The organism is Pelomonas lactea, from assembly GCF_043555885.1.
GTDB classification, from domain to species: domain Bacteria; phylum Pseudomonadota; class Gammaproteobacteria; order Burkholderiales; family Burkholderiaceae_C; genus Pelomonas; species Pelomonas lactea.
In genome coordinates this window covers 506327-562980 of the sequence record NZ_JBIGHX010000003.1, presented here as the reverse complement: position 1 = coordinate 562980, position 56654 = coordinate 506327, and the positions used below count along the sequence as shown (strand labels likewise).

46 protein-coding genes, 1 tRNA gene, 1 pseudogene and 1 other annotated feature (1 of these 49 cut by a window edge) are annotated in these 56654 nt (G+C 68.9%); of the genes and pseudogenes, 18 read left to right on the top strand and 30 right to left on the bottom strand.

Annotated features, from left to right (window positions below; genetic code table 11):
- The 6 genes from egtB to ACG04Q_RS11035 all read left to right on the top strand — a co-directional run.
- On the top strand, positions 1-906 hold the 3' portion of the coding sequence (egtB, locus tag ACG04Q_RS11060) for an ergothioneine biosynthesis protein EgtB (RefSeq protein WP_394510980.1). 258 nt of this gene lie to the left of the window's left edge; the window shows 906 of its 1164 coding nt (coding positions 259-1164); its start codon lies off the left edge, out of view; it ends in the stop codon at positions 904-906.
- Positions 903-1865 (top strand): L-histidine N(alpha)-methyltransferase, encoded by a 963-nt coding sequence (gene egtD / locus ACG04Q_RS11055; protein ID WP_394510979.1) that lies wholly within the window; start codon positions 903-905, stop codon positions 1863-1865. The genes egtB and egtD overlap by 4 nt, the downstream gene beginning before the upstream one ends.
- An 80-nt stretch (positions 1866-1945) precedes the next feature.
- Complete coding sequence (locus ACG04Q_RS11050) at positions 1946-2551, top strand: ECF-type sigma factor (protein ID WP_394510978.1); 606 nt, start codon at positions 1946-1948, stop codon at positions 2549-2551.
- 2 nt (positions 2552-2553) lie between these two features.
- A complete protein-coding gene (locus ACG04Q_RS11045) occupies positions 2554-4860 on the top strand; it encodes a protein kinase domain-containing protein (RefSeq protein WP_394510977.1) in 2307 nt (768 codons plus the stop codon).
- Between the two features lie 94 nt (positions 4861-4954).
- Positions 4955-6865 (top strand): hypothetical protein, encoded by a 1911-nt coding sequence (locus tag ACG04Q_RS11040; protein ID WP_394510976.1) that lies wholly within the window; start codon positions 4955-4957, stop codon positions 6863-6865.
- Positions 6866-6869: 4 nt separating this feature from the next.
- Entirely contained in the window at positions 6870-8780 is a 1911-nt protein-coding gene (locus tag ACG04Q_RS11035; protein WP_394510975.1) for a hypothetical protein, read from the top strand.
- On the opposite strand, the gene ACG04Q_RS11030 is transcribed toward ACG04Q_RS11035, so the two are convergent.
- The 6 genes from ACG04Q_RS11030 to urtA all read right to left on the bottom strand — a co-directional run bounded on the left by ACG04Q_RS11030 (position 8737) and on the right by urtA (position 15250).
- Complete coding sequence (locus ACG04Q_RS11030) at positions 8737-9366, bottom strand: response regulator (RefSeq protein ID WP_394510974.1); 630 nt, start codon at positions 9364-9366, stop codon at positions 8737-8739. The two genes, ACG04Q_RS11035 and ACG04Q_RS11030, sit on opposite strands and share 44 nt — an antisense overlap.
- Positions 9367-9583: 217 nt before the next feature.
- Positions 9584-10366, bottom strand: a complete 783-nt coding sequence (gene urtE / locus ACG04Q_RS11025; protein ID WP_394510973.1) for an urea ABC transporter ATP-binding subunit UrtE — start codon at positions 10364-10366, stop codon at positions 9584-9586.
- A complete protein-coding gene (gene urtD, locus ACG04Q_RS11020; protein WP_394510972.1) occupies positions 10356-11189 on the bottom strand; it encodes an urea ABC transporter ATP-binding protein UrtD in 834 nt (277 codons plus the stop codon). Before urtD ends, urtE begins: the two co-directional genes overlap by 11 nt.
- An 85-nt stretch (positions 11190-11274) precedes the next feature.
- Positions 11275-12321 carry an urea ABC transporter permease subunit UrtC gene (gene urtC / locus ACG04Q_RS11015; RefSeq protein WP_394510971.1) on the bottom strand — a complete coding sequence of 349 codons (1047 nt, stop codon included), beginning with the start codon at positions 12319-12321 and terminating at the stop codon, positions 11275-11277.
- The gene (gene urtB, locus ACG04Q_RS11010) at positions 12318-13859 is read right to left on the bottom strand and encodes an urea ABC transporter permease subunit UrtB (protein ID WP_394510970.1); all 1542 of its coding nucleotides are present in this window, start codon (positions 13857-13859) and stop codon (positions 12318-12320) included. Before urtB ends, urtC begins: the two co-directional genes overlap by 4 nt.
- A 137-nt stretch (positions 13860-13996) precedes the next feature.
- Positions 13997-15250 carry an urea ABC transporter substrate-binding protein gene (gene urtA / locus ACG04Q_RS11005; protein ID WP_394510969.1) on the bottom strand — a complete coding sequence of 418 codons (1254 nt, stop codon included), beginning with the start codon at positions 15248-15250 and terminating at the stop codon, positions 13997-13999.
- A 414-nt stretch (positions 15251-15664) separates the two neighbouring features.
- On the opposite strand from urtA, the gene ACG04Q_RS11000 reads away from it, so the two are divergent.
- The 5 genes from ACG04Q_RS11000 (at position 15665) to ACG04Q_RS10980 (ending at position 21605) form a co-directional block, all read left to right on the top strand.
- Positions 15665-16924: an ABC transporter substrate-binding protein gene (locus ACG04Q_RS11000; RefSeq protein ID WP_394510968.1), complete on the top strand. Its 1260-nt coding sequence runs from the start codon at positions 15665-15667 to the stop codon at positions 16922-16924.
- Positions 16921-17640 (top strand): response regulator, encoded by a 720-nt coding sequence (locus ACG04Q_RS10995; RefSeq protein ID WP_394510967.1) that lies wholly within the window; start codon positions 16921-16923, stop codon positions 17638-17640. The genes ACG04Q_RS11000 and ACG04Q_RS10995 overlap by 4 nt, the downstream gene beginning before the upstream one ends.
- Positions 17630-19129 carry an ATP-binding protein gene (locus ACG04Q_RS10990; protein WP_394510966.1) on the top strand — a complete coding sequence of 500 codons (1500 nt, stop codon included), beginning with the start codon at positions 17630-17632 and terminating at the stop codon, positions 19127-19129. The genes ACG04Q_RS10995 and ACG04Q_RS10990 overlap by 11 nt, the downstream gene beginning before the upstream one ends.
- A 155-nt stretch (positions 19130-19284) precedes the next feature.
- Positions 19285-20775, top strand: a complete 1491-nt coding sequence (locus tag ACG04Q_RS10985; RefSeq protein ID WP_394510965.1) for a tryptophan halogenase family protein — start codon at positions 19285-19287, stop codon at positions 20773-20775.
- 149 nt (positions 20776-20924) lie between these two features.
- Complete coding sequence (locus ACG04Q_RS10980) at positions 20925-21605, top strand: hypothetical protein (RefSeq protein ID WP_394510964.1); 681 nt, start codon at positions 20925-20927, stop codon at positions 21603-21605.
- 216 nt (positions 21606-21821) lie between these two features.
- Here ACG04Q_RS10980 and ACG04Q_RS10975 read toward each other — a convergent pair whose 3' ends face one another.
- Together ACG04Q_RS10975 and ACG04Q_RS10970 are read right to left on the bottom strand one after the other, a co-directional pair.
- Positions 21822-23150, bottom strand: a complete 1329-nt coding sequence (locus ACG04Q_RS10975; protein WP_394510963.1) for a sugar MFS transporter — start codon at positions 23148-23150, stop codon at positions 21822-21824.
- Positions 23151-23325: 175 nt separating this feature from the next.
- Positions 23326-25911, bottom strand: a complete 2586-nt coding sequence (locus ACG04Q_RS10970) for a TonB-dependent receptor (RefSeq protein WP_394510962.1) — start codon at positions 25909-25911, stop codon at positions 23326-23328.
- 685 nt (positions 25912-26596) lie between these two features.
- Here ACG04Q_RS10970 and gbpA point away from each other — a divergent pair.
- Positions 26597-28009 (top strand): N-acetylglucosamine-binding protein GbpA, encoded by a 1413-nt coding sequence (gene gbpA, locus ACG04Q_RS10965; protein WP_394510961.1) that lies wholly within the window; start codon positions 26597-26599, stop codon positions 28007-28009.
- 90 nt (positions 28010-28099) lie between these two features.
- On the opposite strand, the gene fahA is transcribed toward gbpA, so the two are convergent.
- From fahA to ACG04Q_RS10940, 5 genes are read right to left on the bottom strand one after another with little or no spacing between them, the layout of a single operon-like run.
- Entirely contained in the window at positions 28100-29329 is a 1230-nt protein-coding gene (gene fahA / locus ACG04Q_RS10960; protein WP_394510960.1) for a fumarylacetoacetase, read from the bottom strand.
- A complete protein-coding gene (locus ACG04Q_RS10955; protein ID WP_394510959.1) occupies positions 29322-30689 on the bottom strand; it encodes a homogentisate 1,2-dioxygenase in 1368 nt (455 codons plus the stop codon). The genes fahA and ACG04Q_RS10955 overlap by 8 nt, the downstream gene beginning before the upstream one ends.
- A complete protein-coding gene (locus tag ACG04Q_RS10950; protein ID WP_394510958.1) occupies positions 30682-30891 on the bottom strand; it encodes a DUF2783 domain-containing protein in 210 nt (69 codons plus the stop codon). The genes ACG04Q_RS10955 and ACG04Q_RS10950 overlap by 8 nt, the downstream gene beginning before the upstream one ends.
- Positions 30884-32479 (bottom strand): FAD-dependent oxidoreductase, encoded by a 1596-nt coding sequence (locus tag ACG04Q_RS10945; protein ID WP_394510957.1) that lies wholly within the window; start codon positions 32477-32479, stop codon positions 30884-30886. The genes ACG04Q_RS10950 and ACG04Q_RS10945 overlap by 8 nt, the downstream gene beginning before the upstream one ends.
- A gap of 5 nt (positions 32480-32484) precedes the next feature.
- Complete coding sequence (locus ACG04Q_RS10940; RefSeq protein WP_394510956.1) at positions 32485-33456, bottom strand: MBL fold metallo-hydrolase; 972 nt, start codon at positions 33454-33456, stop codon at positions 32485-32487.
- Positions 33457-33524: 68 nt separating this feature from the next.
- Here ACG04Q_RS10940 and ACG04Q_RS10935 point away from each other — a divergent pair, with 68 nt between their 5' ends.
- Positions 33525-34241 (top strand): IclR family transcriptional regulator, encoded by a 717-nt coding sequence (locus tag ACG04Q_RS10935; RefSeq protein WP_394510955.1) that lies wholly within the window; start codon positions 33525-33527, stop codon positions 34239-34241.
- Between the two features lie 481 nt (positions 34242-34722).
- Positions 34723-37437: a TonB-dependent receptor gene (locus ACG04Q_RS10930; RefSeq protein WP_394510954.1), complete on the top strand. Its 2715-nt coding sequence runs from the start codon at positions 34723-34725 to the stop codon at positions 37435-37437.
- 90 nt (positions 37438-37527) lie between these two features.
- Here ACG04Q_RS10930 and ACG04Q_RS10925 read toward each other — a convergent pair whose 3' ends face one another.
- From ACG04Q_RS10925 to ACG04Q_RS10905, 5 genes are all read right to left on the bottom strand, one after another.
- Positions 37528-38214, bottom strand: a complete 687-nt coding sequence (locus ACG04Q_RS10925; RefSeq protein ID WP_394510953.1) for an N-acyl amino acid synthase FeeM domain-containing protein — start codon at positions 38212-38214, stop codon at positions 37528-37530.
- A 224-nt stretch (positions 38215-38438) separates the two neighbouring features.
- Positions 38439-39173, bottom strand: coding sequence for a SapC family protein (locus tag ACG04Q_RS10920; protein WP_394510952.1), 735 nt, complete (start codon positions 39171-39173; stop codon positions 38439-38441).
- The gene (locus tag ACG04Q_RS10915) at positions 39170-40474 is read right to left on the bottom strand and encodes a hemolysin family protein (protein WP_394510951.1); all 1305 of its coding nucleotides are present in this window, start codon (positions 40472-40474) and stop codon (positions 39170-39172) included. The genes ACG04Q_RS10920 and ACG04Q_RS10915 overlap by 4 nt, the downstream gene beginning before the upstream one ends.
- A gap of 103 nt (positions 40475-40577) precedes the next feature.
- Entirely contained in the window at positions 40578-41774 is a 1197-nt protein-coding gene (locus tag ACG04Q_RS10910; RefSeq protein ID WP_394510950.1) for a glycosyltransferase, read from the bottom strand.
- Positions 41775-41843: 69 nt separating this feature from the next.
- Positions 41844-42809, bottom strand: coding sequence for a PEP-CTERM sorting domain-containing protein (locus ACG04Q_RS10905; protein WP_394510949.1), 966 nt, complete (start codon positions 42807-42809; stop codon positions 41844-41846).
- Positions 42810-42982: 173 nt separating this feature from the next.
- On the opposite strand from ACG04Q_RS10905, the gene ACG04Q_RS10900 reads away from it, so the two are divergent.
- From ACG04Q_RS10900 to ACG04Q_RS10890, 3 genes and pseudogenes are all read left to right on the top strand, one after another.
- Entirely contained in the window at positions 42983-43807 is an 825-nt protein-coding gene (locus tag ACG04Q_RS10900) for a symmetrical bis(5'-nucleosyl)-tetraphosphatase (protein ID WP_394510948.1), read from the top strand.
- 29 nt (positions 43808-43836) lie between these two features.
- Positions 43837-43926: transfer RNA gene (locus tag ACG04Q_RS10895), tRNA-Ser, on the top strand.
- Between the two features lie 244 nt (positions 43927-44170).
- Positions 44171-45396 (top strand): annotated as a pseudogene (locus ACG04Q_RS10890) (IS3 family transposase).
- Positions 44449-44565 (top strand) — a sequence feature (AL1L pseudoknot). It overlaps the preceding pseudogene by 117 nt.
- A 181-nt stretch (positions 45397-45577) precedes the next feature.
- On the opposite strand, the gene ACG04Q_RS10885 reads toward ACG04Q_RS10890, so the two are convergent.
- The 10 genes from ACG04Q_RS10885 to ACG04Q_RS10840 all read right to left on the bottom strand — a co-directional run bounded on the left by ACG04Q_RS10885 (position 45578) and on the right by ACG04Q_RS10840 (position 53015).
- The gene (locus ACG04Q_RS10885) at positions 45578-46261 is read right to left on the bottom strand and encodes a PEP-CTERM sorting domain-containing protein (RefSeq protein WP_394510947.1); all 684 of its coding nucleotides are present in this window, start codon (positions 46259-46261) and stop codon (positions 45578-45580) included.
- Between the two features lie 463 nt (positions 46262-46724).
- Positions 46725-47282 (bottom strand): hypothetical protein, encoded by a 558-nt coding sequence (locus ACG04Q_RS10880; RefSeq protein ID WP_394510946.1) that lies wholly within the window; start codon positions 47280-47282, stop codon positions 46725-46727.
- Entirely contained in the window at positions 47279-47905 is a 627-nt protein-coding gene (locus tag ACG04Q_RS10875; protein ID WP_394510945.1) for an SCO family protein, read from the bottom strand. The genes ACG04Q_RS10880 and ACG04Q_RS10875 overlap by 4 nt, the downstream gene beginning before the upstream one ends.
- Positions 47906-47917: 12 nt before the next feature.
- On the bottom strand, positions 47918-48364 hold the full coding sequence (locus ACG04Q_RS10870; protein WP_394510944.1) for a group III truncated hemoglobin: 447 nt from the start codon (positions 48362-48364) through the stop codon (positions 47918-47920).
- 1 nt (position 48365) lies between these two features.
- Positions 48366-48512 (bottom strand): hypothetical protein, encoded by a 147-nt coding sequence (locus ACG04Q_RS10865; protein WP_394510943.1) that lies wholly within the window; start codon positions 48510-48512, stop codon positions 48366-48368.
- 35 nt (positions 48513-48547) lie between these two features.
- Entirely contained in the window at positions 48548-49144 is a 597-nt protein-coding gene (locus ACG04Q_RS10860) for a c-type cytochrome (protein ID WP_394510942.1), read from the bottom strand.
- A 15-nt stretch (positions 49145-49159) separates the two neighbouring features.
- The gene (locus ACG04Q_RS10855; RefSeq protein WP_394510941.1) at positions 49160-49771 is read right to left on the bottom strand and encodes a cbb3-type cytochrome c oxidase subunit II; all 612 of its coding nucleotides are present in this window, start codon (positions 49769-49771) and stop codon (positions 49160-49162) included.
- Positions 49772-49781: 10 nt separating this feature from the next.
- A complete protein-coding gene (locus ACG04Q_RS10850) occupies positions 49782-51356 on the bottom strand; it encodes a cbb3-type cytochrome c oxidase subunit I (protein ID WP_394510940.1) in 1575 nt (524 codons plus the stop codon).
- Positions 51353-51808 (bottom strand): hypothetical protein, encoded by a 456-nt coding sequence (locus ACG04Q_RS10845; protein ID WP_394510939.1) that lies wholly within the window; start codon positions 51806-51808, stop codon positions 51353-51355. Before ACG04Q_RS10845 ends, ACG04Q_RS10850 begins: the two co-directional genes overlap by 4 nt.
- 1 nt (position 51809) lies before the next feature.
- Positions 51810-53015, bottom strand: a complete 1206-nt coding sequence (locus ACG04Q_RS10840) for an NnrS family protein (RefSeq protein ID WP_394510938.1) — start codon at positions 53013-53015, stop codon at positions 51810-51812.
- A 113-nt stretch (positions 53016-53128) separates the two neighbouring features.
- Between ACG04Q_RS10840 and ACG04Q_RS10835 the strand changes: the two genes are divergently transcribed.
- Complete coding sequence (locus ACG04Q_RS10835; protein WP_394510937.1) at positions 53129-53635, top strand: RrF2 family transcriptional regulator; 507 nt, start codon at positions 53129-53131, stop codon at positions 53633-53635.
- A gap of 23 nt (positions 53636-53658) precedes the next feature.
- On the opposite strand, the gene ACG04Q_RS10830 is transcribed toward ACG04Q_RS10835, so the two are convergent.
- Together ACG04Q_RS10830 and ACG04Q_RS10825 are read right to left on the bottom strand one after the other, a co-directional pair.
- On the bottom strand, positions 53659-54189 hold the full coding sequence (locus ACG04Q_RS10830; protein ID WP_394510936.1) for a YcnI family copper-binding membrane protein: 531 nt from the start codon (positions 54187-54189) through the stop codon (positions 53659-53661).
- Positions 54186-56549, bottom strand: coding sequence for a TonB-dependent receptor (locus ACG04Q_RS10825; RefSeq protein WP_394510935.1), 2364 nt, complete (start codon positions 56547-56549; stop codon positions 54186-54188). Before ACG04Q_RS10825 ends, ACG04Q_RS10830 begins: the two co-directional genes overlap by 4 nt.
- Positions 56550-56654 lie beyond the last annotated feature (105 nt).

Genomic DNA, 56654 nt, shown 5'->3' with positions numbered 1-56654 from the left:
CGCCCGCAGCGCGGCCTGCTGAGCCGGCCGTCGCTGGACGAAGTCAAGGCCTATCGCCGGCATGTGGACGCCGCGCTGGCCGACCTGCTGCCGGCAGCGTCGGCCGAGGCCCGGGCGCTCATCGAGCTGGGCTGCCACCACGAGCAGCAGCACCAGGAGCTGCTGCTGACCGACATCCTGCACGCGTTCTCCTGCAATCCGCTGCTGCCCGCGTATGACGCGGCACCGCCCGCCCCGGCGGCGCCGCCCGCGCAGGCCTGGCTGCAGCACCCCGGCGGCATCGTCGAGATCGGCTTTGACGGCGCCGCCGGCGATGGCTTCGCGTTCGACAACGAGGGCCCGCGCCATGCTGCGCTGCTGGCGCCGTTCGAGATCAGCAACCGCCTCGTCACCTGCGGCGAGTACGCCGACTTCATCGCCTCCGGCGGCTACCGCGAGCCGCTGCTGTGGCTGTCCGACGGCTGGGCCACCGTACAGGCGCAAGGCTGGCAGCGACCTGCGTACTGGCTGCCCGACGGCAGCGTCTTCGGCCTGCACGGCGTGCAGCCACTGGACCCGGGCGCTCCCGTGTCACAGCTCAGCTTCTACGAGGCCTGCGCGTTCGCCGAATGGGCCGGCGCGCGGCTGCCGACGGAGTTCGAGTGGGAGGCGGCATGCCGTTTGCCCGGATTCCACCAGGCCGCGGACCAGGCCTGGCAATGGACACGCTCCAGCTATGCGCCCTACCCCGGCTTCAAGCCGGCGCCCGGCGCGGTCGGTGAATACAACGGCAAGTTCATGGTGGGCCAGCAGGTCTTGCGCGGCGGCAGCGTCGCAACGCCGGCCGGCCATGCCCGCCCGAGCTACCGCAATTTCTTCCCGCCGGCCGCGCGCTGGCAGTTCAGTGGAGTGAGGCTCGCACGATGAAACCCGGACTCGATTGGCGCCAGCCCCGTGCCTCGGCGGAGAGCGACCAGTTCGCCGCCGACCTGCATGCGGCGCTCAGCAGCTCGCCCAAGGCCATCTCGCCCAAGTACTTCTACGACGAAGCCGGCTCCAGGCTGTTCGAGCAGATCTGCGACCTGCCCGAGTACTACCCGACGCGCACCGAACTCGCGCTGCTGCAGGCGCACGCCGCCGACATGGCTGCGCAGTTCGGGCCGCAGGTGCAACTGGTGGAGTACGGCGCCGGCGCGCTGCGCAAGGTGCGGCTGCTGCTGGACGCGATGCCGCGCGACGCCGTTCAGTTCGTGCCGGTGGACATCTCCGGCCCGCACCTGCTGGCGGCCTGCGACGGGCTGGCTGCCGACTACCCCGGCCTCGCCATCCAGCCGCTGGTGGCCGACTTCACGCGTCCGCACACGCTGCCGCCCTGCGCCGACGGCACGCGCCGCGTGGGCTTCTTTCCCGGCTCCAGCATCGGCAACTTCACGCCCGCCGAGGCCGATGCCTTCCTGCGCCTGGCTGCCGCCGAGCTGGCCGGTGGCGGCCTGCTGATCGGCATCGACCTCGTGAAAGACCACGGCGTTCTGCACGCGGCCTACAACGATGCCGCCGGCGTCACGGCTGCCTTCAACCTCAACGTGCTGCGGCGGGCGCGGTGCGAGCTGGGCGCGGAGTTTCCTTGCGACGGCTTCGAGCACCTGGCTTTCTACAACCCCGCCTACCGACGCATCGAGATGCACCTGCGCGCGACGCGGGCACTCGAGCTGCAGCTGGGTGGCGAGGTCTACGCCTTCCGCGAGGGCGAGACGCTGCACACGGAGCATTCGCACAAATACACCGTGTCGGGCTTCCAGGCCATGGCGCAGCGCGCAGGGTTCCGCCCCGGGGCCGTGTGGACCGACCCTCAGGGCTGGTTCGCACTGCTGTGGCTGCAGGCCTGAAACAGGGACGGGCCAACGCGGAGTGCAAACGGCGAGGGTGTGGTGACAATGCCGGCCGGCCCAGGTAGTCACCGCCGCGCATGACCCCGCCCTTAGCAACGCCACCAGTTCCTCACGACCAGCGTCCCCTCACACAGCTGCTGCATGACTGGCAGGCCGGCGACGCGCAGGCGCTGCGCCGGCTGCTGGACTGGGTGCAGGGCGAACTGCTGCGGCTGGCGCAGTCGCGGCTGCGCGGGCACGACAGCCCGTCGCTGGCCGCCGAGGACCTGCTGCAGGAGGCGCTGCTGCGGCTGGTCAACCGCACGCCGGACTGGCAGGACCGCCAGCATTTCTTCGCCACCGTGTCGCTGGCGATGCGCCAGGTGCTGGTGGACCATGCGCGCCGCCGCCAGGCCGCCAAGCGGGCCGGCGGCGCCGGCTGGCAGCTGGTGGACGGCACGCTGTCCGGCCTCGGCGAGGACGCCCAGACCGCCGACCTGCTGACGCTGGACCGGCTGCTGCAGCAGCTGGAGGCCGAGGACCCGCGCGCCGCGCAGATCGTGCAGCTGACCTACTTCGTCGGCCTGGAACGCGAGGAGATCGCGACGCTGATGGAGCTGTCCGTCGCCACCGTGGACCGCGAGCTGCGCCATGCGCGCGCCTGGCTGTCGGCCGGCCTGGGCCGCGCCAGCCTCGAAGCCTGACCGTGGCCGCGCCCAGCCGCTACGCGCGTAGCAAGGCGCTGTTCGACGCGCTGGTGGACCTGTCCGACGCCGCCGCGCAATGGCAGGCACTGCAGGCCGCCGACGCCGACGACGCGCTGCGCAACGACGTGTGGGCGCTGCTGCAGGCGCACCGCCAGACCACGCGCATCGGCGCGCCCATCGCTGCCGCCTCGCGCGCCTGGCAGCCGCCGGCCGAGCCGCTGAAGCCCGGCGACCGGCTGGGCCCCTGGGTGCTGCGCGGCGACCTCGGCGAAGGCGGCATGGGCCGCGTGATGCGCGCCGAGCGCGCGGACGGCGCGTACGACCAGCAGGTGGCCATCAAGCTGCTGCGCGGCCTGGCCGATGCCGACGCGCTGGCCCGGCTGACCCGCGAGCGGCAGATCCTGGCCGGCCTGCGCCACCCGCACATCGCACGCCTGCTGGACGGCGGCAGCACGCCGGCCGGCCAGCCCTACCTCGTCATGGAGCTAGTCGACGGCCAGCCCATCGACCGCTGGTGCGACGCCCGCGGCGCCGACCTCGCCACCCGGCTCGCGCTGTTCGACCAGGTGGGCGACGCGGTGGCCCACGCCCACGCACGGCTGGTGGTGCATTGCGACATCAAGCCGTCCAACGTGCTGGTGGATGCCGACGGCCAGGTGCGGCTGCTTGACTTCGGCATCGCCCGCCTCACGCAGGGCGACTCGCCCGACATGCAGCCCGCGCTGACGCCCGCCTACGCCAGCCCCGAGCAGCTGGCCGGCGCCACGCCCGGCACGGCCAGCGACATCTACAGCCTCGGCCGGCTGCTGCAGCGGCTGCTGGCCGACGTGCCGACGGGCGGCCTGCGCGGGCAGGCACTGCAGGCCGTCCTCGCGCGGGCGCAGGCGGCCGAACCGGCGCGGCGCTACACCACCGTCGGCGAGCTGCGGGCCGACCTGCACCGGCTGCAGCAGGCCCGGCCGGTGCAGGCCTGGCCGCCCGGGCCGGCGCGGCGCCGCTACGTGGCCGCGCTGGCGCTGCGGCGGCACTGGCTGGTGCTGCTGGCCGCCGCCGGCGCGCTGGCCATGGCCGGCGCGTTCACCTGGGGCCTGGCCCAGCAGCGCGAGAACGCCCGCCGCGAGGCCGAGGCCGCGCAGCAGATCAGCCGCTTCGTGATCCGGCTGTTCGAGGGTGCCGACTCCGAGAACGGCGGCCTGCGTGCGGCCGACACGCCGGTGCGCCTGCTGCTGGACCGCGGGCACGCGCAGCTGCAGCGCGAGCTGCAGGACCAGCCGGCCCAGCGCGCCCGGCTGCTGGACGTGCTGGGCACCGTGTACGAGAACATCGGCCAGCTCGACGCCGCCGCCAGCGCCTACCGCGAGGCCATCGCGCTGGAGGCCGCCGCCGGCCCCGACCGCCGCGCCCAGGAAGCCGCGCTGCAGTACAAGCTGGCGTTCACGCTGAACCGCCAGGGCCACTACGAGGCCGCGGCCGCGGCGGCCGGGCGCTGCCTGGCGCTGCGCGAGGCGCTGGCCGACGTGCCGCCCGCCGAGCTGGCCGACGCCCACAACGCCGCCGGCATGACGCTCAGCAACCTGGGCCGCACCGCCGCCGCGCGGCCGCACCTGGACCGCGCGCTGGCGCTGCGCCGTGCGCAGTTCGGCGACGCGCACAACCAGGTCGCCCAGCTGCACAACAACCTCGCGCTGTGGGCGCTGGCCGCCGGCCGACCGCGGGACGCCGAGGCCCAGGCACGCCAGGCAGTGGCCATCGGCCAGGCGCTGCCGGCGCTGCCGGGCCTGCACCACCGGCGCCTGACCGTGCTGGCAATGGCGCTGATGGCCCAGGGCCGGCTGGACGAGGCCGAGCCACTGCTGGCCCAGGCGCTGGCCCAGGCCCGCGCACGCTACGGCGCCGACGCCACCTACCTGCACCGCGTGCTGCGCGAGCTGGGGCTGCTGCAGGCCCGGCGCGGGCAATGGCCGGCGGCCGCCGCCACCTACCGCGAGGCGCTGGCCGCGGCCGACCAGGGCGGCGACACCGGCAACCCGGTGCATGCGCTGACGCTGAGCCGGCTGGCCGACGCGCTGGCGGCGCTGGGCGATGCCGCCGGCGCCGAGGCCGCCCACCGCCAGGCGCTGACCGGCCTGCGCGGCGCCGGCGACCCGCTGGGCGAGGCCGACGCGCAGGCCGCGTACGCCCGCTGGCTGCAGGCGCGCGGCCGCGACGCCGACGCCCGGCCGCTGCTGCAGGCCGCGCAGGACACGCGGCAGCGGCTGCTGCCGGCCGACCACCCGCTGCGCCGCACGCCAGCAGACACCCCCTAACTTGATGGCGACGCCGCTGACAGGCTCCCGGGGCAGATCCCGTTAAGGCCTGCGTGGCGCCCAGACGTGGCGCTTTGCCCTGCCGGAGATCCCCATGCCCCTGCCCCGTGCGCGCGCCCGCGCAACGGCCCTGGCCGCCGCGCTGCTGACCTTGCTGGCCCCCGCCGCCCGGGCCGATCTCATCGACGACCTGCAGGACCCCTTCCCCGGCCTGCCCGGTGCGCCGACGCCCGACATCTGGTGGACGAAGGGCAAGACCAACTTAGACCTCGCCGGCACCCAGTGGAGCACCGCAGCCAACTGGACGGGCGGCCTTACCAACGACCGGGCGGTGGGCTTCGGCCGCGGCGGCTCGGCCACCAGCGTCAACGACCTGCGTGACCTGCGCCTGCGCAGCGTCAGCTTCGGCGGCAGCAGCGCCTTCACGCTGCAGGGCGAGGCCTTCACCGTCACCGACGGCCTGTTCAACGGCAGCAGCGTGCTGCAGACGGTGCAGGCGCGCGTCGGCACGGCGTCGCTGAGCCAGAGCCAGTCGTGGAACGGCGGCACGGCGGGCCTGCAGCTGCAGATGAGCGGCACCGTGCACGGCAGCCTGACACTGAACAAGGTGCAGGCCACGGTCGCGGGGGCGCTGACGCCAGCGCTGGGCCACCCGCTGAACCTGGGCAGCGCGCAGGCGCTGACGCTGCGCAGCAGCCAGCTGACCACCACCGGCGCCAACCTGAACGTGACGCCCGCGCTGGAGGGGCTGCGCGTGCAGCTCAACGCCAGCCAGTGGACCAACACCGGCGCGCTGGCCCTGGGCGGCACGACGCGCGCCGCGACGCTGGGCATCGACGCCGCCAGCAAGCTGCGCACGGACCAGCTCACCATCGCCGGCAACGGCACGCTGACGCTGGCCGGCGGGGAGCTGAGCTTCGCGAGCCTCAGCCGCAGCGGCGCGCTGGACTGGCAGCTCGGGCGGGTGCAGGCGCGCGGCGCGCTGGCGCTGGCGGCGCTGGGCACGCAGGTCAGCCTGGGCAGCACACGCCAGCTGGAGGTGCAGGGCACGCTGACCGTCAACAGCGGTGAGCGGCTCGCGCTGGCGGCCGGCAGCCAGGCGCTGAAGACGAGCAACCTGCGGCTGAACGGCGGCACGCTGCAGGCCGACGGGCCGCTGGGCAGCGGCGTGGGCCAGCTGTCGGGCCAGGGCCGCTGGCAGGGGCGCGTCGGCGGCGGCACGCTCATCCAGGCCAGCGGCGGGCGGCTGCAGCTGGGCGATGCGCAGCAGGCCGGCGCCGTGGCGCTGCAGGGCACGCTCAACGTGGGCGCCAATGCCAGCGTGCAGCTGGACGCGCTGGACGTCGCCCAGCTGGGCCCCAGCACGCTGCTGGGCCAGGGCTCGGTGCTGGCGTCGGCGGCCGGCATCGTGCTGGGCCGTGGCGAGACGCTGACGGTCACGACGGCCGCCGAGATCCAGGGCCGCTTCATCAACGACGGCTTGGTGACGGCACAGCAGCGCGCCCCGCTGCGCGCGGGCCTGTTGCACGTGACCGGTGAAGTCAGCGGCACCGGCGCCTTCCGCGGCAACCTGGACCTGCTGGGCGGCCTGAGCCCCGGCGGCGATCTCGGCGCCGGCGTGGGCACGCTGGACTTCGGCGGTGGCGAGGTCTGGCTCGGGTCAAGCAGCGTGCTGACGCTGGACCTCGGCCAGAGCGGCGGGCAGTGGACGGGCGACCGGCTGGCCAACGTCGGCGTGCTGCATGCCGGCGGCGCGCTGCGGCTGCGGCTGCACGGCGCGGACCCGGCGCTGGCCGGCAGCTGGCAGGGACTGAGCTTTGGCCGCATTGCCGGGCAGTTCAGCAGCATCACGCTGGAAGGCGCCGACGGCTGGACGCTGGACACCGCTCAGCTGATGGCCAGCGGCCGCGTCTCCATCACCCCGGTGCCGGAGCCGGCGCCGGCGCTGCTGATGCTGCTGGGGCTGGCCGCGCTGCCCTGGTGCCGGCGCCGGCTGCAGGGCTGAGCCGGTGCGCCCCGCCCTCTCCCGCACCGCACTGGCTGCGCTGGCTGCGCTGACGCTTTGCAACGCCGCCCGGGCCGACAGCGGCGGCGAGCCGCCCGTGGTGGCGCGCGTCTGGTGGACCGGCGCGCTGTCGACGGTGCCGGGCCTGCCGCCCGGCCTGCTGAGCCTGCCGGCCAACTGGAGCGCGCCGCTGCGCGCGGACGATGAACTGGGCTTCGGCGGCGCCGGCCCCAGCCTGCTGACCAACGACATCGCCGCGCTCGGCGTGCGCAGCCTGATGTTCGACGGCAGCCGCGCCTACACGCTGGCGGGCCGGTCGCTGCAGGTCAGCGGCGGCATCGTCAACCGCAGCGGCGCGCGGCAGACGATCAGCGCCGCCGTGCAGGCCAGCGGCACCGGCCGGCGCACCTGGGACGGTGGCGACGCCGGCCTGAGCCTGACGATGGCCGGCAGCCTCGACCAGCAGTTGCGCGTGCTGCGCAGCGACGTGCGGGTCGACGGCCGGCTGAACCTGGTGCGCCGCAGCGCCCGTGCAGGCGACAGCGCGGCCGTGCAGCTGACGCTGGCCAGCAGCCGGCTGCACACGCCCGGCGGCGCCACCCTCGAAGGCGGCCTCGTGCCGGCGCTCGTCACGCTCTACGACAGCCAGTGGAGCGGCGGCGGCGTGACGCTGGGCGGCGCCGGGCAGCCCGTGTCGGTGCAGCTGGAACTCAGCCGCTGGCAGGCCGACAGCCTGGCGTTGCGTGCGGGCGCGGCCATCACGCTCAAGCGCAGCGAACTGACGGTCGGCCGGCTCACCGGCGCCGGCGGCATCGACTGGATCAGCGGCGTCATCACCGTCGACAGCGACCTGCAGCTGGGCGCCATCGCGCCCACCGTCACGGTCGACCGCGACCGCCAGCTCTACGTGCACGGCACGCTGACGATCCATACCGGCGAGCGCGCCATCATGACCGGCAAGAGCCTGCTGCAGGCCCGCGAGCTGCGCCTGGCCGGCGGCGTGCTGCAGGCCGGCGTGCTGGGCGGCAACACACCGCTGCTCAGCGGCCATGGCCAGTGGCTGGGCCGCGTGGCGGGCGCCACCGGCATCAACGCCAGCGGCGGCCTGCTGCGCCTCGGCGACCCGGCCCAGGCCGGCGCCGTCGACCTGACCGGCACGCTCACGCTGGCCGCGGGCGCGCGCGTGCAGCTGGACAGCCTGGACCTGGCCCGGCTCGGCAGCCGCACGGTGCTGGCGGGCGACAACCAGCTGGCGGCGGCCAACGGCATGGCGCTGGGCGACGGCGATCAGTTGACGGCCGGCAACGGCGGCCGGCTGCAGGGCGCGCTGGTCAACGACGGCCTGGTGCTGACGCGGCGTTCACAGGGCGGCGCCGGGCTGCTGGTGCTGGACGGCGAGGTCAGCGGCAGCGGCCGCTTCGACGGCGCGTTCAGCTTTCTGGCCGGCGCGAGCCCCGGCGCGGCGCGTGGCAACGGCCTCGGCAACCTGACGTTCGGTGGCAGCGAGCTGTGGCTGGGGCCGCAGTCCCGCCTGACGCTGGACATCACGGCCGGACCGGACGGCTGGACCGGGGACCGCCTGACCGGCATCGGCCGCCTGCATGCCGGCGGCGAGCTGCTGCTGCGCTTTCACGGCGTGACGCCCACCGACGGCGACGGCTGGCAGGCGCTGGGCTTTGCCCAGCTCGACGGCGCATTCAGCCGCATCAGCGTGCAGGGGCTGGACGGCTGGCGGGTGGACACGCCACAGCTGCTGGCCAGCGGTCGCGTCAGCATCAGCCCGGTGCCCGAGCCGGGCGCAGCCGGCCTGATGCTGCTGGGCCTGGGCGTCGTCATCGGCCTGGGGCCGTGGTGCCGGCGGCGCGCCGCGATCACAACGGCAGCGCGGCCATCAGCGAGCTGGCGGACGAGGTGATCAGCACCACGCCCGCCGCCAGCGCATCGTCGCGCAGGTGCGTGGCGCCCCACTTGCCGCAGTAGATGAACACCGGGACGCCGGGCGCCACCGTCTTCATCTTCAAGGCAAGGTCGATGCCGGCCGTCTCGCCTTCCGGGCGGCCCATGTCCGAGATCACCGCGTCATACCGCGCCTGCTTCAGCGCCTCCAGCCCTTCGGTGGTCGACAGGGCGATGTCCACCTGCACGCCGCGATCCTGCAGCGATGCAACGAGAAAGCTGTTGTTCCTGGGGCGGTCATCCACCCAGAGAACACGCTTGCCGCGCGGCCTGGCCTCGGTGGCCGGGGCGACAGCCACCGGGGACGCGAGGCCTTTCTCCAGCTGCGCCAGCTTGTTCTGCAGGTCGGCCAGCAACACGCGCTGCTGCTCGGAGGCCTCCTCCATCGTCAGCTCGTTGCCCGCCACCTTGATGGTGAACTTGCGGCCACGCGCCGACTCCACCAGCGCCCGGATGGGCCCGAACAGCTTCACCAGCAGCACGGCGAAGACCGCCGGCCAGGCCAGCGCCGCCAGCGCCGAAATCAGCTTTGCCAGATCGTCCACGGCGCCTCCCCGATGCAAGCCCGGCGAGCGGCCACCCGCCGCCCGAATCGATGCGCCACGATAACGCCGCCGCAGAACCCTGCACGGCGAGTTGGAAGCCGGCCGCAGCGGCCGTCCTGTCGGCGCAGGACGAATGGGAACTCGTCGGCAAACCACTGACGCGGACCAACCCGGCGGCGACGACGCGCACGCCACGGCCTGACACGGCCCCGCGCGCTCAAATCGCCAGCCGCTCCCTCACCCCATCCGCCTTCATGTCGGCCCCGCGCCCGCGCATGACGATCTCGCCGCGCTGCATCAGCAGGTACTGGTCGGCCAGTTCCTCGCAGAAGTCGTAGTACTGCTCCACGAGCACGACGCACAGGCCCTTGTCGTGGGCCAGGTGCTTGATGACGCGGCCGATGTCCTGGATGACGTTGGGCTGGATGCCTTCGGTGGGCTCGTCCAGCAGCAGCACCTTGGGGTTGGGCGCCAGCGCGCGGGCAATCGCCAACTGCTGCTGCTGGCCGCCCGACAGGTCGCCACCGCGGCGCGTGCGCATCTTGGCGAGCACGGGGAAGAGCTGGAACAGCTCGTCGCGCAGCGGCGTGCCGGCGGGCTGGCTGGCCAGGCCCATCTGCAGGTTCTCGATGACGGTCAACCGGCCGAAGATCTCGCGGCCCTGCGGCACATAGCCGAGGCCGGCGCGCACGCGCTGGTGGGTCTTGAGCTTGTCGATGTTCTCGCCGGCCAGCGTGAGGCTCCCGGACGTGACGGGCACGACACCCATCAGGCTCTTCAGCAGCGTGGTCTTGCCGACGCCGTTGCGGCCCATGACGACGGTGATCTCGCCCGGCTTCAGGTCGAAGCTCAGGCCGCGCAGGATGTGCGAGCCGCCGTAGTGCTTGTGCAGGTCCTGGACCTTGAGGAGGTCACCCGCCGCCGGGCCGCCCCAAGGCGGGTGAGCGCCCCCTCGGGGGGCAGCATCCGCAGGATGCGTGGGGGCTGCGTTATCTGCCAAGGTACACCTCGATCACTTTCTCGTCGGACTGCACCGTCGCCATCGTGCCTTCTGCCAGCGTCTTGCCTTCATGCAAGACCGTCACCGTGCGGTGCGCGCCGGCCAGCGTGGCGACGAAGCTCATGTCGTGCTCGACGACGACCAGCGAGTGCTTGCCTTCCAGGCTCAGGAACAGCTCGGCGGTGCGCTCGGTCTCCTCGTCGGTCATGCCGGCCACGGGCTCGTCCAGCAGCAGCAGCTTAGGCGTTTGCGCCAGCAGCATGCCGATCTCCAGCCACTGCTTCTGGCCGTGGCTGAGCAGGCCGGCGACGCGGTGCTGCTCGTCGGCGAGGTGAACCGTCTTCAGCAACTCGCCGAGTCGGTCGCGCTGCGTGCCGCTGAGCTTGGCGCGCATCGCAAAGCGGGCGCGGCGGTCGCCGGCCAGCGCCAGTTCCAGGTTCTCGGCGACGGTCAGCGCCTCGAACACGGTCGGCTTCTGGAACTTGCGGCCGATGCCCGCGCGGGCGATCTGCTGCTCGTTCATCTGGCGCAGATCGAGATTGCTGCCGAAGTAGACACGGCCGCTGTCGGGCCGGGTCTTGCCGGTGATGCAGTCCATCGTCGTCGTCTTGCCAGCGCCGTTGGGGCCGATGACGCAGCGCAGTTCGCCCACGCCGATGGTGAACGAGAGGCCGCCCAGCGCCTGGAAGCCGTCGAAGGCGACCTTCAGGTCTTCGACGTACAGGGCCACACCCTGGTTGAAGATGGGTTCGCCGGCGGTCGCGATGCGGGTGATGGCGCGCGAGCGCGTCTCAGCGCCGGCTTCGAGAAGTTCTGGTGTCATGTCAGCCCCTCGTTCGATGAGTACATCGACCGATCCCCCGCGGGGATGCGAGTCGGCTCGGGAGCGGCCCAGCGCTCGACTCGCTTCATTTCTTGAACCTCTTCGCCAGCCCCATCAGGCCTTGCGGCAGGAACAGCGTGACGGCGATGAAGAGGCCGCCGAGGACGTAGAGCCACCCCTCGGGCCACACGGCCGTAAAAACCGACTTGGTGCCGTTGACGAAGAAGGCGCCGAGCACCGGCCCGATCAGCGTGCCGCGGCCGCCGACGGCCGCCCAGATGGCCATCTCGATGCTGGCCGCCGGGCTCATCTCGCCCGGGTTGATGATGCCGACCTGCGGCACGTAAAGCATGCCCGCCAGCGCGCACATCACCGCGGAAATGACGTAGGCACTGAGCTTGAACGCGACCGGGTCGTAGCCCAGGAAGCGCACGCGCCCCTCGGCGTCGCGGATGGCCTGCAGGATGCGGCCCCAGCGGCTGTTCGTGAGCCAGCGGGCGACGAGGTAGCACCCGATCAGCGCGACACCACTGGCCACACAGAGCGCGACCTTCATTCCGGGCGTGTTGATCGCGATGCCGGCGATGCGCTTGAAGTCGGTGAAGCCGTTGTTGCCGCCGAAGCCGGTCTCATTGCGGAAGAACAGCAGCATGGCCGCCACCGTCAGCGCCTGCGTGATGATGGAGAAGTACACGCCCTGGATGCGCGAGCGGAAGGCGAAGTAGCCGAACACCGCGGCCAGCAGACCGGGCACCGCCAGCGCCAGGAAGATCTGGCCCACCAGCGAATCGCTCAAGCCCCAGTGCCAGGGCAGCTCCTTCCAGTTCAGGAACACCATGAAGTCCGGCAGGTCCGACTGGTACTGCCCTTCGCGGCCGATCTGGCGCATCAGGTACATGCCCATGCCATAGCCCCCGAGGGCAAAGAAGAGCCCATGGCCCAGCGACAGGATGCCGCCGAAACCCCAGATGAGGTCCAAGGCCAGGGCACAAATGGCAAAGCAAAGGAACTTGCCCAGCAGGCTCACGTAAAACTCGCTGAGGTGCAGCGCGTGGCCGGCCGGGAAGGCGAGGTGCAGGAACGGCACGAGCAACACCAGCACGGCCACGACGATGAGGAGAGGCTTCTTCATTCGACCGACCTGCCCTTCAATGCGAACAGGCCTTGCGGCTTTTTCTGGATGACGAGCACGAGCAGCAGCAGCAGCGCGATCTTGGCGAGCACCGCGCCCTGCCAGCCTTCCAGCAGCTTGGACAGCACGCCCAGGCCCAGGCCCGCGTAGACGGTGCCGGCCAGCTGGCCCACGCCGCCCAGCACGACCACCATGAAGGCGTCGACGATGTAGCTCTGGCCCAGGTCGGGGCCCACGTTGCCGATCTGGCTCAGCGCGCAGCCGGCCAAGCCGGCGATGCCGGAGCCCAGCGCGAAGGCCATCGTGTCGACCCGCGCCGTGTTGACGCCCACGCAGGCGGCCATGCGGCGGTTCTGCGTGACGCCGCGCACCATCAGCCCCAGCCGCGTGCGGGACAGCAGCAGCGCCATGCCGACGAGCACGAGGGCCGCAAACGCAAGGATGGCCAGGCGGTTGTACGGCAGCGTCAGGTTGGGCAGCAGCGCCCAGCCGCCGGACAGCCACGCGGGGTTCTCGACGGCCACGTTCTGCGCGCCGAACAGCGTGCGCACCGCCTGCATCAGCACCAGCGAGATGCCCCAGGTGGCCAGCAGCGTTTCCAGCGGCCGGCCATAGAGCCAGCGGATGACGGTGCGTTCCATGGCGGCGCCCACCAGCGCCGCGACGATGAAGCTGGCGGGCAGTGCCAGCCACAGGTAGTAGTCGAAGGCGGCTGGCAGCCAGGCGCGGAAAGCCTGCTGCACCATGTAGGTGGCGTAGGCGCCCACCATCAGCAGCTCGCCGTGGGCCATGTTGATGACGCCCATCAGGCCGTAGGTGATGGCCAGGCCCAGCGCCACCAGCAGCAGCACCGAGCCCAGGCTCAGGCCCGAGAACAGCAGCTGCGCGCGCTCGCCCCAGGCGAGGCGGTCGCCGATGTCGTTGACGGCCTGCTGCATCGCGGCCTTGGCGGCGGTGTCGCTTTCGGCGCCGAGTTTTTCCAGCAGCAGCGCACGCGTGGCGGGGTCGGCGCTACCGGCCAGTTCGAGCGCCGCGGCCTTGCGCTGCGCGGCGTCGGCGGAGGACAGCTTGGCACCGGCCACCAGGGCGTTCAGTTGGCCTCGCAGCCCGGCGTCTGTCTCGGCGGCCAGCGCCTTCTCGAACAGCGGCAGCTTGGCAGCGTCGGCATCGTCGCGCAGCGTCGCCAGCGCCTTGGCGCGGGTGCCCCGGTCGGTGGACAGCAGGTCCAGCCCGGCCAGCGCCGCATCGATCTCACGGCGCATGCGGTTGTTGAGCATGGGCTCTTCGGCGTCTGCCGGCGCCGTGCCCCCCGCGTCGATGACGAGGGCCTGGCCGGCCTTGACGCGCACGCGGCCGTCCTGCAGCGCCCGCAGGAAGGGGCCGAGCGACGCATCACCCGCGGCCAGCGCCTGCTGCAGCGCCGCCACGCGGTCGTCACTCTCGCCCGCGGCGATGCGGTTGGCCAGCTCGGGCGACAGCGCCCAGGCCGACCAGCCGCTCAACGCCAGCAGGCATCCAAGAAGAAGTCGTTTGATCATCACGATCCAAGCGAACCAAAATTAGCGCCGTGCGAAGCACGCGCGCCCCTCAAGCGGCCGCCGTGGAACTGGCTTTGCCAGGCCACTGGCGGCGCCCCCTGGGGGGAGGCGCCTTGGCGCCTCGGGGGGGTCTTAGTTCACTTCGTGGGCTCGTCCTTCTTGCCCTTGTTCTCGGGGATGTAGGGGCTCCACGGCTGGGCCTTGACCGGGCCCGGCGTCTTCCACACCACGTTGAACTGGCCGTCCGCCTTCACCTCGCCGATGAAGACCGACTTGTGCAGGTGGTGGTTCTTCTCGTCCATCTTGGACGTGATGCCCGACGGCGCCGTGTAGGTCTGGCCGGCCATGGCGGCAATGACCTTGTCGGTGTCGGTGCTCTTGGCCTTGGTGACGGCCTGCGCCCACATGTTGATGCCGATGTAGGTGGCCTCCATCGGGTCGTTGGTCAGCGGCTTGTCCTTGTGGCCGGCAATGCCCTTGGCCTTGGCGTAGTCGCTCCACTTCTTGATGAAGGCGTCGTTGGCGGGCGCCTTGATGGACATGAAGTAGTTCCACGCGGCCAGGTGGCCCTGCAGCGGCTTGGTGTCCACGCCGCGCAGCTCTTCCTCACCCACCGAGAACGCCACCACCGGCACGTCCGTCGCCTTCAGGCCCTGGTTGCCCAGTTCCTTGTAGAAGGGCACGTTGGAGTCGCCATTGATGGTCGACACGACGGCGGTCTTCTTGCCTTCGGCCGAGAACTTCTTGATCTTGGCGATGATGCTCTGGTAGTCGGAGTGACCGAAGGGGGTGTACTCCTCCATGATGTCCGACTCGGGGATGCCCTTGGACTTCAGGAAGGCGCGCAGGATCTTGTTCGTGGTGCGGGGGTACACGTAGTCGGTGCCCAGCAGCACGAAGCGCTTGGCACCGCCGCCGTCCTTGCTCATCAGGTATTCCACGGCGGGAATGGCCTGCTGGTTGGGCGCGGCACCGGTGTAGAACACGTTCTTGCTCAGCTCTTCACCCTCGTACTGCACGGGGTAGAACAGCAGCGAGTTGGTCTGCTCGAACACCGGCAGCACCGACTTGCGGCTCACCGACGTCCAGCAGCCGAACACGACGGCGACCTTGTCCTGCGAGATCAGCTGCTTGGCCTTCTCGGCGAACAGCGGCCAGTTGGACGCCGGGTCGACGACGACGGGCTCCAGCTTCTTGCCCAGCAGGCCGCCCTTGGCGTTGATCTCGTCGATGGCCATCAGCACGGTGTCCTTCAACACCGTCTCGGAAATGGCCATGGTGCCTGACAGGGAGTGGAGCACGCCCACCTTGATGGTGTCGGCGGCAAAGGCGGCATGGGTGCCAAACAGGCTGGCGGCAGCGGCCAGGGCAAGTGCGGAACGGCGAAGCATCGGGAAGCCTCCAAAGTTGGATGTGAGAGGTCGGGTAGCCGAGCAGCACCGAGCGCAAGCCCCGTGCCAGCTCCGTGCACTTCGTCACACCCTGCAGCACCCGCCTGCCCGCACGGTTTCGGGCGATGACAGCCCTGTCACGGTGCGCGACGCACCGCAGCCGTACCCCGACCATCGTCTTCCGCACAAAAGCGGGCGGGCCGCGCCCCGATTTGTGGCCGCACAAGCCCCAATCGCCAGACGGGCGCCCCCTCCCGACAATCGCGCCCCTTCCGGCCTTTGCAGCAGTAGGCGGCCCCCTTGAGTCACACAACCTTACGCAAGTCGTACAAAACGCAAGACGGGCCGTGCCGGGCCGCACGCAAGATGCGCCGCATGCTGGCGTTGGCTTTGTGGCTCTGGGGAAGCGCGGCCATGGCGGCCGGCTCGCTCGCGGCTGCGCAGCCGCCGGCCGAGGGCGCGGGCGAGCTGAACGTGCTGCACTGGTGGACATCCACCAGTGAGCGCGCCGCCGCCAACCACGTGGCCGCGCGCATGGCCGAGAACGGCCTGAAGTGGGTGGACGGCGCCGTGGCCGGCGGCGGCGGCGGCCCGGCCATCAAGGTGCTGAACGAGCGCATCCTGCGCCGCATGGCGCCCAAGGTGGCGCAGCTCAACGGCCAGTCCATGACCGAATGGGCCGACATGGGCCTGCTGCTGGAGCTGGACGGCGTGGCCGCCCGGCGCAACTGGGCCAAGGTGATGTTCCCGCAGGTCATGGCGCAGGTGACGGTGCGCGGCCACGTCGTCGCGGCGCCGCTGGGCATCCAGCGCATCAACAACCTCTACCTGAACAAGACGCTGTTCAAGCGCCTGGGCATCGACCTGCCCGCCGACTGGGACGGCCTGGAGCGCGCCGCCGCCAAGCTGCGCGCGGCCGGCATCACGCCGGTGGCGTTCAGCGACGAGCCCTGGCAGGTGGCCACCGTCTTCGAGGCCCTGCTGCTCAGCGAGGCGGGCCCGGCGCTGTACCGCCGCATGATCGAGCAGCGCGACCTCGGCGCGTTCGACGACCCGGCGCTGGAGCGCGCGCTCAAGCGCCTGCGCAACTGGCGCAACCTCGCACTGCCGGCCGGTGCGGCCACCAGCACCGTCGGCGAGCGGCCGTGGACCGACGTCGTCGCCGACTTCGCCGCCGAGCGTGCCGCCATGCTCATCACGGGTGACTGGGCCCGCGGCGAGCTGGGCGCGATGGGGCTGGAGGGCGAGCGCGACTTCTCGTGCCGCGCCGTCCCCGGCACGGCGCAGGCCCATCTCTACAGCATCGACACGCTGGCCATGCTGGCCGGCAACGGCGGCACCACCGCCGACCAGGAAAAGATGGCCGAGCTGCTGGGCAGCGCGACGATGCAGCTGGGCTTCAACCGCATCAAGGGCTCCATTCCCGTGCGCCGCGACGTGCCGGTGGACGAGCTGGACCCGTGCGCGCAGCAGTCGTTCCACCTGTTCGCCAACCCCGCCACGCCGCGCGTGCCCAGCCTCGTGCACCGCATGGCGTTCGGCGAGGTGGGCAAGAACGCCATCATCGAAACCGTCCACCGCTTCGCGCTGGACCCGACCCAGACGCCCGCCGCCGCGCAGCGCAAGCTGCAAGGCCTGCTGCGCGCGCTGGCGCCGAAGAAGACCCCGTCATGACACCCCGCAAGATCCTCATCGTCGACGACGACCAGAAAATCCGCTCGCTGCTGAAGACCTACCTCGAGAAGAACCAGTACGAGGTGCTGCTGGCCCACGACGGCGCCAGCTTCATGGCCGAGTTCGAGCGCCACCGCGACGAGATCAGCCTGTGCATCCTGGACGTGATGCTGCCCGACACCGAGGGCTTCACGCTGTGCCAGTCGGTGCGCCGCCGCTCCGAGGTGCCCGTCATCATGCTGACCGCCAGCGCCGACGAGACCGACCGCATCGTCGGCCTGGAGCTGGGCGCCGACGACTACCTCGGCAAGCCCTTCAACCCGCGCGAGCTGCTGGCGCGCATCAAGGCCATCACGCGCCGCACGGGGCAGGACAAGCCGCGCGAGCCGCGCTACTACGCCTTCAACGGCTTCACGCTGGACCTGCTGGAGCGCAGCCTCATCGACCCCGACGGCGCGGCCACGGCGCTGTCGGGCATGGACTTCCAGCTGCTGAAGCTGCTGGTGGAGCACCCCGGCGAGGTGCTGGACCGCAGCCGGCTGGCCGAGGTGACGCGCGGGCGCGACCTCGGGCCGCTGGACCGGTCGCTGGACGTGCAGGTCAGCCGGCTGCGCCAGCGGCTGCGCGACGACGGCAAGCAGCCGGCGCTGATCAAGACGGTGCGCGGCTCGGGCTATGTGTTCTCCACCACCGTGACGCCCAAGCATGCTCCCTGAGGCCGAGCCGGCCCTGCCCGCGCGGCGCTGGCGGCAGCGCGCCAGCAGCTTCCTGTTCGACAGCCTGCAGGGCCGCTTCGTGCTGGCCATGCTGGGCGGCCTCGCGCTGGTGCAGCTGGCGGTCAACCTGGTCTGGTACAGCCAGGTGGAACAGCGCGTGAGGCGGCAGACCGAGCTGGCCGCGCACCACGTGGCCAGCGGTGCGATGGGTGCCGTGCGCGCACTGCGGGAGCTGCCGGCCGCGTACCGGCCGCTGCTCATCGAGCAGCTGCGCACCATGGGCGGCACGCGCTTTCTCGTCTTCTTCAACAACGCCGAGGTGAACGTCGCCCCGCTGCCCGGCCAGCCGATGGCGCGCATGCTGGAGCAGCAGGTCACGCACGAGTTGAACGCGCAGCTGCCCAAGGGCACACCGCTGCGCGTCGTGCTGGCCTCGCCGGTGGGCCTGGCCGTGTCGCCCGGCGGCGCGCTGCTCAGCGACCTGCCGGAGAGCTGGGTGGAGCCGTCGCTGATTGCCGCCGAGCGGCCCGCGCCCTTCCTCGTCATCCAGGCCGAGACCGAGCCGGGCCAGTGGCTGTACCTCAGCAGCACGCTGCCCGACCCCTACTTCCTGGAGCAGCTGGAGTTCTTCACCTGGCAGCGCCTGACGCCGCAGCTGCTGGCGCTGGGCTTGGCCGTGCTGCTGACGCTGATCGCCGTGCGCGCCATCACGCGGCCGCTGGCGGGCCTGAGCCAGGCGGCCGCGCGCGTGGGCCGGCGCGTGGCGCCCAAGCCGCTGCGCGTGAGCGGCACGCAGGAGGTGCGCCAGGCCATCGAGGCCTTCAACGACATGCAGGAGCGCATCCGCCGCTACATCGGCGACCGCGAGCGGCTGTTCGCCTCCATCTCGCACGACCTGCGCACGCCCATCACGCGGCTGCGGCTGCGCAGCGAGCTGCTGGACGACACCGCCGTGCAGGACGAGTTCCACGAGGACCTCGACGAGCTGGACATGATGGTGAAGACCGCGCTGCAGATCGTGAAGGACACCGACATCCACGAGAACCGCGCGCCGCTGCGCATCGACCTCGTGCTGCAGAAGATGGTGCGCGACGCCAGCATGGGCGGCCACCAGGTGGCGCTGCACAGCGAGCCGCTGACGGTGTTCGGCAAGCCGCTGGCGCTCAAGCGCGCCATCGGCAACCTGCTGGACAACGCGATGTTCTACGGCGAGGGCGAACAGCCCGTGGAGGTGAGCCTGGGCCGCGACGACGACGGCGCCGTGCTCGTCACCGTGCGCGACCACGGCCCCGGCGTGCCCGACGCCGCGCTGGCCAGGCTGGGCCAGCCCTACACACGGCTGGACCACGGCGCCGCGATGCGCAAGGAAGGGCTGGGCCTGGGGCTGTCCATCGTGCGCGAGATCGTGGCCGACCACGGCGGCACGGTGCGCTTTCGCAACCACCCAGAAGGCGGCTTCGAGGTCCGCCTGTCGCTCCCCGCGGCATGAACGTGAGCCCCTCGTCCAAGGCGTACCTTGGCCGATCCCCCGAGGGGATGGCGATGCTCGCGGCGTCGAGCCGCAAGCACATCGCCAAAGCGGGCCGGCTTGGGAGCGGCCCGGCGCTCGGCCCGCCAAGTTCACGACGCCCATGACCCGCTGACATGACCCCACCAAAACACATCGCCATCGTCGGCGGCGGCACCGCCGGCTGGATGACGGCCAACCTGCTGCGCCACCGCTGGGCCGCGCTCGGCGTGGCGGTCACGCTGATCGAGTCGGCCGACATCGGCACCATCGGTGTCGGCGAGGGCTCCACGCCCTTCCTGCGGCACTTCTTCCGCACGCTGGGCATTGCCGAGCGCAGCTGGATGCCCGCCTGCGATGCCACGTACAAATGCGGCATCCGCTTCCCCGGCTGGAGCACCGTGCCGGGCTACGAGAGCTACGTGCACCCGTTCTTCGGCGAGCCCGACCGCGAGCTGGGCAACCTGTTCTTCACCAACGCCTGCCTGCGCCGGCGCGGCCAGGCCGCGGATGCCAACCCGCAGGACTTCTTCCTCGCCGCCGAACTGGCCCGCCAGCGCCGCGCGCCCATCCTGCAGGCGGACGCCGGCCCAGGCACCGACTACGCCTACCACTTCGACGCCGGCAAGCTCGGCACCTTCCTGCGCACGCACGCCGTGGGCCTGGGCGTGCGCCACGTCGTCGACACCGTGGCCCGCGTGTCGCAGCAGGAGAACGGCGACATCGCCGCCGTGCACCTGGCCGGCGGCGCCTGCATCGAAGCCGACCTGTTCGTCGACTGCAGCGGCTTCAGAGGCCTACTAATCAGCGAAGCGTTGGGCGAGCCCTTCCACCCCTACCGCGACAACCTGTTCAACGACCGCGCCATCGCCATCCCGACGGCGCTGGCCGACGGCGAGGACATCCCGTCCGAGACCGTCTCCACCGCGCTGCGCCACGGCTGGGCGTGGCAGATCCCGCTGACCGCCCGCTACGGCAACGGCTATGTCTACAGCAGCGACTTCGTCAGCGACGACGAGGCCGAGCGCGAATTGCGCGCGCACCTGGGCCCTGCGGCCGAGGGCATGCCCGCGCGCCGCCTGCGCATGCGCGTGGGCCGCGTGCACCAGCACTGGCGCCAGAACTGCGTCGCCATCGGCCTCGCCCAGGGCTTCATCGAGCCGCTGGAGGCCACGGCGCTGATGCTGATCCAGCTCAGCGTGGAGCAATTCATCGCCGCGCTCGAAGACGACGGCTTCGGGCGCGCGCGGCAGGAAGCATTCAACGAGCGCGTGAACGCGATGTTCGAGGGCGTGCGCGACTACGTCGTGGCGCACTACCAGCTCAACACGCGGCACGACACCGACTACTGGCGCGCCAACCGCGCGAACCGCCACATCTCCGACCGCCTGGCCGGCCTGCTGGCCGTGTGGGATGGTGGCGGCGACTTCGAGGCCGAACTGGCGCGCCACGGCGCGGGGCTGATGTACCTGAGGCCGTCCTGGTACGCGCTGTTGGCAGGGATGGGTCGGTTTCCCGCGGGGCTGCGGGCGGCGCCGCAGGCGCTGACGGGGCCTCAGGCCAGGGCGCGGCTGGGGCAGATGGCGACGGCATTCGGCTCGCACCTCAGGCAGCTGACGGGCATGTGAGGCGGCTACGCCACCGGTTCAGATGCTTGGGCGCACCCAACGCGGCCCTCACTCAACTAGCGCGGTTGGGCTGGCATCATCAGGGCTCGAGATCAGCTGTTTTTCGTGCCGAAGGCATTTAACAGCACGCCGCTTTTGTCGAAGATTGAATGGCCGTTTCGCCCATCAAGTTTTCAAGGAAGTCTTATGAGTCAGTCATTTGCAGAACGCCAACACAGGCGTGTTGTGGCGCGGCCAAGCGGCTCAATCGGCGCAGGCGGTCTTCCGGGAACGCGTGCGGCCTCGCAACCACGATGATGATTGCCGCGCAGGAAGTTCAGTCGCAAGTCGAAGCCGTCTACGCGAGGGAGCGTGCACTCGGTTTTCTTTCCCTTGACGCACTGAGAAGCGACTGCACGTTTGCAGTTGTTGAGGCTCTGGCTGCTGGCGAAAGCCCTGAACTTCTCTCGTACTGTCCAGCGTGGCTTTTGTCGGAGCTCTACGCTTGGCTCAAAGCGTTCCACGACCAGGGCCACTTCGGGTTCATCTCGAACCTTGGCGAAGTGGATCACTCCCATCTCATGGCTGCAGTTGCGGCAGCCGTGCCCTTATCAACGGCATTTGGCCCGCGCGCGAACCTGCGAGCGCAAACCACTACACACCCTACTGGACGGGTTCACCTTCACTACACCTACTACGTCCACCCCACTCAAGGTACTCCCGTGCTTCATGGGCTGCATCGCGAGTACGCCGAAGACGGCGCCATTCGCGAAATCGAGTACAGAGACGGAGAACCGCTCGCCGGCTCACGCGCTTTCAATCCGGCAGGCGAACCTTGCGACACGCAGTGAGGCCCAACCGATCGCTGGAGCTGACTCACAGCGGCTGGTAGCGACTCAGCTTCAACGTTGAGTCACGGCTTTCCGCCTTCCAACTGCTGGCGTCAAATTCGAAGCGGTAGGAGGCAGCCGCGAGCAGGACGCCCGCAGCGCCACGGCGTGCGGCACGAGTCGAGCTCTCTACCTGAGAACCGCCGCCGGTCGGTAGGGAGCCGCTAGCCACAGCACCTACCAGCGTCGCAGCCGGCTGCCGAACAGCGCATAGAACAGGATCAGCCCGTACCACGGCAGCATGACCCAGTAGCCGCGCTGAGGCGTCCAGGCGTCGGCGAAGTGCCCGTACAGCATGGGGATCAGCGCGCCTCCCGCGATGCCCATGATGAGCAGCGCCGAGCCCGCGGCCGTGTACCTGCCCAGCCCCTCCAGCGCCAGCGGCCAGATGGACGGCCAGACCAGGGCGTTGGACAGGCCCAACAGCGCGAGGAAGAACACGGTGTCGGGCACGGCCGGCACGCCAGCCCAGCCGAGCAGCGCCTGCGAGAGGCCGCTCGAAGTCGTTGAGGACAGCGCGATGCCCAGCACGAAGGCGATGCCGGTGACGGCCGAGAACAGCAGTGCCGTGCGCTGCGACATGAAGTGCGGGATCAGCGCCACGCCCAGCAGGTAGCCCAGCACCATGAAGCCCATGGTGTACGACGTCAACACGCCGTAGTGCGCCACGCCCAGTTGCTGGCCGTACAGCGCAATGGTGTCGCCGGCGATGACTTCCACGCCCACGTAGCCGAACAGCGCCAGCGCGCCCAGCACGACCTGCGGATGCCGGAAAACGCCCCAGCGCGTGACTTCGCCGGACGCTGAAGCCGACGCGTCGGCCGACTCCAGTTCGGGCTCGCGCAGCGACGAGAAGTGGATCAGCGCCATGAAGGCCAGCAGGCCGGCGCCCATCGCCGCGTAGGGGAACACCAGGCGCTGCGCCAGCTCGGCGCGCAAGGCCTCGCGGCCGGCAGCATCCAGCGCAGCCATCGCGGGCTCGGAAAAGCGCTCCATGCCCGACAGCATCAGCGCCGTGAACACCAGCGGCACGACGATGCCGGCGCCCTTGTTGAACAGCCCCATGATGGAGATGCGCATGGCTGCGCTCTCGCGCGGGCCGATGCAGACGATGTAGGGGTTGATGGCCGTCTGCATCAGCGTCATGCCGCTGGCGAGCGTGAACAGCGCCAGCAGGAACACCGGGTACAGGCCCGACTTGGCGGCCGGGATGAAGCACAGCGCGCCCAGCGCCATGACGCCCAGCCCGGCCGTCATGCCGTTCTTGTAGCCGATGCGCGCCAGGATGGCCGCCGACGGCAGCGCCATGACCGTGTACGCGATGTAGAAGGCAAACGCCACCCACAGCGCCTGGAAGTTGTTGAGCTCGCAGACGATCTTCAGGAACGGGATCAGCGACCCGTTCAGCCAGGTCGCGAAACCCAGGATGAAGAACATCAGCCCGATGAAGAGCATGGGCAGCAGCACGCCCTGGCCTGCGGTGGGAGTGAGGGTTTTGGTGTGCATTGGAAAAGGCGTCACGCAGGAGATGGCGGCGGTTTGGCCGCGGGCCGAGCGCCGGGCCGCCCCAAGCCGGCCCGTGGGCGATGTGCGTGCGGCTCAACGCCGCACGCATCGCCGCCCCCTCGGGGGGCCGACTGGGCTGGCCCGCGTTCAGCGCGGCCAGACCGGGCGGGGGGCGTCAGAACTTTGCGCGCACGCCCACGCTGTAACGCGACCCGTTCTCGTACACACCCACGGGGATACCGTCCACCGTGTTGGACTTGATGACCTCGTTGTTGAGGTTCACCGCGCTGGCGTAGAGCGTGACCTGCTTGGTCACGTCCCAGCTGGCCGAGGCGTCCCACTGGCCGTAGGCGGCGTTGACGACCTGGCCGCCCATCTCGACGTTGCCGTAGCTCTTGGAGCGGTAGTTGTACGAGACGCGCAGGCTGATGGGGCCTTGCTCGTAGTAGCCGCTGAAGTTGAACTGGTCACGCGAGTTGCCCAACACCTTCAGGCGCGGCTGGCCGCTGACGGCGCCGGCCTTGGCGTCGGTGAACGTGTAGTTCACGACGGTGCCGAAGCCGGTGTTGCCGAAGGGCTGCTGCCACTGCAGCTCGAAGCCCTTGATGTCGGCGCCGTTGTCGGCGTTGTAGGGGCGCTCGATGGTCAGCGTCTCGCCACCCACCTGCTCGGACTTGGACGCCTTGTACGTGAACGTGTCCAGCTTCTTGATGAAGAAGGTGCCGGAGACCAGCGCCGCGTCGGCGTAGTACCACTCGGCGCCGATCTCGGCCTGGTTGGCGTGCACGGGCTTGAGCAGCGGGTTGCCGGCATAACCCTTGGACAGCACGGTGCCGTCGCGGCGCATGCCGGGGCTGAGCAGGTCGAACGTCTGGCGGGCCATGGCGCGCGACACCGAGCCGCGCACGATGACCTGCTTGCTCAGGTCGTACACGACGTTCAGGCTGGGCAGCGCGTCGGTGTAGTTGTTGCCGACGCTGGTGGGCGAGAAGCCGCCGCTGGCGTTGCCGAGGTAGCCGTCCGACGTCTGCTGCGTGCGCACGAAACGCAGGCCGAAGTCGCCGCGGAACTTGTCCACCGCGAAGTCCGCCTTGGCGTAGACGGCCGTGATGCGCTCCTTGATCTTGTAGGTCTCATTCAGCACGTCCTTGTACGTCATGGCCTTGTCGTACATCGGGATGGCCTTGCTCGCCACCAGGCCGTCGTCGAACCACGCGTACTGCGTCAGCGCGTCGGCCGTGGCGGCCTGCTGGCTCAGCCGCGGCGAGGCGCCGGTGGACAGGTCGGCCAGCGTGAACGACTGCCAGCCGGTGGAGCCCGGGCCGGCCGTGCCCTGCGTGCGGAAGTTCTTCAGCGTGTTGTTGCGCAGCTTGAGGCCGACCTTCACGGCCGTGATGGGGCTGTTGTCGATGTCCCAGGTCACGTCGCCCTGCGCGTAGTTCTCCTTGGCCTCCATGCGGCGGATGCGGTCGTCACCGGCCTTCAGTGTCAGCGCCTTGGGGTCCAGCGGGCTGATGTCCAGGTATTTCACGCCGTACTTGTCCGGGCCCAGGCTGATGGTGGTGCGCGTGTCGCCCTCCATCCAGAAGTGGCGGTCGTGCGAGCTGCCGCCCGAGCTGTTGGTGGTGCCCACCTGGCCGTGCAGGCGCAGGTTGCCGGCCTGGTAGCTGCCGTCCAGGTCCGCCACGCGGCTCTTGATGTAGCTCTGGCGGTAGATGGGCTCGAAGGAGACACCGGTCTTGGGGCCCACGGTGCCGCCGACGAGCGCCTTGCTGCCGTCGGAGGTGGAGATGAACTTCGGGTCGGTGACGCTGATGACGCCGCCCACCGCCAGGCCGCCGGCCTGCCAGAGGTAGTTCTGGTTGTTGTTGTTCATCTTCATGTCCGAATCCATCAGGTTCAGGACGATGTCGGTGGCCGGGCTGGGCTGGAACTGCAGCGCCAGGTTGGTGGTGGTGCGCTCGCGCTCCTGACGGAAGATGGCCGAGCCGCCGCCCCAGGAGGCGTAGGCGTTGGTCACCGCGCCGTTCTGGTCCTTGATGTCGTACTTGCCGTCGGAGAACTGCTCCAGGCCGTCGCGGCGCATGTGGCGCTTCTGGCTGCTCACGGCCAGCAGCACGCCGAAGGTCTTGTCGTCGCTCTTCCAGTTCAGCAGGCCCGAGACCTGCGGGTCGGTCTTGCCGGGCAGCTTGCTGTACATGGCCTCGGCCGAGGCCTGCAGCGTGAGCTGGTCCTTGAAGGCCAGCGGCTTGCGGGTCTTCACGATGACGAGGCCGCCGATGGAGCCTTCATCCAGGTCGGCCGACGGGCTCTTGAACACGTCCAGGCTGCCGACGATCTCGGACGGCAGCACGTCGTAGTTGAAGCTGCGGGTCTGCGGCTCGTTCAGCCACCACTCCGACGACGCCACGGCCTGGCCGTTGAGCTGCGTCATGTTGAGGTTCTTGTCCGTGCCACGCACGAAGATGGCCTTGCCCTCGCCCCAGATGCGGTCCACCGAGATGCCGGGCACGCGCTGCAGCGAGTCGGCCACGTTCTTGTCGGGGAACTTGCCCACGTCCTCGGCGCTGATGGAATCGACGACGCCCACCGCCTCGCGCTTCTCGGCGAGGTTCTTCTTCAGCGTCGCCCGCACACCGCGGATCTCGACGGTCTCGAGCTGCTGGTTGGCTTCCTGGGCGGCGGCGCCGAGGGCAATGCCCCCCAGCGACAGCGCGATGAGTTGGGGCAACAGGTTCTGCTTGAAGTGAGGCTTGGCCACGTAGGTGCTCCTGGGCAACGTTTTTGTCGGACAACAAGCGGCCTGACCCGTCGGCTGGTGCCATCGGGCTGGGCGCGTCTCTGGATTGGCCGGGCTGCGTTGTCTCTCGGGTCGTCAGGCCCAGGCCAGTGCCCGCAATCTAGCGGCGGCGCCCGTGGCCGGCGCGCCGCGTTGCGCTTTGAAGGACTTCATTGCGCCGACGTTACGTTGGCGCAAGACAAACGTCCGGGAAACCCGAACGTTCATGCCGGAATCCATCTCGAGGGCCCCTGAAAGGGCCGCGCTGGTATGCAACCAGCGCCCTCCCACAAGCTCGCCAGACTCGCCGCGGCCGCTGCACTGCCAGCCCTGGCCTCGACCGCCGTGGCAGCGCTGATCCACTTCCGCGCGGACAGCGGCGTGCAGCGGCTGACCGGCGGGACCGCGCCGGCCAACGCAACGCGGCCCCAGCCTCCAGCACGTGCCGCGCGGTGGCGGGCTGAAGGTCATCGCACGGCGTTGGTGCGCCGCACAAACGTAGACACGGCCAGCGCGTCCGGCGAGCCTTTTCTTTTCACTGTCTGAAGCCCATGTCAGCCATTTCTTAAGAAACCAGTTTGATACCTTAAAGCTTCATTTGAATACCTATTGCATACCAACCGGGAGATTCACAGAATCCGCTCACCTTTCACGAAGGAGCAAGCGAATGAATGGTTCCCGTTCCCTGCTGCTGGCCGGTGCCGGCTTCATGGTCGCCTCGGCGGCCTGGTCACACGGCTATGTGTCCAATCCGCCATCGCGCAGCATCCTGTGCAAGGAGGGCGGCAACAGCGGCTGCGGCGCCGTCCAGTACGAGCCGCAGAGCCTGGAGTACACGTCCGGCTGGCCCACCGGCGGCCCGGCCGACGGCAAGATCGCCAGCGCCAACAACGCCAGCTTCGGCAACCTCGACGAGCAGACCAGCACGCGCTGGAAGAAGACCTCCGTCAAGGCCGGCGTGACGCCCATCACCTGGACCTTCACGGCCAACCACGCCACCCGCAACTTCCGCTACTACATCACCCGCGCCGACTGGAACCCCAACGTCAAGCTCAGCCGCGCGTCGTTCGAATCCACCCCGTTCTGCACGCATGACGGCGGCGGCAAGCAGCCGCCCAAAGTGCTCACGCACAACTGCTCGCTGCCCGCGCGCAGCGGCTACCAGATCATCCTGGCGGTCTGGGAAGTCTCAGACACGGTGAACAGCTTCTACAACACGCTGGACATCGTCTACGACGGCAACCCGCCGCCCGTCACCTGGGCCGCCAAGGGCACGATCTATCCGTCGGTGGACCTGAGCGCCGGTGACAAGGTCAGCACGCGGGTGTTCGGCGCGGCCGGCGAACTGGCCCAGTACAAGACGCAGATCAGCATCGCGAACGTCAACGACGGCCTGCGCAACAACTGGGCCTACAACCTGGCCAGCCGCATCAACGCGGAACAGACCGTGCTGCGGGCCGGCCAGAAGGCGGCCGACGGCAGCATCAGCCCGGCCTATGGCCAGAACGAGGTCTACGTCCGCAGCGACAGTGGCCTTGAGCGCGTGGAGATCCAGGTCGACAAGGCACCGGCCGGCAACGTCGACCTGCTGGTCAGCGGCCTGAGCAGCGAGTACACCATCCCGGCTAGCGGTCCGCTGTCGATCAGCCTGAACGTGACGGCCGTCGGCGAGCTGGACGTGGCGGCCACGCTGCTGGACGCCGCGGGCACCAACAAGGGCCAAGCCACCGCCGCGCTGAACAACAGCGGCCAGACGCTGGTCGTGCCGGTCAACCAGCCGGCTGCCGGCACCTACAGCATGGTCGTCAAGGGCACGCCCAGGGCCGGCGGCACGGTGCTGCAGAAGACCTACGCCGTGACGCTGAAGGCCGGTGGCGGCACCTCGCCGAGCTACGACTATGTGTTCCCGAACGGCCTCGCCAGCTACAAGGGCGGCACCAAGGTGCTGGCCAGCAACGGCAAGGTCTATGAGTGCAAGCCGTTCCCGTACGAAGGCTGGTGCCGCGTGTGGAGCAGCAGCAACAACGCGTACGAGCCGGGCGTGGGCGCGAATTGGCAGGACGCGTGGATCGCACGCTGAGCGCGGCACACGCCACTGACGAAGGCGGCCCGCACGGGCCGCTTTTTTTGTGGCGCGCCGGCGCCGATGTGGCGCCGGCGCCCGGCCGCATCAGCTTGCCGGCGTGATGACGCCGTCGCAGGCGCCAAAGCCGATGCGGCGAAAACCCGGCTTCTGCGCGAACGCGCGCAGCCCCAGCGTGTCGCCGTCGAGCACGAAGGTGCGCTGCTCGCCGTTGGGCAGCGTGATGGGCTGCTTGCCGCCCAGCGTCAGCTCCAGCAGCGAGCCGGCCTCCTCCGGCGCCGGGCCGCTGATGGTGCCGGTGCCCAGCAGGTCGCCGGGCTGCAGGTTGCAGCCGTTGCTGGCGTGGTGGGTCAGCATCTGCGCGAGCGACCAGTAGGCATGGCGCAGGTTGGAGCGCGACAGACGCGTGGGCTCGGCCATCGCGGGTGTCTTGAACCAGACCTCCATCTCGATGTCGAACGCGGCGTTCGCACGGTGCGCGGGCGAGTCGAGGTAGGGCAGCGGCTGCGGGTCTTCGGCCGGCCTCGTGAACGGGATGCGGAACGGCGCCAGCGCCTCCATCGTGACGATCCACGGCGAGATCGTCGTGCCGAAGTTCTTCGCCAGGAACGGGCCCAGCGGCTGGTACTCCCAGGGCTGGATGTCGCGGGCCGACCAGTCGTTCAGCAGCGTCAGGCCGAACGCGTGTTCGTCGGCCTCGTCGATGGAGAACGGCTCGCCCAGCGCGTTGCCGGGGCCGACGAACAGGCCCAGCTCCAGCTCGCAGTCCACGCGGGCGCTGGGCTTGAAGACGGGCGCGTCGGCGTCCGGCGGCTTGACCTGGCCCTTGGGCCGGCGCAGCGGCGTGCCGCTGACGACGATGGAAGAGGAGCGACCGTGGTAGCCGATGGGCACCCACTGGTAATTGGGCAGCAGCGGGTTGTCCGGGCGGAACAGGCGGCCGACGGCGCGGGCGTGGTGGATGCCGGTGTAGAAGTCGGTGTAGTCGCCGATGCGGCAGGGCAGCGCGAATTCGGCCTGGGCCTGCGGCAGCAGCTCGACCTCGGGCGCGCCGGCCTTCAGCGTGTCGAACAGGCGATGGCGCAGCGCGCGGCGCTCGGCGCTGGGGCGGGCCATCACGGCGTTGAGGTCGGCGATGCCCCAGGCGCTCAGGTCCAGGATCTGGTCGCCGATGCCGACACCGACACGGAAGGGCTCCAGCGTGCCGGCGCGGCGGAACGAGCAGAACGGCAGGTTCTGCAGCGGGAAGTCGGTGGCGGGGTCGTTGGCGGACGCGACCCAGGAGAGGGCGGCGGCGTCATGGGTGTGATCAAGCATGGAAGTGGTCTTTCAGGTCGCGCCAGCAGTCGGCGTAGGTCGTCTCGAGTGGCGCGTCGTTCATCGCCCAGGCCGTGGGCTTCAACGGCCAGCGCGTCTCGAACATGAAGGCCAGCGTCGCGTCCAGCTTGTGGGGCTTGAGCTCGGCACCGCTGGCCTTGTCGAAGGCCTCGGCGTCGGGGCCATGCGGCACGTAGCTGTTGTGCAGGCTGGCGCCGCCGGGCTTGAAGCCCTCGGGCTTGGCGTCGTACTGGCCCAGCACCAGGCCCATGAACTCGCTCATCACGTTGCGGTGGTACCAGGGCGGGCGGAAGGTGTCCTCGGCCACCATCCAGCGCGGCGGGAAGATGACGAAGTCGACGTTGGCCCAGCCGGGCGTGTCGCTGGGGCTGGTGAGCACCGTGAAGATGCTCGGGTCCGGGTGGTCGAAGCTGACGGTGTTGATCGTCATGAAGCGCGCCAGGTCGTAGCGGTAAGGCGCGAGGTTGCCGTGCCAGGCGACAACGTTGAACGGGCTGTGCGGCTGCGTCGCCCGCCACAGCTGGCCGCCATGGCGCTTGACGATCTCGTAGGCGCCGGCCTCTGCGCCGCCCGCCGGGCCGCTCCCAAGGGCGGCGGCGCCCCCTCGGGGGGCAGGAGGCGTACCCGCCGACGTGGGGGCCTCATCTTCGTGCCAGGCGGTGGGCGCCTCGAAGTCGCGCGCGTTGGCCAGGCCGTTGGAGCCGATGGGGCCCAGCTCCGGCAGGCGGAACGCGGCACCCAGGTTCTCGCAGACGTAGCCGCGCGCGGGCAGGTCCAGCGGGTCCACCTTGAACGCCATGCCGCGCGGCAGCAGCGCGATGAAGCCGGGCGCCACCTCCAGGCGCCCCAGCTCGGTGGTGATGAGCAGCCGGCCCTGCTGCGGCACGACGAGCATCTCGCCGTCCGCATTGACCAGCGCGCGGCGGCCCATGGGGCGGGTGGCGACGAAGGCCAGCGCCGTCATGCCGCCCACACCGGGCTCGCCGTTGACGGCGTAGCTGCGCAGGCCGTCGATGAAGTCGCCGTCGCTGACGTCCAGCGGCGTGGGGCCCCAGCGCAGCGGGTCGGGCGGCGCGGCCTCGCCGTGCGCGGCGCCGCTCTTCCACGTCGCATGCGGCAGCGGCCGGTAGCCGCCCACCACCACCGACGGCTGGCGGCGGTACAGCCAGGTGCGCTGGTTCTCGGCGCGCGGCGCGGTGAAGGCGCTGCCGGACAGCAGTTCGGCATACAGGCCATGCGCGCAGCGCTGCGGGCTGTTGCGGCCCACGGGCAGCGCGCCGGCATGGGCCTCGCTCTGGTGCTGGTTGCCGAAGCCGGCCAGGTAGTTCAGGTCATTCATGGGGTGCGTGGGTGTGATGCGCGAGCGCGAAGGCCTGCCGAAGCACCTCGCGGTCGCCGATGTGGTTGCACAGGATGAGGGTCAGCCGCGCCAGCCAGTCGGCCGCGGCTTCATCGGACAGGTCGGCCTGCGCGGCGATGAACTCGGCGTAGAAGGCATCCGCCTCCCCACCAAAATTTGGGGTCAGAGTCAATTTAGACATGCGTCCTCCCGAGCGCGCGGGCCAGCGCCTGCTGGACGGCGGCGGCGTCGAAGCGATGCCAGCGCGCGGCGACGATGGCGTCGGGCCGCACCAGGTAGACGCTACCCGGCGCCGCGCCGTAGCGCCGTGCAGCCAGACCGTCGGCCGGCAGCGTGAGGACGCGCAACCCCGGCAGTTCCACCGCCCAGCCGAAGGCCAGCAGCGCGAAGCCGCCGGCCAGCGCTTCCAGCAGCCAGCCGCCCTCCTCCAGCGGCGCATCGGGCGCAGGCCAGCCGGGCGCGGGGCCGGCGGCCCAGTGCGCGTCGTCGGGCGTGCTGAGCGGCGATGCCAGGTGCTCGGTGGGCAGCGACAGCCGCCCGCTGTTGACCAGCGGCTTGGCGAAGTCGGCATGCGCGGCCAGGTCCAGCACGGCCTTGCGCAGGCGGCGGCTCAGCGCGGTCTTGGGGCTGATGAAGTCGGTGGCGCGCGTGGAGTGGCCGATGTTGTCGTCCGCAGCTTCCATGCGCTCGAACTCGTAGGCGTCGAGCAGGCCCTCGCCGCCCTCCCCCTTCAGCACCGCCGCGAGCTTCCAGCCGAGGTTGTCGGCGTCCTGCACGCCGCTGTTGGCGCCGCGCGCACCGAACGGCGAGACCTGGTGCGCCGCATCGCCGGCCAGCAGCACGCGGCCCACGCGAAAGCGCTCGGCGCGCCGGCAGGCGAACTGGTAGATGGACGACCAGGCCAGCTCGAACGGCGCGCCGTCCAGCATGGCAGCCACGCGGCGCTGGATGCGCTCGGGCTGGCGCTCGGCTTCCACGTCGGCATCGCGGCCCAGCTGGAAGTCGATGCGCCACAGGCCGTCTGCCTGTGCATGCAGCAGCACGGACTGCCCGGGGTGGAACGGCGGGTCGAACCAGAACCAGCGCTCGGGCCGGGCCGGGTCCAGCCCGCGAGGCCGCGCGCCGGGCGCCAGGCGCACGTCGGCGATCAGGAAGCGGTCCTCGAACACCTGGCCCGCGAAGCCCAGGCCCAGCAGCGTGCGCGTGGGGCTGCGCGCGCCGTCGCAGGCCGCCACCCAGTCGGCGCGCATGTCGAACAGGCCGTCGGGCGTGCGCACGGTGAGCGTCACGCCCTGAGATGGGTCATCGGCGTCCTGCTCCAGCCCGATCAGCTCGTGCCGCCCGCGCAGCTCGATGCGCTGCTCCAGCTGCACGGCGCGCACCAGCCGCGCCTCCACCTGGTCCTGCTGCAGGTTGACCATGGCCGGCATCTTGTGACCCGCCTCGGGCAGCAGGTCGAAGTGATAGGCCTCGCGCTCGCCGTGGAACACGCGGCCGCGCTGCCAGCGCACGCCCTCGCGCGCCACGGCCTCGCCCACGCCGAGGCGGTCGAACACCTCCAGCGTCTTCTTGGCCCAGCAGACGGCGCGCGAGCCGCTGCCGATGTGGTCGCTGTCGTCGATGACGACAACGGGCACGTCGCGCCTGGCCAGGTCCAGCGCCAGCGTGAGCCCCACCGGGCCGGCACCAACGATGACGACCGGCCGGCGCTGCGGCTGGCCGGCGCGCTGCTCCAGGCTCTGGTGGTAGGGGTAGCGGGGCAGGTCCATCGCGGTCAGGCGCCTTCGAGGGCCTTCCACATCTGCACATCGCGCTCGGCCGTCCAGATGCGCGGGTGCGCCGTGCCGCCGGCCTCGTCGTAGGCGCGGGTCACGTCGAACGGCATGCAGTGGTCGAAGATGACCCAGTGCCCGTACTTGGGCCGCAGCGATTCAAGAGTGCGCTGGTAGACGGCCTTCAACGCCTCCCCCGCCTGCACACCGGCCTGCACGGCCGCGTACAGCTCGCTGACGAAGGCGCGCGTGCCGGCCAGCCCCGCGGCCACCTGCTCCGCGCCCTTCAGCGCCGGGCCGCGACCGGGCACCAGCGCGGCGGCGTCCAGCGTGGCGATGGCGTCCAGCGTGGCCGGCCAGTCGGCAAAGTGCGCATCGCCGCAGTACGGCGTGGCGTCGAACTCGACGAGGTCGCCGCTGAACAGAACCCGCTCGCCCGGCAGCCAGGCCACCGTGTCGCCTGCCGTGTGGCCGCGGCCGGGCGAGAACATCTCGACCTTGACGCCGCCCAGGTCCAGCGTCAGCCGGCCGCTGAACGTCAGCGTCGGCCAGGTCAGCCCCGCCGGCACCGACTCGACGTTGCGGAACAGCCGCGGGAAGCGGCCGATCTCGCTGGCCTTGTCCTGCTCGCCGCGCTCCTGGATCAGCGCCAGCGTCGCATCGCTGGCGATCACCTGCTCCAGGCCCTCGGCCTTGAACGCCGACGCGCCCAGCACCCGCACCGCGTGGTAGTGGCTGAGCAGCACGTACTTGATGGGCACCGCGCTGACCTCGCGGATGCGGCGGATCACATCGGCCGCCATGACCGGCGTGGCCTGGGTGTCGATGACCATGGCCGCATCGCGGCCGATGACGATGCCCGTGTTGGGGTCACCCTCGGCCGTGTAGGCCCAGGCGTGTTCCGAGAGGCGCTCGAAGGTGACCTGCTTCTCTTCCAGGTCCGCCTGCGAGGCGAAGGCTTTGGTCGTGCTCATGGCATCTCCGGCTGCGGGCCTGAAATTTATCCTATTCCAAATGAATTCAGCAATATAGAATTTTTGCCATGAAAGAACCGCGCGGCATCCAGAGCATCGAGGTGGGCGGGCAGCTGCTGCTGGCACTGGCCCACCACGGCCGGCCCATGGCGCTGAAGGACCTGGCCCGCGAGGCCGGCATGACGCCCGCCAAGGCCCACCCCTACCTGGTGAGCTTCATCAAGCTGGGCCTGGTGGAGCAGGACGGCGGCAGCGGCCCGTACGGCCTCGGCCCGCTGGCGCTGCAGCTGGGCCTGATCAGCCTGCAGCAGTACGACCCCGTGCGGCTGGCCACGCCGGTGATCGAGGAGCTGGCGCTGCGGCTGGGCCACACGGTGGCCATCGCCGTGTGGGGCACGCGCGGCCCCACCATCGTGCGCGTGGCCGAAGGGCCCACACCGGTGCACATCAGCATGCGGCACGGCACGGTGATGAGCCTGGCCGGCACGGCCTCGGGCCGGCTGTTCGCCACCTGGCGCCGCGAGGACGCCGCCATGCTGGGCGAGCCGCTGCCGGACGACGCCGCCACCGCGGCCGTGCGCGAGGCCGGCCTGGCGACGTCGCGCGACGGCGTGGTGGCTGGCGTCAGCGCGGCCGCGGCGCCGGTGTTCGACGCGGCCGGCCGGCTGGTGCTGGCGCTGACGGCCATCGGCCCCAGCGCCAGCTTCGACACCGCGCTGGACGGCTCGCTCGCAGCCGCGCTGCGCGAGGCGGCCGGCCAGCTGTCGCGGCGCCTGGGCCACTGACGGCGTCACCCGCGCCGCAAGGCCGCCGACAGGATTCTTTTGGCAATCTCGCGCAAACTAATTTTGCAAATCCATTGCCACCGGCGCGGGTCATTTCATTCCCGCAAGTCAGCCATTTATCAAACCACCCAGCACAAATTATCCGCGACCCACCGGAAAAATAACAAATGGGCGCAAAAATACTTACAAACATTGCTGTGTCGCGAAGCAATGTGAAAATGCTTCTCCATTTGGCAAAACACATCACCGTCGCACCGCAACATTGCGCAGCGTCTGCCAAAAACTCTTTTTTAATCAATGGATTAGCGAGCCACCCCAAAAGCTCGCAGGCGCTACCAGCGCCGCCTGGGACATTCCCTAGTCCCATCGGGTTTTTACTGCCCAGGAAAATTTGTCAGCCAGCCAGCACCCCGACCGGGACCGCTTTTTTGGCTGAACCCTTTGGCAAACCACCCGCTTGCCAAGACTTCCTGGAGCAGAAATGCATAAGCAAACCCGAATCGCCGCCGCGGTCCTGATGACCGTTGGCGGTTTCAGCGCTTGGGCGCAAACCCCGTCGGACGCCCCGACCACCCAGATGGAGCGCGTGACGATCACCGGCTCCGCCATCAAGCGCCTGGACGCCGAGACCGCCGTGCCGGTCACCGTGTTCCGCATGAAGGACATTCAGCAGCAGGGCCTGACCACGGTCGAGCAGATCCTCGGCACGCTGACGGCCAGCCAGGCCTCGCTGGGCACCAGCCAGGCGGTGGGTTCGTCCACCGGCGGCGCCTCGTTCGCCGACCTGCGCGGCGTCGGCGCCAACAAGACGCTGGTGCTGCTGAACGGCCGCCGCATCGCGAACAACGCGTTCGACGGCTCGGCACCCGACCTGAACATGATCCCGATGGCGGCCATCGACCGCATCGAGGTGCTGCGCGACGGCGCGTCGGCGCTGTACGGCACGGACGCCATCGGCGGCGTCATCAACTTCATCACCCGCAAGGAATACCAGGGCGGCACGGTGACCGTCGGCGCCGAGGTGCCGCAGCACGCCGGCGGCAAGTCGCAGAGCGCCAACGCGGGCTTCGGCTTCGGCGACCTGGAGACCCAGGGCTTCAACGTGCTGGGCTTCGTGGACTTCCAGAAGCAGGACCGCATCAACGGCAGCCAGCGCCCGTTCAACACCCGCTATGACGGCGGCATCTCCGGTTCGCCGTCGCCGGGCAACTACTACCAGGACCCGGACGTCTGGTACAACCCCGCCGCCCCGGACTGCAAGAACGGCACGTTCATCATCCCAGCCGGCGACGGCACCTCGTGCTACATGACGACGTCCAACTTCGTGGACTACATCCCGAAGACCGAGCGTGTCTCCGGCATGATCAAGGGCGAGCTGAAGCTGGGCGCCGACCATGTGCTGGGCGCGGAGTACTTCGTCACCCGCAGCAACGTGAAGACGCTGATCGCGCCGGTGCCCTTCGGCTTCCTGCCGATGAACCGCCTGCGGCCGGACGGTACGCCCAACCCCTACTTCCCGACCAACGCGGCGCTCGACCCGGCCTTCAACGGCGTCAAGCCGGACAACTCCGACGGCCTGGTCGGCGAGACCGTGACCGACGGCGGCGCCACCATCCAGCCGGGCTACGTCATCGCCCGCTGGCGCGACATGCCCAACGGCCAGCGTGGCGACAGCAACACCAACACGCAGCAACGCCTGACGCTGTCGCTGGAAGGCAATATCTCCGGCTGGGACTATGCGGTCGGCATCAGCCGCAACCAGAACAAGGTCGACGAGAAGCTGATCAGCGGCTACGCCAACGGCCCGCTGATCTATGAGGGCGTGCTGACCGGCGTGATCAACCCCTTCGGCGAGCAGAGCGCCGCGGGCCAGGCGCTGCTGGACAAGGCCGGCGCTGCGGGCCTGATCCTGTTCGGCAAGGGCACCACCACCAACATCGACGCACGCGCCAGCCGCGAGGTGGGGGACTGGTTCGGGGCCGGCCGCCAGGCCGCGCTGGCCGTGGGCACGGAGTTCCGCAAGGAGAAGTTCGTCCAGCAGGCCAATTCCGACTACGCCACCATCGTCGTCGACTCCACCGGTATCGACCCGGCCACGTACAGCGCCGGCTCGCGCAAGGTGTCGGCGGTCTACAGCGAATTGAATGTGCCGCTGCTGAAGTCGCTGGATGTCACGGCGGCTGTTCGCTACGACAAGTACAACGACTTCGGCAACACCACCAATCCGAAGTTCAGCTTCCGCTTCCAGCCCCTCAAGGAGGTGCTGGTGCGCGGCTCCTACTCGACCGGCTTCCGCGCGCCATCGCTGTACGAGTTGAACGCCGCGCAGACCTACACCAACTCCGGCACCGTCAACGACCCGCTGCTGTGCCCCACCGGCACGGGCAGCCCGGCCGTCTGCAAGGCGCAGTTCATGGTGCTCAACGGCGGCAACCTGGAACTGCAGCCCGAGAAGAGCAAGAACGCCACGCTGGGCCTGATGGTGCAGCCCATGCCCAACCTCAGCGTCGGCCTGGACTTCTGGTGGGTGCGACTGAAGAACCAGATCGGCGTCATCGGCGACGACTCGCTGTTCAAGCCGGAAAACTACGCGCTCTTCAGCCAGTATTTCTACCGCAACGCGAGCAATCAGCTCTCCACCAACGGCAACCAGTGCCCCGGTGCGAACTGCGGCTATGTGGACGTGCGCCAGCAGAACCTGGGCGGCGCCAACACCAACGGCATCGACATCACCGCCAACTACCGCCTGAACACCGGCGTGGGCACGTTCACGCTCGGCATGAACAGCACCTACGTCGCCAAGTTCGAATACCAGGACTTCCGCAACGGCCCCTGGAACCAGAACGTCAACGTCTACTCGGGCACGGGCCCGGTGTTCCGCTGGCAGCACACGCTGACGGGCAACTGGAGCAAGGACGATTTCGCAGCCGGCGCCACGCTGCACTACAAGTCGGGCTACTTCGACGTGCTGACGAAGGACTACGGCCCCAACAACGTCGCCAACTACGCGACGCTGGATGTGTTCGGTTCCTGGAAGCCGATGAAGGGCGCCACGCTGACGCTGGGCGTGCACAACCTGACCGACCGCGACCCGCCGCTGAGCTACCAGACGCAGGTCTTCCAGGCCGGCTACGACCCGCGCTACGCCAGCGCGATCGGCCGCGCCTACTACGTGCGCGCGTCGTACGACTTCTGAGCGCGAGGAGCGCCAGGCATGCGAAGGGGCCCCTCGGGGCCCCTTTTTTTCATGCGGACTGTGCCGCCGCGAGATGACCCGACCGGGTCGTCAGCTGATCTTGGCCAGCATCGCGGCCTCGGTGGCCTCGTCCCAGGCCAGCGGGTACAGGCAGCGCGCCTGGGCCACCAGCTCCGGCCGACCGCCCCACAGCGCCACCTGCTCGCGCACGGTGGCGAAGTCGATGCTCATCAGCACGGCCGGCGCGTTCACGCGCGGGTTGTGGCGGGCCGCCGTGTACGGCAGCAGGCCCAGCCAGCGGCGGTAGAAGGCCACATGACGCGGGTTGACCTCAATGATCAGCCGCTCGCAGCGCGCGCGCCGGTGCGCATGCAGGTAGCCCAGGTGGAAGACCTGCGCCAGCACGCGCTTGGGATCGTGGGAATGCTTGTCCACTGCCAGGCTGCCGAACTCGCACAGCTTGATGCCGGCGGCCCGCCACTCGGACAGCTCCTCCTCGAACAGCAGGTCAGCCTTGAGGCCGCCGACACCGTCGAAGCGCACCGTCAGCGTGCCGACGATCTTCTCGCCGTCGCGCGCCGTGCAGACCACGTCGCCGTCCTCGTTGCGGCTGCTGAAACGCTCGCGCGTGACAGCGAGCCCGCGGTCGCCATAGCGGCGCTCCACGAGGCCCAGCGCGTCGCCCTCTAGCGCGCCGAAGTCGCTGTTGAGCTCCAGCGGCGGCCCTCCGAACGGGTTCAGCGGCGCGCGCTGGCTTTCTTTGAAGAATGGGATCATGACTGCGTCCTGGCGCACCCGACGTGCACCGAGGCGGCAGAGTCTAGGGAGAGAAATGTGACTTTTCCCGAGCGGACACAGACGGATACATGTGCTTTCCCGGGCAAATCGGGTTTGTACGCCCCACAAACCGGGGACGATGTTGCGCCGCAGCGATGCAGGCAAACGACGAAAAAAAGGCCACGCGATGCGTGGCCTCGTGTCGGGGCGCTGCAGCGCAGCGCTCAGGCTGCGTAGCGGGCCGCCAGGCGGTTCATGTTGGTCATGGACAGGCGGTGCATCTCGATCAGGCCGATCAGGCCGTTGCGGTGCAGCTGCAGCACCTTGTCGTCGGCCAGCTCGCCGTACTTCTTCTCGTCCAGCGCCAGGAAGCCTTCGACGTCGATCTTCTCGCCGCTGGGCAGCGTGGCCTCGAAGCGCATGTCCTGCAGCAGGTCCAGCTCGACCAGCAGGTTGCAGATCAGGCGGGTGCGCTCGGCTTCCTGCTCAAAGTTCTCCAGGAAGCTGCGGGCGTTCAGCAGGAACTCGGTGGGTTCGCCGTTGCTGAACAGCGCCTCGCCGGTGGTTTCGTTGAAGCCGGCCCACTTGCTGTCGTAGCAGACGGCCAGGTTGTTGGCGTTGCCGTCCAGGCGCGCCATCGCGAACGGGTAGCGGCGCACGTAGGCCGGCACGTAGTTGGCGGTCCACTTGTCGCCGTCGATGAACAGGTTGGAGCCGGCCTTCAGGCCCAGCACGGCCAGCGGGGCCACGGGCGGCTTGCCGTCGGCGCCGGGTTCACCCGCGCGCACGAAGACGATGGGGAATTCCTTGCAGGCGTCGCCGAACTCGACGGCCGCCAGGAACACCGAGTTCTGGTCGGCCACCTGGCCGACGACGGCCTTGGCCGTGTCCAGCTTCAGGTTCTTGTGGGCTTCGCGGTCCAGCGGCGCGAGTTCGCCGTACATCGGGGGGTTGCTCATGTTCTTTCTCCAGTTTCCTCGGCCAGACGACTGACCAGCACTTTGTCCACACGTTTGCCGTCGAGGTCCACGACCTCGAATCTCCACGCGTCCCACTCCACGACATCGGTCGTGCGCGGCAAGCGCCCCAGCAGCAGCATGATCATGCCGGCCAGGGTGTTGTAGCGCCCACGGTCCTCTTCGGGCAGTTCCTTGAGCTCCAGGCGGTCCTTCAGCTCGGGGACCGGGATCAGGCCGTCGATCAGCCAGCTCCCGTCCTCGCGCTGCACCGCCCAGGCGTCGCCGTCGCTGGGGGCGTTGAACTCCCCGGCAATGGCTTCCAGCACGTCGCGCACGGCAATGACGCCCTGGACCTCGCCGTACTCATCGACGACGAAGACCAGCGGCGCGTCCGAGACGCGGAAATGTTCCAGCAACTCCATGCCCGACAGCGTCTCGGGCACGAACAGCGGCGGCTCCAGGCCCGCCGTCAGGTCCAGCGGCAGGCCTTCCAGCATGCCGGCCAGCAGCGCCGGTGCGTTGGCCACCCCCAGCACCTCGCTCAGGTCGCCACGGCAGACGGGGTAACGGCTGAAGCCATGCTCACGCAGCACGGCCAGCACCTCCGCCGGCGTCGCGTCGACGTCCAGCCAGGCGATCTCGGCGCGCGGGATCATCATGGAGCCGATCTGGCGCTCGTCCAGGCGGAAGACGTTGCGCACCATCTGGTGCTCATGCTCCTCGATGACGCCGGCGTCCAGGCCTTCCTCCAGGCTGGCGGCGATCTCTTCTTCGGTCACACCGCGCTGGCCCTTGTTGCGCAGGCCCAGCAGGCCCAGCGTGAACTCGGTGGCGAAGCTCAGCAGCTTCACCAGCGGCCGCGTAGCCGTCGAGATGACGTTCATCGGCGGCGCCACCAGGCGGGCCACCGTCTCGGGGTAGATCTGGCCGATGCGCTTGGGCACCAGCTCGCCGAACACGATGGTCAGCAGCGTGATGATGACCACCACCAGCGCCGTCGCACCGATCTGCGTGGCCTCGGGGTTCAGCCGGAAGGTGTCGGACAGCCAGTGCGACAGCGGACCGGAGAAGGCCGCGTCGCCGACGATGCCGTTCAGCACGCCGATGCCGGTGATGCCGATCTGCACCGTCGACAGGAACTTGGTCGGGTTCTCGTGCAGGTCCATCGCGGCCTGCGCCCCGCCCTCGCCGCTCTCCACCATGACTTGCAGCCGGGCCTTGCGGCTGGCGGTCAGCGCCATTTCCGACATGGCGAACAGGCCGTTGAGAAGAATCAGGAAGAGAACGAGAGCGGTGTCCATCGAAAGCGCCTGCCGGTAGACCCGAGGCGGCGCGGGGTCAAAACGAAGCCCGGGAGACTAGCAGATGCCCATGACAGCGCCCAGCGAACATTCCCGGGGAGCCTCACACCGGCACCAGCAGGGCCTCGCAGCGGTCGGCCACCGCGCGGATGGCGTCGACCTGGTCGAAACCGGCGTGGCTGGCCGCAAAGGCCTGCGCGGCGGCCTGCAACGTCGCATCGGCCAGCGCCCGCTTGACCAGGCGCGGGAACTGCCCTGCCGCCGCCTCGGGGATGACCACCGCCGCCCCCAGCGCCTCGACACCGCGGGCAAACATCGTCTGCTCCAACTGCTGCGGGAACAGCAGCAGCGGCTTGCCGGCCAGCAACATCGCGCAGACGGTGCTGACGCCGGCGTGCAGCACGGCAACGTCGCAACCGTGGCGCGCCTGCTCGATGTCCAGCGGCTGGCGCGAGATCCAGAGGTGGTCGCTGGAGAACTTCTCGACGGTGCGCTTGGCCACGCCGGGGATGTGCACCAGCACGCGGGCGTCCAGCCCGGCCAGCACCGCCAGCAGCGCATCCAGGCCGCCGTAGTCCGGCTTCAGGTAGGCGAACACCTTGAGCGCGCCCTTCGGCGGCCAATGCACCGCCTCACCGCGGCCGAGCGCGTAGATGGGGCCGACGAAATGGCCGCCCACGCGGCCGGGATAGTGATCCAGCGCGGCGAAGGTGGCAAACACGTCGGCGCCGCCGGACAGGATGTCCAGCACCCCCTCGACGGGCGGCGCTCCCAGCTCGTACAGCACCTGGTTGGCCACGCTGAGCACCTGCTGCTCCGAATCCAGCAGCCGCGCCGGCGGCGGCGGCTTCTGCCACCAGCGCAGCGGCGGCAGCGGGCGAGTCGCCGGCGGCACCTGGAACCCGTTGGCCAGGTTGATGCCCGGCAGGCCCAGCCCGCGGCTGGCCAGCACAGCCGTGGGCGCGTAGTCGAACAGCAGCGCATCCACCTGCAGTGCGGCCAGCAGGTTGCGCCAGGCGCGGCACATGCCCAGCAGCGCCGGCGGGTCCAGGAAGCCCACCCCCATCAGCAGCTCTGGCAGGCTGAGTGGGTCCGGCAGGTTCATGACGCGCCCCACCCACAGCGGCGCCTGGTACCACTTGAAGCCGTGCGGCCCCAGCAGCCGCTCCGCCTCCACCAGCTCGCGGATGATGAACACGACCTCGTGGCCGCGCTGCTGCAGCGCCCGGGCCACCGGGATCATGCGTCCCAAGTGCCCATAGGCGCCGCCGAGTTCCCAGATGAATGCGTAGCGAGCCATGGCGCGCGAGTCTAGGGTTGAAAGACAAGCGGCACCCGCAGGTGCCGCTTGCAAGTGGCGCTGGCGCCGTCAGCGGGCGGAGCCGCCGCGCCGGCGTCGGCTCACCAGCAGGCCGCCGCCGGCCGCCGCCAGCAGGGCCAGGCTGCCCGGCTCGGGCAGGGCCACCGCCTCGGCGGTCAGCAGGAAGTCGGCGCTGACGGACGGCTCGTTGCCGTTGAACGGGTCGCCCGAGCGGGAGATACCGTTGAAGTTCACGCACGGCACATAGGGCTGCTCAACCCCCTCTTCGGCAACCAGGGCGTAGCCGCCGTAGTTGTTGCAGCTGCCGGAGCTCTGGGCGCCGTCGATGTACTGGCCGCTGACCGTCGAGATGATGTCGTAGTCGATGGTGATGGTCTCACCGGCCGCCACCAGCCCCATGTCCACCGAGTAGGCGCCGCCCGAACCCCAGACCGAATTGGAATCGGCCGCGGCGCAGGAGGCCCAGGCACCCAGCGCACCGATGTCGCTCTCGGAGCAGTTGACCGTGGCGCCAACCTGCGTGATCAGCGTATCGCCCTGGCTGACGACGCTGCCGTTGCGACGGATCTGCAGGCGCAGGTTGGCCGAGCCATTGCCCGTGCCCCACAGCCCCACCTCACCGCCGTCCAGGTTGAAGCTGAAGTTCAGCGCGACGGCACTGCCCGACGTGTTCGTGTATGTGCCGCTGTAGAGGGCGCTGGTCTTCGCGTAGAAGTCCAGGCCTTCGCCGGAAGCGCGCGCGCCGAAGTAGGTCGGGCTGCTCGTGAAGCCGTAGGTGTGGAAGAAGACGCTGGAGCCGGCGGCACTCTTGGTGTTCAGGTAGTCGCCGCCGGTGCTCGGCGGGGAGAAACCGTCCTCCGCCATCGCATCGACCTCAGGCGCGCCATTCAGCGCGTAGACGGCGGTCAGCGAAATGGAAGGATCGGCAGCGGCGGGCAGTGCCACGCCGGCACAGGCCGCGGCGACCAGCAGGCTCAGCAGCTTCGCGCGCGGGGCAAGGTTGTCGTTGTACATGGGAGGTCTCCAAGATGAAACGGGTCCAGGCACCAGCCTGGGGCGGGCCTCTTCTGCAAATTTCGAGCCACTATTAATTTCTTTGACGGCACAAGCACTTGGCGATCACTTGCGGAATTTTTTCGCGCCCATGTCAGGAATTCCGACATCCCTAGTCCGTTTAGCATGACGGGATGAACTACCTCATCGGCGACGTGCAGGGTTGCTGCGATGCGCTGGAGCGCCTGCTGACCCGCATCGACTTCTCCCCGTCGAGGGACCGGCTGTGGTTGCTGGGCGACCTCGTCAACCGCGGCCCGCAGTCGCTGGCCACGCTGCGCCGGTTGCAGGCGCTGGAGGCTGCCGCCACCTGCCTGCTGGGCAACCACGACCTGCACTTGCTCGCCGTGGCGCATGGCGTGCGGCCCGCGCACCGCAGCGACACGCTGACCGCATTGCTGGAGGCGCCCGACCGCGACGCGCTGCTGGCGTGGCTGCGCCAGCAGCGACTGGCCGTGTACGAGGCTGGCTGGCTGATGGTGCACGCTGGCGTTGTGCCGCAGTGGAGCCGCGACGACACGCTGGCCGCCGCCGCCGAGGTCGAGGCGGTGCTACGCGGCCCGGCCCTGCCCGACTTCCTGCATGCCATGTACGGCAACGAGCCCGCCCGCTGGGACCCCGCCCTGACCGGCACGGACCGGCTGCGAGTCACCGTCAACGCGCTGACGCGGCTGCGCTTCTGCACGGCCGACGGCCACATGGACCTGAAGACCAAGGACGGCACCGGTGCCGCGCCCGTGGGCTACCAGCCGTGGTTCGACGTGCCCGGCCGGCGCACCGCCGACACACCCATCGCCTTCGGCCACTGGTCCACGCTGGGTCTGCTGGACCGGCCGACGCTGCTGGGACTGGACACGGGCTGCATCTGGGGCGGCCGGCTGACGGCGGCGCGCATCGACGGCACATCGCGGGAAATCATCCAGGTCGACTGCGAACAAGCGCAAAAGCCTGGCGGCTGAGCCGGCACCCTTAGAATGCGACTCCCTCCGGAAGCGTGGGAGAGTGGTTTAATCCAACGGTCTTGAAAACCGTCGAAGGTGTGAGCCTTCCGTGAGTTCGAATCTCACCGCTTCCGCCACCCCGCTTGAGGCGTGGAAATGCTGAGTGCGACTTGAAGCGATGACTTGCACCAGGTGCAAGTCTTAAGTTCATTTCGCAGGTGCAAGTCTTAAGTTCAACAGCCCCGTCAGGGGCTGTTTTCTTTTGTACTTGCGCAACTTTCCTACAGCCGATCGCCCTCAAGGGATCAACTCAACCTCGCTTTGATCAAACTGAACCGCCCCGGGTTTCGAGGAGGCTCAACACTCTGAGAGGATTGAGCCATGAGCAAGTCGAACAAGTTCTCGCCCGAGGTGCGTGAGCGCGCGGTGAGGATGGTGCAGGAGCACCGAGGGGAGTACCCGTCGCTGTGGGCGGCCATCGAGTCCATCGCGCCCAAGTTTGGCTGCGTGCCGCAGACGCTGAACGAGTGGGTCAAGCGCGCAGAGGTCGATGCCGGCGTGCGCGAGGGCGTGACGACCAACGAGGCGCAGCGCGTGAAGGAACTCGAACGCGAGGTGCGCGAACTGCGCAAGGCCAACGAGATCCTGAAGCTGGCCAGCGCGTTTTTCGCCCAGGCGGAGCTCGACCGCCGCATCAAGTCCTGAAGGCCTTCGTCGACCGGAATCGCCAGCAGTTCGGGGTCGAGTCGATCTGTCGCGTTCTGCAGATCGCCCCGTCAGCGTATTGGCGCCATGCTGCTCGTCAGCGCAGCCCGGTGCTGTGCTCGCGTCGCGCGCAGCGCGATGCGAGCCTGGCGCCCCAGGTACAACGCGTGTGGCAAGCCAACTTCCAGGTGTACGGGGCTGACAAGGTCTGGCGTCAGCTCAACCGCGAGGGTGTGGCGGTGGCGCGCTGCACTGTCGAGCGATTGATGCGTCAGCAAGGCCTGCAGGGTGTGCGCCGAGGCAAGGCGGTGCGCACCACCGTCCCCGACCCCAAGGCGCCATGCCCGCTGGACCGGGTCAACCGGCAGCTCCGCGCCGAGCAGCCCAACCAGCTCTGGGTCTCAGACTTCACCTACGTCTCGACTTGGCAGGGCTGGGTCTACGTGGCGTTCGTGGTGGACGTGTTCAGTCGGCGCATCGTGGGCTAGCGCCAGAGCAGTTCGATGCACACCGAGTTCGTGCTCGACGCGCTGGAGCAGGCGCTGTATGACCGCAAGCCGTCCGACGACGGCAGCCTGACGCACCACTCCGACAGGGGTTCGCAATACCTGTCCATTCGCTACAGCGAGCGGCTGGCCGAAGCCGGCATCGAACCGTCAGTGGGCTCGAAGGGCGACAGCTACGACAACGCCCTGGCCGAGACCATCAACGGGCTCTACAAGGCCGAGGTGATCCACCGGCGCCGGCCGTGGAAGACCAAGCAGGCGGTGGAGCTGGCAACGCTGGAATGGGTGGCTTGGTTCAACCACCATCGATTGATGGAGCCGCTGGGCTACATCCCGCCGGCCGAGTTCGAGGCCAACTACCATCGACAACGCGCTGGTCAGGCCGCGACCGTCTGACTTAAACCAACGGGCCTCCGCAGAACCCGGGGCGGTTCAGAACGCCTCGTCGCTTCGCCAGCGCCCTGGCCAGACTGCAGCGTCCAGCCCGCCGGCGTACTTCCTGGACGATGCCGAAATTGAAGAGTCCCAACAGGATGCGCTGCCCGCTTCATACCGGCCTGTGTGCGTTCGGCGCTTGTCAGCGACGGGCAACGTGGGCTACGGTGGCGTTCCGCTCAGGCCGTTGAACCTGCTTCGTTCGACGAACTCGAAAGCAAATGGCGAGAAGGCCGGCTGAGACGAGTGCGAGGCTGGATGGCTCGGGGACGCTGGGGACCGGGGGATGGTCGGCCATGAACACACCGGATTGGCTCCAGTAGGTCAGGCCGGCCGGAAGGTCCCAACTGAAGCGGGCAGTGTGCGAGTAGTCCGCTGAACCGCCGTGATAGGCATAGGTCGCGAGGCCGGCCGTCACCCACAGTTCGAGCGTGGACTCCGGCCCGCCCGGCATCATGATCTCGCCTGCAATGGTGTCGCCGTTTTGCACGTAGTGCCAATTGAGGTTCGATGCGGTCAACCCGATCGACGCTCCAAACTGCGCCCAGGCATTGCTTCGGCTATAGCCCCCGGGGCCGTCGTCTTCGCTGCCGTCGATGGTGAACTTCCATTTGATGACGCCTGGCTCCTTGAGTTTGCTGCCGTCGAAGACAAGCTTGTCTCGGAAGGTCACGCTGGAGGTGGCTGCGGATGGATTGCAAGGGCCTGTCCCCAACTTCCAATTGCAGCTCGCAGGTTGGTTGGGGGTGGAGAAGGACATCGAATGCAAGGAGCCGTCCGCCAGGCTGCCGAAGGACGTCGCCTGGTTGCCGTACTTGTCCAGCAAGTCGATGGTTGCGCTTCGGTACCAGTCACCTCCACCCTGAGTCAGGCTCCCGTTGCCGCCAGGCTTGGCGTCAACCCAGACGCCAGGAACAGGCACAGCGTGGACACCCAGACTGGCCGCGGCGCATCCGGCGACCAGCAGACCTTTAAAGATTCTTGACCTATGCATCTTTTTACCCATGTCTTGCGTTCACTGGTGACAGCGCGCCACGCGACGCTGTCAGCTTGCCGGGCGCCCGTTGCGAGCGCCTTGGCTGCACGTACTTTGCAGGACCCGGCTGGCGCTGACATCGCCCATTGGAACCATTGAGTTCCAATTGCGCCCGCGCGTTGGCCCGCGGGCGGGCATCGGCAGGCGCATACGCCGATCGCTGCTATCGGTGCTGGTTCCTTTACCGCGCTGCCGCCTTGCCGATATTCAAGTCAACGCGTCGGAGCGGGCACCTGTCTTCGAGACTTGAGGCTCACCGCGTGTCGACAACAAGTGGACGCAGCGCGTTCAAGGCCCACGCGCCGAGCGCCATGCCCCAGGCGATCAGCGCGAACCCGGTCGTTCGTTGGTCGTCGACGAGGTAGTTGACACACAGCTGCTGCTCAGCATCCAGGTAGAGCAACCCTGCCGATGCGGTCATCCAGCCCGCGTTTGCCAAGAAAAAGGCAGCGATGACGGGCGTGAAGCGAGAGCGTGCCGTTTGGAGCACGCCCCCTGCCAACACCCACATCCCGTACTTCAGCAGTGCGGCAGCAGGATCCAGCACCGCCATATCCAACGCGGCAGGCACCATCCACAGCGCCAATATGCAGGAGGCCGTGGTCGCTGAGAACAGTCCACTGGCATCGACACGCGCCAGAAATGGCCAGCGGCGGGGAGCAACGCTGCCAATCAGCCAACCGGCGAAGAAGAGCAGCGGCAGCTCCAAGGCCATATGCAGGCTCATTCGGCTCTCCATCCAGGCACGCACTTCGGGCAGGCAAAGGAGTACGAGCAGCAGCAACAAACCGAGACCGCCAGACCTCTTCATGGCCGCGCCTCGTCAAGCTGCTTCGCCAGTGCCAGCGCGCGCTGCCACTCGGTGGTGTCGAAGATGCCAGCCAGCCGGCCGCTGCGATCGACGACGTGCAATGCGCCGTTGTGAGCAAACCCGCCGGAACCATCGGCCACGGCGATCACACCCAGTTTTCGACGCGCCTGCTGCCCATCGTCTGCGGTTCCTGGTGCGGCGAGGGTCCACAGCCGCTCGTCCGCCCGGTGACGCTTGCCGTAGGCGGTCAATGCTGGCGGCGTGTCTCGCAACGGGTCGACGGACACGGACAACAGGCGAACACCCGATGCATCCTGCTGAATCTGCTGCTGCGCCTGAAATAACTCCACGCCGAGTGACTGGCAGACCGACTCACAGCTCGTGTAGATGAAGTCCACCAGCATCACCTGTCCATTGCCACCGGCTTGAAAACGCAGCGGTCGGCCGGACGAGTCGATGAGTTCCATCGCCGGGAAATGCATCTCGCCGTTGGCAGCAGCCTGACGACGCAGCCCTTCAAAGGTCCAATGCTCGAACCCTGCAGTGAGTCGACCCACGGCGGTCACGAAGGCGGCCAGCAGTAGCGCGCAGGCCAGCAGCGTGATCCCCAGGCGACCCTGCATGGCGCGGCCCGCCTACACCGCCTCGTAGTCGACGGCGACGCCGTCCACGACGATGAAACGGGCGAACTGCTGGAAGAAGCCGTAGAACAGGTTGCGGCCTATGCCCTGAGCGGTGAGCTGCAACTCGTCGGCAACAGGCCCGGGGAACAGCTTTGAAGTGTTGGCGTTCCACAGCGAGACCCACCGCAGGAAATGCGCCGGCCTCACATCGGCGATCTCCGCAAGCGCGACATGCTTCTGGAATACATTGCCCCTGAAGCTGCGGGTGCCCAGCATCACGGTGCTCCAGAAGTCCGTCATGCGTTCCAGATGCGCATCCCAGGCGGCCGGCGGGATGGCGGCTGCGAAGACCGGACCGAGCAGATCGTCCTGCTGCACGTCGTCATAGAACGCTCCGACCAGGCGGCGCAGCGCCGGGCGGTCCACCGCCTCCAGGAGTTCCGCATCCAGGTTGGCCATGTCAGGCTCCAAAGGCCTGCGCGGCACTCAGGGCCAGCGCGACGGCCAGAAACACGCCGAACCAGGACTCGCGCCGGCCACCCTTTTCCTCCTGAGCAAACTCGATATCGCAGCGCGTGCCGCCTTCATAAATACATTCGCAATACATCAGTCAAACTCCATGTCGCCCCGTGGGCGATCCAATCAATCGTGGGGTGGCAGATCCTTGTCACCGGTGAAGGGGGTCGTGCGCTCCTTGTGCGCCTCGCGCACTTGCGCCACGGTCTCGGCGCTGACAGCCGCAGCGCTGTTCCCCCATTGGGAGCGCACATAGGTCAGCACCGCCGCAACCTGCTCGTCACTCAACTGGCCACCGAACGCAGGCATCGCGCCGTTGTAGCTGCTGCCCTTCACCGACAGATTGCCCGTGATGCCGTGGAGCACGATGGCGGAGGCCGTGCTGTCCTTGCCACTGACCCACTCGCTGCCGGCGAGCGGCGGGAACACGCCCGGCAAGCCCTGGCCATTGGCCTGATGGCAGGCCGCGCACAGTGAGGCGAACAGCGCAGCACCGTCTGCCTTCGCGGCCCCCCTGCCCTTGCTACCGCTGAGCTCGGCCGCCTGTCGGCCATCTCCCCAGGCCGCCGGGCTTTCGATGTCCGCTTGGCTGATGTAGGCGATGCCGAACGCAAACAGCAGCGCCACCAGCATGATCAGCGGCCAGGGAACGGGCTGCGTCTGCTCATGGGGGTCGGGGTTTTCGCGCTGCTGTTGCGCCGAGATTTGAGGATCGGGTGTCATGTCGGCTCCTGTCGATCAAGGCTTGGCGGCGGCCGAGGCTGCGGGCATGGGCGCCTCCAGCACCGGATAGCTGTGGTTGAGGGCCTTGAGATAGGCCACCAGATCCAGCGCATCGCGGTTGGCGGCGACGAACTTGCCCGGCGGGGCGTAACCGGGTGGCAGCTTGACCTCGACGTCACCGCTGTCGAGCTTGACCTTGACGTCGAACAGATAGGGGTAGCTCGGCATGACGCTGCCCTGCACATAGGCCCGTGGCTGGTAGAGGTGGCCAAGATGCCACTGGTCGCTGGGCTGACGTGCGCCGATGTTGAACAGATCGGGGCCGGTACGCATCGTGCCCAGCAGGTGCGGCGTGTCGTAGGCATAGTCCGCCGCGACGCTGGCGCGCCCCCAGCCTCGGGCGGTGTCAGGTGCGAAGCTCTTGGCACGCGGCTGCTGGGAATGGCAGTAGACGCAGCCGTTGGCGATGTAGACCTGGCGGCCACGCAGCTCGGTGCTGGTGTAGGGCTTGAGCCCTTCCGGCGCCTTCACGTCCCGGACCGTCATATAGGGCACCACCACCAGGATGCTGGTGGCGACGCTCAGCATCGTCATGCCACCGGCGATGAGTTTGGTTTCGTTGTGCATCGCCGTCCCCTTACAGCGTCTTGAGCAATGTGGGATCGCTGCGCCCCGCGGACCACCCGGCGAGCAGCATCAGGAAATGCACGGCGAAGACCACATGGCCCAGTCCCATCAGCGCGCCGCCGATGCTGCGCGCCTTCAGGTAGGGCAGCGTCAGCGACACGGAGTCCATGAAGGGTCGGCTCTCGTCCAGCATTGCCTGGCCCTGCAACCAGCCGCCCACGGTCAGCGACACGAAATAGATCGTGATGCCTATCGCCGCCAGCCAGAAGTGCGCGGCGATGAGGCCTTGAGACGGCCACTCTCGACCGCTGATGCGCGGCATGATGAAGTAGATGGCGCCGAAGAACACCATGGTCACGAAGCCGTACAGGCCCAGGTGGGCGTGCGCCACGGTGAAGTGCGTGAAATGAGCCACCACGTTCACGCTGCGCAGGGCCTCGAAGCTGCCCTGGACGGAGCTGGCTGTGTACATCAGGCCGCCGAAGCCGATGAAGCGCAGCGTCGGCGACGTGCGCAGCGCATCGAGGCGGCCCTTCAGCGTCTGATGCTGGTTGACCGTGAAGGCGACGACCGGAACGATCATCATCATGCTCTGCACGATGGACAGCGTGATGAGCCAACCCGGCACCGGCCCGCCGATCAGGTGGTGGCCGCCGACCTGGCCGTAGAAGAAGGCCAGCCCCCAGAAGCCCAGCAGCGACAGGTTGTAGCTCTGCACCGGCCGACCGACGACCTTGGGCAGGAAGTAGTAGACCGAGGCCAGCGCCAGCGGCGTGTAGAACAGGCCGAGCACGTTGTGGCCGAACCACCAATTCGTCGCCGCCTGCTGCACGCCGCGGTGCAGGTCCGGAATATTGCCCACCAGGAAGAGCACCGGAAACCAGAACAGCGCGCAGCCCATGTACCAGACGGACACATAGAGGTGCTCCACCCGGCGGTTGAGCAGCGTCAGCACGAGAGGCACGCCCACCAGCGCACCGCCGATGACAAACAGGATGTCGATCTGCCAGGGAATCTCCAACCACTCCAGCCCATCGCTGAAGCCGGCTGCAATGGCCCCCAGCCCGGCAATCAACGCCGCGTTCCACAGCGCCGCGCCGAGGAAGGCGTACCTGGCGCCCACGAGTTCCGTCTTCAGCAGACGCGGGATGACGAACAAGGCGATGCCCAGGCCCGCCATCGGCGCCCAGCCATAGGCCACCGCGTTCAAATGGATGGTGCGGATGCGACCGAAGGTCAGCCAGGCCTGGGCCACCAGCCAGTCGGGCTCATGCAGCTTGATCGAGGCAGTGAGGCCGGCCGCCGAGGCGACCAGCAGCCAGGCGAAGGCGCAGGTGAAGAAGAAGAACACGAGTGGCGCCGTCGAGGCGTCGGCCCGCGCGCGCTGCACCAGCTCGTCGTTGACCGCCGGCGGGACGCGGCCGGCAGCGGGGTCCTCGACGCTGCCGATCTCGCCCGGCGCGAAGATGACCTCGGCCCCCTTGGCGCTGCGTTCGAACATGCCGCTGCGCTGCGTCCAGATGAAGACCAGCAACGCAACCACCGAGAGGACGAAGGCCGACAACAAGATGCCAACAGTGCTCATGCGAGCCCTCCTTGAGACCGAATGGAAGAACGCTGCCGCGCCAGCACGACGAGTGCGGCCAGCTTGAACAATTCGAGAACCACATAAACCGCGTGATGCGGCGAAGCAGCCGGGGCGGCACCTTCAGTCAGCAGCGCAAGCCGCAGGTCCAGTGCCGGCATGAGCACCCGCTGCTGCACGGCCAGGAAGCCGCAGGCCATCAGCAGGCAGCACCAGGCCGCACGCCCATCGGCCTTGGTCGGCACCACGACGACTGCCAACACGGCAAAGGCGACCCATTGCATCCCGTGCGACCCATGGAAGATCGTGGAGCCGACTGACACCAGTTGCGCGGAGGTCAACCCAGGCGTCAGGAACTTCACCGGTTGAGCGAAGAAGGAAATGCCGGCCAACATGCAGATCAACAGCCAGGGCAGCACTGCGGCGAATGAGAAAGAAGATGTGGCCCTCATGTCAACCGTCCTGCCCATCCGCTCTAGGGCCCAACAGCCACTTCGCATACACGGCCAGGTAGAGCGCGAACGCCGTGGCGAAGCAGGCACCGGCAGCGACCAGCGCCCCAGCGGTCGCCGCCGGCCAGACCAGCGGTACCGCCACCCGAAGGCAGGCTGAGGCAGCCACCAGCGCATAGGCCAGCGTTTCCGCCCTGCCGACCTGCAAAGGGCGACCCGTGTGGCCGCGCGCGGTGCGGGTCATCATGGCGACGAGGAGCCCCGCCGTGGCACCTACGGCAAAAGCATGCAGCGCCGGGGACACCGGCAACTGCAGCCACAGGGAGAGGGCCAGCAGCAGCAGCCCCAGGGGTATCCAGGCATAGGCCAGGTGCAGCGACCACAGGATGGGCCTGCGCAGGGTCACCTGCGGCGCCCAGCTGAGCAGACGCCAGGCGTGCAAGGCTGCCGCACCGCCCAGCAGGACCGCCGTGAGTCCGACCGGCCCGTCGAGCAGCCAGGCAGCAAGACCCAACAGCGTGGCCGCCATCAGCAGGCGCTCGCGCCAGGCGGGGATGGCATTGTCGAGACCCGGTGTCACATTGCGCGTGAAGAAGGGGATGACCCGCCCGCCGATCACCGTCTCCAGCACCACCAGCAAGGCGAGGGCCGCCTGCAGGGCGCGGTGCGGCGACCAGTCCAGCGCTCCGCTCGCACCCAGATGGAAAGCCAGGTTGGCCAGACCCAGGCCCGACAACACGACAGCCACGCCGGCGTTGCGCAGATTGCGGGACCGCACCAGCAGGTCACCGAAGAGCGCGGCCGCGAGCGGCAGGAGGACCACGTCCAGAACGAAGAAGACGGGATAGGGCGCGGCAAGTGCAGCCACACGGGCCAGCAGCCACAGCAGCGCGAACGAGGCCAGTTGCGAGCCACGCGGCGTCGGCAGCCCTGTCCAGGTCTTGCCGGCAGTGAACAGAAAGCCCACGACCACGGCGGCCACCATGCCGAACAGCATCTCGTGCGCATGCCAGAGCGACGGCGCCAACCCCGTGGCGGGTGCGAGCCGGCCGGTGAACACGGCCCACCACAGCGGCATCAGCGTCGCCCCGGCGAGGGCAGCCAACAGGTAGAACGGTCGGAAGGCCAGCCTCAATGGCGGCCAGCCGCGCGGCGCGAGCGCCGGCCCCTGATTCAGCAGCGGCAGCTGGGGATGCATCGGCTTCATGGCTTGCTTCAAAGATGTATTGCTTATGCCAGTTTAAGACGACAACAGGCAAGTCAGCAAGCAGATTTTCGTTCCGCAAGCTAGAATAAAGATGCATTCATGGAGATTGTTCGATGCGCCTGACGGTCTACACCGACTACACCTTGCGCGTGATGATGTACCTGGCCGTCCGCTACCGTGAAGGCGGCTTGGCGACCATTGACGAGATCGCCAGGGCCTACGACATCTCCCGCAACCATCTGACGAAAATCGTCAACGAGCTGGGGCAGACCGGCTTCGTGATGACGGTGCGGGGTCGCTCGGGCGGCCTGCGCCTCGCGAAAGACCCGACGGAGATCTCGATCGGCGCCATCGTCCGCATGGCCGAGAAGGACTTCGCCATCGTGGCCTGTCATGACCCCGAGACCCCTGCCCAGTGCGCCATCCAGCCCAGTTGCAATCTGCGGCGCCGGTTGGCGCGCGCGATGGACGCCTTCATGGCCGAGCTGGACTCCATGACGCTCGCAGAATCCATCGCGGCGCCAACGGTCGCGGCCTCGCTGCTGGGCATGACAACGCAGCCCGTCGTCATGATGCCCAGGAAGTCGGCGCGGGCCACAACGCCAGCGGGCAAGCGCTGACGAGGACCCGCCCCGCCTGGATCTCAGTGCGTATGGCCGGCAGGCGCTGCAACAGCAGGCCTGACGATCAGTCTCACCGCCGGCGCACGCGGGCGCGGGTTGTCTGCGGTCGGTCGCTCGGCCCAGTTCCACTCCCCCTCGGTGCAGACCTGCCGCACCGCAAAGGCGAGTTCACCCGCCTCCACTGGCAGCGAAGTACGCAACACGAACTCGTCGTACCAGGCGTCCTGCAGCTGATTGGCCTCGCCGTTGGCTAGCCAGCGCACCTCGGCCAGCTCATCGATGATGGGCTGGCCGTGGCTGTCGTAGGGCGACTTGAGCATGCGGCGCTTGGTGGTCAGCGTCCAGCCGGGCTTGGGGCTGGGCTTGGCGCCGCGCAGGCCCTCAGGCAGCGTGACGATGATCTCCTTCGTCGCCGCGCCGTTGCAACCGTGGCCCACCTTGAAGACAGCGCGGTAGCTGCTCCCGGCCATGGCCTCGGGCTGCTCCAGCGTAATGTGGGCCTGGGCGCTACCCGCCAGCGCGAGCAGCATGGTGGTGAGGGTGGTTCTCATAGATCGAACTTCAGCTCGGCCGAATAGCTGCGCTGCGGATAGGGGTGGAAGTTCCAGTACTTGTCGTTGTTCAGGTTGTCGATGCCGAAGGCGGCGTTCCACTGGCGGTCGATCTTCCACAACACACGCAGGTCGGCCGTGGCGTAGCGACTCACGCCCATATAGGCATGGCCATTCACGTCGGCGTTGTTCAGCGTGCGGTACTGGCGGCCGCTGTAGCGGGCCGCGAGGCTGGCACTCCAGTGATCGTCGAAGCGGTAGGCGGCCAGCGCCGTGGCACGCCAGCGTGGGATATTGGGCTGCCAACGGCCGAGGGTGTCGCCCGGCACGTTGACGAAGCCGGCATTGGCCTTGATCTTGGAGTCCGCATAGGTGGCGCTGGCCGTCAGGTCCAGCCCCTTCAACAGCCAGTCCGTCGCGGCCAGCGTCGCCTCCAGCCCGGTCGTGGCGATCCGATCGATGTTCTGCACGCGGCTGATGTTCTTGTTGGCTGCGGCGTCGAAGCTCGTCTGCGAGTACAGCGAATCGCGCGTCGTCTCCGCAAACAGCGTCAGGCGTGACTGCAGTGCGCCCCAGGCCTGTTCGGCGCTGAACTCCGCCGTCCAGGACTTCTCGGGCTTCAGGTCGGGGTCGTTGATGTACTGCGAGTTCGTCGTCGACGTGGCGCCATAGAGCTCGCCCACCGTCGGCATTCGGACCGCACGACCCACCGAAGCCTTGAGCACCGTGTCCACCGTGGCCTGCCAGGCCAGGGCGGCCTTGGGCGAAACGAAGTTCTCGCGGCGCGCGGCGTAGCCCTGGCTGGCCGTGGCCGAGAAGTCCGTGCGGCCATTGCGGGCCTGCCAGGATTCGGCGCGCAGCCCCAGCACGGCCTTCCAGTCTTCAGCCAGCAACCAGGCGTCCTGCGCATAGGCCGCCTGCAGCCGTGTGTCACCGCGCACCGCCGAAGCCAGCGTGCCGGGCGCATCGGCAAGATAGTTGCCGCCGATGTTGGACGTCTGGTAGCGCAGCTGGTAGCTGTCCTGCTGCAGGCCCAGGTCGACGACATGGCCCGTGCCGGCGGGCCGCCAGATGCCCTTCAGGGCCAGCGTGTGCCAGCCCGTGCCGCCACCATCGGCCAGCGTGCCGGCGCCACCTGTCCACGCGCCAGGCTGAGGGTTGCCTGCGGCGTTTTGGCGCTTCTCATCGCGCTGGTAGTCGTAGAGGCTGGCTGCCAGCTCCCAGTCCCATTCACCGCCGCTGCGGCTCTTTACCGAGACGCCGTGCATGACGTGCATCAAGCGCTCCCGCGTAAGCGCGAAGTCGCCGCCCGTCAGCGGGGCGAACTGCTTGCCGTCGATGACGATGGGGCCGCTGTAGACGGGCTTGCCAGCAGCGTCGCGCAGCCAGCTCTCGGAGTTACCGTCGGCGTCGTTGCGCCAGCTGCCCAGCACATAGCTAGCCCGCAGCGTCGGGCTGATGTCATAAGCCAGCTTGAGCTTGAAGTGGTCCTGGCGCGTGCTGTAGGTCGTTGCCGAGCCCAGCATGTACCAGGGCTGGCCGTTGCTGTTGGGCACGAGCAGGGCACCGGTCACGGGCGTGCCGTTGGTTGCCGCAATGCCTGTGCTGGCCAGGCGGTTGGCAAAGGTCAGCGGCTGGCCGTCGCTGTCGGTGTGGTTGAGGTTGAGCCACCAGCTGAAGTCGCCCGCACGGTCGCCGATGGAGGCGCTGGCCTGCCAGGCGCGGTAGGTCGCCTTACTGCCGTACAGCTCGAAGGGTTGGGTGACATAGCCCAGCTTGGCGTGAGCCTCGAACTTCGTCGGCATGCGGGTCACATAGTCGACGACGGCGCCGGCAGAGTTGCCCGGATAGGCCGCAGAGAACGGCCCGTACATGACATCGACGCGCTCGATCTCCTCGGGCGTTACCAGCCCCCAGCGCGGCGGAAAGCTCAGGCCACCGACGCCGTTGCCGAGGTAGTTGGACAGCAGGATGCCGTCGGCGTAGACGGCCGAGCGCGCGCTGTTGCCAGTGCCCGAGGCCCGGCTGGAGAGGATGGCGTGGTTGTAGTCGCCGATGTAGCGCTTGCGCACCAGCAGGCTGGGCAGGTATTTGAGCGCATCCTCGGCATCGGTCGCGTTGATGCAGCGCTCGATGTCCTCACGCGTGACGGTCTCACGCGTGGTCGGGATATTGGTGGGGAGGGAACTGGGCGCCGCGCCCTGCACGCGCACCAGCGCGAGTTTCTGCACCGGTGCATGCTCATCGGCACATTCATCGCAGGCGAATGCGCTGCCGGCGTAGAGGGCTGCCAGCACCACCGACAGCTGGCCGGCGAGCGGATGGAGGCGGGGAGCGCCTCGACGGAGTTTGCTTTTCATTGGAGAGCCTGAATTTCGTTGGGACGCGACCACCCCTGGCGCAGTCGTGATGCACCACGGCGGGCGGTATCGGAAGAGGTTTTAGGCCCGAGGAGGGCCGCGGGA

What these genes read in the sequence shown, in the direction of transcription:
- egtD (WP_394510979.1), top strand. Translation starts at nt 903, where the DNA reads ATGAAACCCGGACTCGATTGGCGCCAGCCCCGTGCCTCGGCGGAGAGC.
- ACG04Q_RS11050 (WP_394510978.1), top strand. Translation starts at nt 1,946, where the DNA reads ATGACCCCGCCCTTAGCAACGCCACCAGTTCCTCACGACCAGCGTCCC.
- ACG04Q_RS11040 (WP_394510976.1), top strand. Translation starts at nt 4,955, where the DNA reads ATGCCCCTGCCCCGTGCGCGCGCCCGCGCAACGGCCCTGGCCGCCGCG.
- urtD (WP_394510972.1), bottom strand. Translation starts at nt 11,189, where the DNA reads ATGACACCAGAACTTCTCGAAGCCGGCGCTGAGACGCGCTCGCGCGCC.
- urtC (WP_394510971.1), bottom strand. Translation starts at nt 12,321, where the DNA reads ATGAAGAAGCCTCTCCTCATCGTCGTGGCCGTGCTGGTGTTGCTCGTG.
- urtB (WP_394510970.1), bottom strand. Translation starts at nt 13,859, where the DNA reads ATGATCAAACGACTTCTTCTTGGATGCCTGCTGGCGTTGAGCGGCTGG.
- urtA (WP_394510969.1), bottom strand. Translation starts at nt 15,250, where the DNA reads ATGCTTCGCCGTTCCGCACTTGCCCTGGCCGCTGCCGCCAGCCTGTTT.
- ACG04Q_RS11000 (WP_394510968.1), top strand. Translation starts at nt 15,665, where the DNA reads ATGGCGGCCGGCTCGCTCGCGGCTGCGCAGCCGCCGGCCGAGGGCGCG.
- ACG04Q_RS10995 (WP_394510967.1), top strand. Translation starts at nt 16,921, where the DNA reads ATGACACCCCGCAAGATCCTCATCGTCGACGACGACCAGAAAATCCGC.
- ACG04Q_RS10990 (WP_394510966.1), top strand. Translation starts at nt 17,630, where the DNA reads ATGCTCCCTGAGGCCGAGCCGGCCCTGCCCGCGCGGCGCTGGCGGCAG.
- ACG04Q_RS10985 (WP_394510965.1), top strand. Translation starts at nt 19,285, where the DNA reads ATGACCCCACCAAAACACATCGCCATCGTCGGCGGCGGCACCGCCGGC.
- ACG04Q_RS10980 (WP_394510964.1), top strand. Translation starts at nt 20,925, where the DNA reads ATGGCCGTTTCGCCCATCAAGTTTTCAAGGAAGTCTTATGAGTCAGTC.
- ACG04Q_RS10975 (WP_394510963.1), bottom strand. Translation starts at nt 23,150, where the DNA reads ATGCACACCAAAACCCTCACTCCCACCGCAGGCCAGGGCGTGCTGCTG.
- gbpA (WP_394510961.1), top strand. Translation starts at nt 26,597, where the DNA reads ATGAATGGTTCCCGTTCCCTGCTGCTGGCCGGTGCCGGCTTCATGGTC.
- fahA (WP_394510960.1), bottom strand. Translation starts at nt 29,329, where the DNA reads ATGCTTGATCACACCCATGACGCCGCCGCCCTCTCCTGGGTCGCGTCC.
- ACG04Q_RS10955 (WP_394510959.1), bottom strand. Translation starts at nt 30,689, where the DNA reads ATGAATGACCTGAACTACCTGGCCGGCTTCGGCAACCAGCACCAGAGC.
- ACG04Q_RS10950 (WP_394510958.1), bottom strand. Translation starts at nt 30,891, where the DNA reads ATGTCTAAATTGACTCTGACCCCAAATTTTGGTGGGGAGGCGGATGCC.
- ACG04Q_RS10945 (WP_394510957.1), bottom strand. Translation starts at nt 32,479, where the DNA reads ATGGACCTGCCCCGCTACCCCTACCACCAGAGCCTGGAGCAGCGCGCC.
- ACG04Q_RS10940 (WP_394510956.1), bottom strand. Translation starts at nt 33,456, where the DNA reads ATGAGCACGACCAAAGCCTTCGCCTCGCAGGCGGACCTGGAAGAGAAG.
- ACG04Q_RS10935 (WP_394510955.1), top strand. Translation starts at nt 33,525, where the DNA reads ATGAAAGAACCGCGCGGCATCCAGAGCATCGAGGTGGGCGGGCAGCTG.
- ACG04Q_RS10930 (WP_394510954.1), top strand. Translation starts at nt 34,723, where the DNA reads ATGCATAAGCAAACCCGAATCGCCGCCGCGGTCCTGATGACCGTTGGC.
- ACG04Q_RS10925 (WP_394510953.1), bottom strand. Translation starts at nt 38,214, where the DNA reads ATGATCCCATTCTTCAAAGAAAGCCAGCGCGCGCCGCTGAACCCGTTC.
- ACG04Q_RS10920 (WP_394510952.1), bottom strand. Translation starts at nt 39,173, where the DNA reads ATGAGCAACCCCCCGATGTACGGCGAACTCGCGCCGCTGGACCGCGAA.
- ACG04Q_RS10915 (WP_394510951.1), bottom strand. Translation starts at nt 40,474, where the DNA reads ATGGACACCGCTCTCGTTCTCTTCCTGATTCTTCTCAACGGCCTGTTC.
- ACG04Q_RS10910 (WP_394510950.1), bottom strand. Translation starts at nt 41,774, where the DNA reads ATGGCTCGCTACGCATTCATCTGGGAACTCGGCGGCGCCTATGGGCAC.
- ACG04Q_RS10905 (WP_394510949.1), bottom strand. Translation starts at nt 42,809, where the DNA reads ATGTACAACGACAACCTTGCCCCGCGCGCGAAGCTGCTGAGCCTGCTG.
- ACG04Q_RS10900 (WP_394510948.1), top strand. Translation starts at nt 42,983, where the DNA reads ATGAACTACCTCATCGGCGACGTGCAGGGTTGCTGCGATGCGCTGGAG.
- ACG04Q_RS10880 (WP_394510946.1), bottom strand. Translation starts at nt 47,282, where the DNA reads ATGAAGAGGTCTGGCGGTCTCGGTTTGTTGCTGCTGCTCGTACTCCTT.
- ACG04Q_RS10875 (WP_394510945.1), bottom strand. Translation starts at nt 47,905, where the DNA reads ATGCAGGGTCGCCTGGGGATCACGCTGCTGGCCTGCGCGCTACTGCTG.
- ACG04Q_RS10870 (WP_394510944.1), bottom strand. Translation starts at nt 48,364, where the DNA reads ATGGCCAACCTGGATGCGGAACTCCTGGAGGCGGTGGACCGCCCGGCG.
- ACG04Q_RS10865 (WP_394510943.1), bottom strand. Translation starts at nt 48,512, where the DNA reads ATGTATTGCGAATGTATTTATGAAGGCGGCACGCGCTGCGATATCGAG.
- ACG04Q_RS10860 (WP_394510942.1), bottom strand. Translation starts at nt 49,144, where the DNA reads ATGACACCCGATCCTCAAATCTCGGCGCAACAGCAGCGCGAAAACCCC.
- ACG04Q_RS10855 (WP_394510941.1), bottom strand. Translation starts at nt 49,771, where the DNA reads ATGCACAACGAAACCAAACTCATCGCCGGTGGCATGACGATGCTGAGC.
- ACG04Q_RS10850 (WP_394510940.1), bottom strand. Translation starts at nt 51,356, where the DNA reads ATGAGCACTGTTGGCATCTTGTTGTCGGCCTTCGTCCTCTCGGTGGTT.
- ACG04Q_RS10845 (WP_394510939.1), bottom strand. Translation starts at nt 51,808, where the DNA reads ATGAGGGCCACATCTTCTTTCTCATTCGCCGCAGTGCTGCCCTGGCTG.
- ACG04Q_RS10840 (WP_394510938.1), bottom strand. Translation starts at nt 53,015, where the DNA reads ATGAAGCCGATGCATCCCCAGCTGCCGCTGCTGAATCAGGGGCCGGCG.
- ACG04Q_RS10835 (WP_394510937.1), top strand. Translation starts at nt 53,129, where the DNA reads ATGCGCCTGACGGTCTACACCGACTACACCTTGCGCGTGATGATGTAC.
- ACG04Q_RS10830 (WP_394510936.1), bottom strand. Translation starts at nt 54,189, where the DNA reads ATGAGAACCACCCTCACCACCATGCTGCTCGCGCTGGCGGGTAGCGCC.
- ACG04Q_RS10825 (WP_394510935.1), bottom strand. Translation starts at nt 56,549, where the DNA reads ATGAAAAGCAAACTCCGTCGAGGCGCTCCCCGCCTCCATCCGCTCGCC.